The 45126-nt window shown below is 47.3% G+C and carries 43 protein-coding genes and 4 tRNA genes; 15 read left to right on the plus strand and 32 right to left on the minus strand.

What is annotated here, in order from left to right; translation table 11 throughout:
• Positions 1–393 precede the first annotated feature (393 nt).
• Entirely contained in the window at positions 394–3288 is a 2895-nt protein-coding gene (locus tag ACPEPR_RS12510; protein WP_411687538.1) for a valine--tRNA ligase, read from the minus strand.
• A gap of 183 nt (positions 3289–3471) precedes the next feature.
• On the opposite strand from ACPEPR_RS12510, the gene ACPEPR_RS12515 reads away from it, so the two are divergent.
• Entirely contained in the window at positions 3472–4167 is a 696-nt protein-coding gene (locus ACPEPR_RS12515; RefSeq protein WP_005176074.1) for a hypothetical protein, read from the plus strand.
• A gap of 20 nt (positions 4168–4187) precedes the next feature.
• Entirely contained in the window at positions 4188–4991 is an 804-nt protein-coding gene (locus tag ACPEPR_RS12520; RefSeq protein WP_160241550.1) for an SDR family NAD(P)-dependent oxidoreductase, read from the plus strand.
• 47 nt (positions 4992–5038) lie between these two features.
• On the opposite strand, the gene ACPEPR_RS12525 is transcribed toward ACPEPR_RS12520, so the two are convergent.
• Together ACPEPR_RS12525 and ACPEPR_RS12530 are read right to left on the minus strand one after the other, a co-directional pair.
• Positions 5039–5473, minus strand: coding sequence for a YbjQ family protein (locus ACPEPR_RS12525; RefSeq protein WP_005176078.1), 435 nt, complete (start codon positions 5471–5473; stop codon positions 5039–5041).
• Positions 5474–5476: 3 nt separating this feature from the next.
• Complete coding sequence (locus ACPEPR_RS12530; protein WP_005176080.1) at positions 5477–5833, minus strand: YbjQ family protein; 357 nt, start codon at positions 5831–5833, stop codon at positions 5477–5479.
• A 3-nt stretch (positions 5834–5836) separates the two neighbouring features.
• Between ACPEPR_RS12530 and ACPEPR_RS12535 the strand changes: the two genes are divergently transcribed.
• A complete protein-coding gene (locus ACPEPR_RS12535; protein ID WP_168397294.1) occupies positions 5837–6145 on the plus strand; it encodes a hypothetical protein in 309 nt (102 codons plus the stop codon).
• Here ACPEPR_RS12535 and adeK read toward each other — a convergent pair.
• The 6 genes from adeK to sdsA all read right to left on the minus strand — a co-directional run bounded on the left by adeK (position 6136) and on the right by sdsA (position 15895).
• Complete coding sequence (gene adeK / locus ACPEPR_RS12540; protein WP_168395972.1) at positions 6136–7593, minus strand: multidrug efflux RND transporter AdeIJK outer membrane channel subunit AdeK; 1458 nt, start codon at positions 7591–7593, stop codon at positions 6136–6138. The two genes, ACPEPR_RS12535 and adeK, sit on opposite strands and share 10 nt — an antisense overlap.
• Positions 7593–10772, minus strand: coding sequence for an efflux RND transporter permease subunit (locus tag ACPEPR_RS12545; protein WP_016659891.1), 3180 nt, complete (start codon positions 10770–10772; stop codon positions 7593–7595). Before ACPEPR_RS12545 ends, adeK begins: the two co-directional genes overlap by 1 nt.
• Positions 10773–10785: 13 nt before the next feature.
• Positions 10786–12051, minus strand: a complete 1266-nt coding sequence (locus ACPEPR_RS12550) for an efflux RND transporter periplasmic adaptor subunit (protein ID WP_005176086.1) — start codon at positions 12049–12051, stop codon at positions 10786–10788.
• 29 nt (positions 12052–12080) lie between these two features.
• A complete protein-coding gene (locus ACPEPR_RS12555) occupies positions 12081–12695 on the minus strand; it encodes a phosphatase PAP2 family protein (RefSeq protein WP_005176089.1) in 615 nt (204 codons plus the stop codon).
• Between the two features lie 152 nt (positions 12696–12847).
• Positions 12848–14899: a site-specific recombinase gene (locus ACPEPR_RS12560; RefSeq protein WP_160241549.1), complete on the minus strand. Its 2052-nt coding sequence runs from the start codon at positions 14897–14899 to the stop codon at positions 12848–12850.
• Between the two features lie 18 nt (positions 14900–14917).
• On the minus strand, positions 14918–15895 hold the full coding sequence (sdsA, locus tag ACPEPR_RS12565; RefSeq protein WP_168405260.1) for an All-trans-nonaprenyl-diphosphate synthase: 978 nt from the start codon (positions 15893–15895) through the stop codon (positions 14918–14920).
• A gap of 445 nt (positions 15896–16340) precedes the next feature.
• On the opposite strand from sdsA, the gene rplU reads away from it, so the two are divergent.
• From rplU to ACPEPR_RS12600, 7 genes are all read left to right on the plus strand, one after another.
• Positions 16341–16652 (plus strand): 50S ribosomal protein L21, encoded by a 312-nt coding sequence (gene rplU / locus ACPEPR_RS12570; RefSeq protein WP_005176105.1) that lies wholly within the window; start codon positions 16341–16343, stop codon positions 16650–16652.
• A 19-nt stretch (positions 16653–16671) separates the two neighbouring features.
• Positions 16672–16923, plus strand: a complete 252-nt coding sequence (gene rpmA, locus ACPEPR_RS12575) for a 50S ribosomal protein L27 (RefSeq protein ID WP_005176106.1) — start codon at positions 16672–16674, stop codon at positions 16921–16923.
• Between the two features lie 218 nt (positions 16924–17141).
• On the plus strand, positions 17142–17834 hold the full coding sequence (lolA, locus tag ACPEPR_RS12580; RefSeq protein WP_005176107.1) for an outer membrane lipoprotein chaperone LolA: 693 nt from the start codon (positions 17142–17144) through the stop codon (positions 17832–17834).
• Between the two features lie 582 nt (positions 17835–18416).
• Entirely contained in the window at positions 18417–19241 is an 825-nt protein-coding gene (locus ACPEPR_RS12585; protein ID WP_423562511.1) for an RsiV family protein, read from the plus strand.
• 119 nt (positions 19242–19360) lie between these two features.
• The gene (serS, locus tag ACPEPR_RS12590) at positions 19361–20632 is read left to right on the plus strand and encodes a serine--tRNA ligase (RefSeq protein WP_016659896.1); all 1272 of its coding nucleotides are present in this window, start codon (positions 19361–19363) and stop codon (positions 20630–20632) included.
• Between the two features lie 81 nt (positions 20633–20713).
• Entirely contained in the window at positions 20714–22096 is a 1383-nt protein-coding gene (gene cysG, locus ACPEPR_RS12595) for a siroheme synthase CysG (RefSeq protein WP_075167544.1), read from the plus strand.
• A 180-nt stretch (positions 22097–22276) separates the two neighbouring features.
• Entirely contained in the window at positions 22277–22756 is a 480-nt protein-coding gene (locus ACPEPR_RS12600) for a tRNA (cytidine(34)-2'-O)-methyltransferase (protein WP_005176117.1), read from the plus strand.
• Positions 22757–22911: 155 nt separating this feature from the next.
• Here ACPEPR_RS12600 and ACPEPR_RS12605 read toward each other — a convergent pair whose 3' ends face one another.
• The 6 genes from ACPEPR_RS12605 to rpoD form a co-directional block, all read right to left on the minus strand.
• Positions 22912–24309: an APC family permease gene (locus ACPEPR_RS12605; protein WP_005176119.1), complete on the minus strand. Its 1398-nt coding sequence runs from the start codon at positions 24307–24309 to the stop codon at positions 22912–22914.
• Positions 24310–24579: 270 nt separating this feature from the next.
• The gene (locus ACPEPR_RS12610; protein WP_005176121.1) at positions 24580–25764 is read right to left on the minus strand and encodes an iron-containing alcohol dehydrogenase; all 1185 of its coding nucleotides are present in this window, start codon (positions 25762–25764) and stop codon (positions 24580–24582) included.
• A 1-nt stretch (position 25765) separates the two neighbouring features.
• Positions 25766–26299 carry a hypothetical protein gene (locus tag ACPEPR_RS12615; RefSeq protein WP_160241544.1) on the minus strand — a complete coding sequence of 178 codons (534 nt, stop codon included), beginning with the start codon at positions 26297–26299 and terminating at the stop codon, positions 25766–25768.
• An 81-nt stretch (positions 26300–26380) separates the two neighbouring features.
• Complete coding sequence (gene lipB, locus ACPEPR_RS12620; protein WP_005176127.1) at positions 26381–27040, minus strand: lipoyl(octanoyl) transferase LipB; 660 nt, start codon at positions 27038–27040, stop codon at positions 26381–26383.
• A gap of 140 nt (positions 27041–27180) precedes the next feature.
• Positions 27181–27468 (minus strand): YbeD family protein, encoded by a 288-nt coding sequence (locus tag ACPEPR_RS12625; RefSeq protein ID WP_005176130.1) that lies wholly within the window; start codon positions 27466–27468, stop codon positions 27181–27183.
• Positions 27469–27567: 99 nt separating this feature from the next.
• A complete protein-coding gene (gene rpoD, locus ACPEPR_RS12630) occupies positions 27568–29460 on the minus strand; it encodes an RNA polymerase sigma factor RpoD (protein ID WP_127799634.1) in 1893 nt (630 codons plus the stop codon).
• Positions 29461–29834: 374 nt separating this feature from the next.
• Here rpoD and ACPEPR_RS12635 point away from each other — a divergent pair, with 374 nt between their 5' ends.
• Positions 29835–30041, plus strand: coding sequence for a PA3496 family putative envelope integrity protein (locus ACPEPR_RS12635; RefSeq protein ID WP_005176134.1), 207 nt, complete (start codon positions 29835–29837; stop codon positions 30039–30041).
• Positions 30042–30110: 69 nt separating this feature from the next.
• Complete coding sequence (locus ACPEPR_RS12640; protein ID WP_005176137.1) at positions 30111–30635, plus strand: YecA family protein; 525 nt, start codon at positions 30111–30113, stop codon at positions 30633–30635.
• Between the two features lie 60 nt (positions 30636–30695).
• Here ACPEPR_RS12640 and ACPEPR_RS12645 read toward each other — a convergent pair whose 3' ends face one another.
• From ACPEPR_RS12645 to ACPEPR_RS12665, 5 genes are all read right to left on the minus strand, one after another.
• Positions 30696–31256 carry a glycine zipper domain-containing protein gene (locus tag ACPEPR_RS12645; protein WP_016659900.1) on the minus strand — a complete coding sequence of 187 codons (561 nt, stop codon included), beginning with the start codon at positions 31254–31256 and terminating at the stop codon, positions 30696–30698.
• 282 nt (positions 31257–31538) lie between these two features.
• Positions 31539–31946: an ABZJ_00895 family protein gene (locus ACPEPR_RS12650; RefSeq protein ID WP_423562512.1), complete on the minus strand. Its 408-nt coding sequence runs from the start codon at positions 31944–31946 to the stop codon at positions 31539–31541.
• Positions 31947–31985: 39 nt separating this feature from the next.
• A complete protein-coding gene (locus ACPEPR_RS12655) occupies positions 31986–32600 on the minus strand; it encodes a DedA family protein (RefSeq protein ID WP_160243472.1) in 615 nt (204 codons plus the stop codon).
• Between the two features lie 74 nt (positions 32601–32674).
• Positions 32675–32977: a hypothetical protein gene (locus ACPEPR_RS12660; protein WP_005176151.1), complete on the minus strand. Its 303-nt coding sequence runs from the start codon at positions 32975–32977 to the stop codon at positions 32675–32677.
• Between the two features lie 209 nt (positions 32978–33186).
• Positions 33187–34119, minus strand: coding sequence for a rhodanese-related sulfurtransferase (locus ACPEPR_RS12665; RefSeq protein ID WP_005176153.1), 933 nt, complete (start codon positions 34117–34119; stop codon positions 33187–33189).
• A 199-nt stretch (positions 34120–34318) separates the two neighbouring features.
• On the opposite strand from ACPEPR_RS12665, the gene ACPEPR_RS12670 reads away from it, so the two are divergent.
• Positions 34319–34810, plus strand: a complete 492-nt coding sequence (locus ACPEPR_RS12670; RefSeq protein WP_160241541.1) for a DUF1289 domain-containing protein — start codon at positions 34319–34321, stop codon at positions 34808–34810.
• A gap of 49 nt (positions 34811–34859) precedes the next feature.
• Entirely contained in the window at positions 34860–35477 is a 618-nt protein-coding gene (locus ACPEPR_RS12675; RefSeq protein WP_171521967.1) for a LysE family translocator, read from the plus strand.
• A 74-nt stretch (positions 35478–35551) separates the two neighbouring features.
• On the opposite strand, the gene panD is transcribed toward ACPEPR_RS12675, so the two are convergent.
• The 11 genes from panD to ACPEPR_RS12730 all read right to left on the minus strand — a co-directional run bounded on the left by panD (position 35552) and on the right by ACPEPR_RS12730 (position 41633).
• Complete coding sequence (panD, locus tag ACPEPR_RS12680; protein WP_423562513.1) at positions 35552–35932, minus strand: aspartate 1-decarboxylase; 381 nt, start codon at positions 35930–35932, stop codon at positions 35552–35554.
• Positions 35933–36066: 134 nt separating this feature from the next.
• Positions 36067–36651 (minus strand): aminoacyl-tRNA hydrolase, encoded by a 585-nt coding sequence (pth, locus tag ACPEPR_RS12685; protein WP_016659905.1) that lies wholly within the window; start codon positions 36649–36651, stop codon positions 36067–36069.
• Between the two features lie 19 nt (positions 36652–36670).
• Entirely contained in the window at positions 36671–36967 is a 297-nt protein-coding gene (gene rplY, locus ACPEPR_RS12690; protein WP_005176167.1) for a 50S ribosomal protein L25, read from the minus strand.
• A gap of 99 nt (positions 36968–37066) precedes the next feature.
• Positions 37067–38020, minus strand: coding sequence for a ribose-phosphate pyrophosphokinase (locus ACPEPR_RS12695; RefSeq protein WP_005176171.1), 954 nt, complete (start codon positions 38018–38020; stop codon positions 37067–37069).
• Positions 38021–38056: 36 nt separating this feature from the next.
• A tRNA-Gln gene (locus ACPEPR_RS12700) sits at positions 38057–38131 on the minus strand.
• A 91-nt stretch (positions 38132–38222) separates the two neighbouring features.
• Positions 38223–38297, minus strand: a tRNA-Gln gene (locus ACPEPR_RS12705).
• Between the two features lie 19 nt (positions 38298–38316).
• Positions 38317–38391: transfer RNA gene (locus ACPEPR_RS12710), tRNA-Gln, on the minus strand.
• 29 nt (positions 38392–38420) lie between these two features.
• Positions 38421–38495: transfer RNA gene (locus ACPEPR_RS12715), tRNA-Gln, on the minus strand.
• A complete protein-coding gene (gene ispE, locus ACPEPR_RS12720) occupies positions 38494–39324 on the minus strand; it encodes a 4-(cytidine 5'-diphospho)-2-C-methyl-D-erythritol kinase (protein WP_005176175.1) in 831 nt (276 codons plus the stop codon). Before ispE ends, ACPEPR_RS12715 begins: the two co-directional genes overlap by 2 nt.
• A gap of 12 nt (positions 39325–39336) precedes the next feature.
• Positions 39337–39915: a lipoprotein insertase outer membrane protein LolB gene (gene lolB / locus ACPEPR_RS12725; protein ID WP_016659907.1), complete on the minus strand. Its 579-nt coding sequence runs from the start codon at positions 39913–39915 to the stop codon at positions 39337–39339.
• A gap of 5 nt (positions 39916–39920) precedes the next feature.
• On the minus strand, positions 39921–41633 hold the full coding sequence (locus tag ACPEPR_RS12730) for a tetratricopeptide repeat protein (RefSeq protein WP_168414501.1): 1713 nt from the start codon (positions 41631–41633) through the stop codon (positions 39921–39923).
• Between the two features lie 78 nt (positions 41634–41711).
• Between ACPEPR_RS12730 and hemA the strand changes: the two genes are divergently transcribed.
• Positions 41712–42995 carry a glutamyl-tRNA reductase gene (hemA, locus tag ACPEPR_RS12735; protein ID WP_168395971.1) on the plus strand — a complete coding sequence of 428 codons (1284 nt, stop codon included), beginning with the start codon at positions 41712–41714 and terminating at the stop codon, positions 42993–42995.
• A 35-nt stretch (positions 42996–43030) separates the two neighbouring features.
• Here hemA and ACPEPR_RS12740 read toward each other — a convergent pair whose 3' ends face one another.
• Positions 43031–44929: a DNA primase gene (locus tag ACPEPR_RS12740; RefSeq protein WP_104488032.1), complete on the minus strand. Its 1899-nt coding sequence runs from the start codon at positions 44927–44929 to the stop codon at positions 43031–43033.
• Positions 44930–45126: the final 197 nt, after the last annotated feature.

Raw genomic sequence — 45126 nt, forward strand, 5'->3', positions numbered from 1 at the left:
GAACACTTATGGTCAGTGTGCACTGAATGGCTTTGTTGCATAAATATGTAAGCATCTGATTTAAATAAATTTAATTTTGGATCAAAAAATAATCAAAACTTTTAAAATCATATAGTTATGAAATCTTTGTGCAACAAAGCCAAATCCAATTAACAAATGAAATTGTTATTTTCATGGTTAATAGGTTGTTGATATCAGATAGAGCCATTTTCAAAGAAATTATTTTATCACTATCAAGACGACTATAATAATCATCTTCTGGAAGAGAAAATTGTGTGATAAAAAAATTATTTAATCTACTTTTAAGTTCTTCTTCACGATGATATTTCATAAAAATAAAGGGCTGAATAATCAGCCCTTTATAATACAGAGTAAATTGTAGCCTTTAAAGAATTAAAGTGCAGCAATCTGCTCCATATTCGCTTTAATCTTCGCTAATTGGTCAGCAAACTCAGCAAGTTTTACTTTCTCGCCTTCAACCACAGCCGCAGGTGCTTTTGCCACAAAACCTTCATTTGCAAGTTTAGTTGCAATTTGGTCATGTTGCTTTTGAACCTTGTCTAAGTCTTTTTGTAGACGACCCAATTCCGCTTTAGGGTCAATTAAACCCTTCATTGGAACAAATACAGACACATGGCCGACAACACTCGATGAAGACAATGGTGGTTGTTCACCATCTGCCAAGAAGGTAATGCTCTCAACTTTCGCCAATGCTTTAAACAACGGTTCAATACGAGAAATTTGTGCTTTTTCTGCTTCAGTCGTGTTCTGTAAAAGCACAGGCAATAAACGTGCATTCCCTAGACCCATCTCACCACGAATGTTACGTACAGCACCAATCAAACCTTGTAGCCATTGCATATCTGCTTCGGCTTGTTCGTTGATTTTTGCTTCATCTGCAACAGGGTAGTTTGCCAACATAATGGTTTCGCCACCCAAGCCAATCATTGGTGCAAGGGTTTGCCAAATTTCTTCAGTCAAGTACGGCATGATTGGATGAGCAAGACGTAAAGAAGCTTCCATCACTGCAAGTAATACACGACGTACTTCGGCTTTGCGTTCTTCAGAAACAGACTCATCATTCAGAACCGGTTTCGTCAGCTCGACATACCAGTCACAGTATTCATTCCAAATGAACTCGTAAATCGCTTGTGCAGCCAAGTCTAAACGATAGGTCGCAAAGGCTTGTTGAACCGCAGCTTCCGCTTTTTGTAGACGGCTGACAATCCACTGCTCAGGCAATTCCCAAAGGTCTTGACGAACGTCTTGACCAATTACTTGATCTTCGCAGTTCATCATTACGAAACGGGTTGCGTTCCAGATTTTGTTGGCGAAGTTACGGTAACCTTCAACACGCTTCATGTCGAACTTGATGTCACGACCGGTGTTGGCAAGCGCACAGAATGTGAAACGAACCGCATCTGTACCGTAAGACTGAATCCCTTCAGGGAATTCTTTACGGGTCGATTTTTCAATCTTCGCCGCTTGTTTCGGGTTCATCAAACCTGTGGTACGTTTTTGTACTAAAGTTTCAAGATCAACACCATCAATCAAATCTAATGGGTCAAGCACGTTACCTTTAGATTTAGACATCTTCTGACCTTCGCCATCACGTACCAAACCGTGTACATACACAGTTTTGAATGGTACTTGTGGCGTGCCATCTTCATTTTTCATGAAGTGCATCGTAAGCATGATCATACGAGCAACCCAGAAGAAGATGATGTCAAAACCTGTCACCAATACATCAGTCGGGTGGAAAGTATTTAAGAAATAGTTTTCTTTGTCTTTCGCTTCGTCACCTGTCCAACCTAAAGTTGAGAATGTCCAAAGACCAGAAGAGAACCATGTATCCAATACGTCTTCGTCTTGGTTCAATTCAACTTCAGGGGCAATACCGTTTTTCGCACGAACTTCTTCTTCGTTACGACCCACGTAAACATTACCTTCTGCATCGTACCAAGCAGGGATACGGTGACCCCACCACAATTGACGCGAGATACACCAGTCTTGAATATTATTCATCCACGCCATGTACATGTTGCTGTACTGCTCAGGCACGAATTTGATACGACCGTCTTGAACCGCTTCAATCGCAGGTTTCGCAAGCGGTGCAATTTTTACATACCATTGATCCGTCAATAACGGTTCAACGATGACACCTGAACGGTCACCTCGAGGTGGTTTCAAGGTGTATGGTTGAATTTGGTCTAACCAGCCTTCAGCTTCTGCTTGTTCGACTAACTTTTTACGTGCTTCAAAACGCTCTAAACCAATGTAGTCTGCAGGGGCAGGGATGGTTTTAGAAATTTGCTCGCCCGCTTTAGCGATGTATTCAAACTCAGCAAGAACTTCAGCATTTTTGTTGAAGATGTTGATGATTGGCAATTCGCAACGTTTACCGACTTCATAGTCATTGAAGTCGTGTGCAGGGGTGATTTTTACACAGCCTGTACCAAATTCTTTGTCTACATATTCATCTTTAACGATTGGGACAGCACGACCAGTAATTGGCAGGATGATATTTTGACCGACCAAGTGCGCATAACGCTCATCATCAAGTGCAACAGCAACCGCTGTATCACCCAACAATGTTTCAGGACGAGTTGTCGCTACAACAATGTGATCTTTACCATCATGTGTGCGTAGTGATTTGTCTTCAAAGAAGTATTTGAAGTGCCATAATGAACCTGCTTCTTCTTTATCAGACTCAACTTCTAAATCAGAAAGGGCTGTTTGTAATTTAGGATCCCAGTTGACCAGGCGTTTACCACGGTAGATTAAGCCTTGTTCGTGAAGTTTAACGAATACTTCTTTTACAGCATTCGATAAGCCTTCATCCATCGTGAAGCGTTCACGTGACCAGTCTACAGAAGAACCAAGACGACGAATTTGACGGGTAATGTTACCGCCAGATTGTTCTTTCCATTCCCACACTTTTTCAATAAATTTTTCACGGCCCAAGTCATGACGGCTAATGCCTTGCGCACCGAGCTGACGCTCTACCACCATTTGCGTTGCAATACCTGCGTGGTCGGTACCCGGTTGCCATAAGGTATTTTTACCTGACATACGGTTATAACGGGTTAAGGCATCCATGATGGCATTGTTAAAACCATGACCCATGTGCAAGCTACCGGTGACGTTTGGTGGCGGAATCATGATACAGAAAGACTCGCCTTTTTCAGACGGCTTGAAGTAACCGCGCTCTTCCCACGTTTGGTACCATTTTTTCTCGATCTCGGTCGGATCGTAAGTTGTAGCAATATTTTGCGCTGAATCAGTCATAGTTCGAACAGATCAAAAGTAGATAAAAAATTGCATCTATTGTAGCAAAAAAAATGGCGACTTAGGCAGCCTGAATCATTGGCTTGTTTAAGCAATTGGCATCTGCACTTACTCGTCGTATGATGTAGGCAAATAACAATGCGCAAAGTTCGCAGAACAACGACGAAAAAAGCGAGAACAACAATGACCTATTCAATCGCACTAAAATTAAGCCCAGCTACCTATCAGCGTTTTCAGCAGTTACATCAACAGTTTAACCAGGGTAATCCGCACAGTCTGGCCAAGCCTTTAGGCGAGGTGCTGTCACATATTTCCTGTGAAATTGTCGATCAGGTGTTTGGTGAAATTGCTCGGACCAGCAGCTCGCCCGACCGTGAATCGGAAAAGATTGTGCAGCAGGTGATGGATACCGTGCAAAAATATATGCCATGGTCGGTGTCCTTTTTTGGCAATGACCGTCTGGTGCCGATGGTGAATTATCTGCAACAGAAAACCTATGAAAAAGAGGGGCAGGCCTATGTGGCCTATCCGGTCGATAATGTGCTGATTAAAGAAACCTTGGGTTGTGTCGAACAAATCCGGCAGGGCAATAGTGCCTATATCCAGCCAGCCTTTCGGGCTTTTACCCAGATTGTCGATCAGGGCGTGACCAGTCTGGTCCGCGAGCCAAAGAAAATGCTGAAGTTTAATTTTATGGTCGATAAAACCCTGACCGGGGTGATTCAGCTGACCACCCAGCTTGGCTATAAGCGGCTGGAAAAACTCGGCACCCAGTTTGATACCCGCATAACGGAACAGTATTTCAATCATTTTCTGGGCTTTGTGGGCAATGACCCGCAGCCAGAGCGCGGTTACACTGATATTCATCACAACAAATGAACGTATAGAGGGACAGATTCATGGCCAAGCAGGATTTAACAGGAAAAGTGGTGTGGATTACCGGGGCATCTTCCGGATTGGGCAAAGCCTTGGCCAAAGAATGTGCCTTGCAAGGTGCCGACGTCATTCTGACCGCACGCCGTTATGAAGAACTGGAAAAGGTGCGCGTGACTTTACTGAACCCGGAACGCCATGTGTCAGTTTGTGCCGATATTACCGATGAATCACAGGTACGGCATGCTTATGCGCAGGTGTTAGCGGCCAAAGGCCGGATAGACTGGCTGATTAACAATGCCGGTCTTAGCCAGCGCGCGCTGATTCAGGACACCACCATGCAGACAGAACGTGCCATTATGGAAGTCGATTATTTCTCGCAGGTGTTCCTGACCAAAACCGTGTTACCGACCTTTATTGCCCAGAAATCGGGACGGATTGCCTTTGTCTCTAGTGTCGCCGGTTTGCTCGGCACCCAGTACCGTGCCTCTTATTCGGCGGCCAAAGCCGCAATTCATATGTGGGCCAACAGTTTGCGTGCGGAAGTGGCGCAAGATGGCGTCGAGGTTTCGGTGATTTTCCCCGGCTTTGTCAAAACCAATGTGTCCTTTAATGCCTTAAATGGCGAAGGCAAACCGCAGGGCCATCAGGATGAAGCAATTGAAAATGGTCTGGAGCCGGACCTGTTTGCCCAGACCACGGTCAGTGCCTTGCTGGCGGGAGAGGAATATATTGTGGTTGGTGGCGCCAAGGAAAAACTGGGCGTTTGGGTGTCGCGTCTGTCGCCAAGTACGCTCTATAAAATGATCCGTAAAATGAAGGTGAAGTAATACGTTCCAGAACATTTGACGAGATGAAGACAGATCAGGCCATCAGCTTATTTCTTGATGGCCGTCCCATACGCAAACACTTCCACCATCCCACCTTGCATCCCCAGTTCGGTGGTGCTTAAACGCAGGCCTAAAATCTGGGTGGCGCCCATTTTCTCGGCTTCCAGCTTTAAGCGTACAATTGCTTCGCGGCGCGCACGTTCCACCACACTTTCATAACTGGTCAGGCGGCCACCGAGTAAATTCTGCACATTGGCAATTGCATATTTAAAGTAATCATGTGAAATCACCACATTGCTGCTGACCAGTTGGCCGGGTAGGTCGGTGCTTTTAAAGCGGCTGCTGTCGAGCTGGATATAGGCCAGTCGCTGTTCCTGTTCAGCCAGATATTGAAAATGCTTGCGTTCGTTATAGCGGCCAAAACCAAAGCCAACGGCAAACAGTACCGCAAAAATCAGCAGCTGCAGGAGCAATCCATCCATGACTTAGTCCTGCGCAGGGAAGGGATCAGGCAGTTTCGGCATGATCGGATCGACAATCACCGCCGTGCCATAAACGAACAGTTCAGATGCACCCTGGGCAATGTTGGAAGTAGAAAAACGGATTCCGACAATCGCATTGGCCCCCATGCTGCGCGCTTTGTCGATCATCCGGTTCATGGCTTCCTGACGCGATTCTTCCAGCAGTTCGGTATAGGCTGTCAGCTCACCACCGACAATATTTTTCAATCCGGCCAGCAGGTCACGGCCGACATGCTTGCTGCGTACCGTGCTGCCATATACCACATCAATTTGCTGGCGAATGGTGTGTCCGGGTACAGATTCCAAATTACTCAGTAACATGTGATGACCAATAACAATAGATTGCTGATGAAGATAGAAAAACTGCGGGTAAAATGCAATCAAAACATCTCTTTTGTAGTTTTATGCGGGCAGATGTGCATCCAATCCTTTGGCGAGTCACTACAAGCAAAACAGGATTTCTTTGCTCTAATCATCACTGTATTGAACTGCTTTGATCTCATGGATGATCCAGGCACATCATCAGGCAAAGAAAAAGCCAGTCAGCGCGGGGCTCACTGGCTTGATCATCAAGCGATGAGGATGAAATCACCCTGCTGCTTGAGGCTACAACTCAGACAATCTTATTGCTGAGCAGCGCGGCGTTGTTCTGCCACAGACGGCTGCTGGGTCACTTGATCTGAAGTGTTGGCTTTCAGGCCGCCACCTAAGGTTTTGTACAGTTCCACCTGATTGTTCAAATTGGCCTGTTCCAGCAATAATAGCCCTTGCTCGGCCGCATAAGAGGCACGCTGTGCATCCAGTACGGTTAGATAGCTGTCAATGCCGGCACGGAAACGGGCTTCCGACAGACGATAGGTGGTATTGGTGGCTTCCACCAGACGGCGCTGTGCGGCAATCCGGTCACCAATATTTTCACGCACTGCCAAGGCATCATTCACTTCACGGAAAGCGGTCTGAATCGACTTTTCATAATCTGATAGCGCAATCTGCTGATCGGTTTCTGAAATGCGGATATTGGCCTGACGTGTGCCCCAGTCAAAGATTGGAATATCCAAACTTGGACCAATCGACCAGACAAAGTTGCCTGATTTGAACAGGTCACTTAAATCGGCCGAGGCATAACCGGCGGAACCGGTCAGGCTGATGGTCGGGAACAGACGGGCACGCGCTGCGGCAATATTGGCACCTGCGGCAGACAGACGGTATTCTGCTGCACGGACATCGGGACGGTTTACCAGCAGATCACTTGGTAAGCCCGCACCAATTGCCGTATTGGAGGTAATGCGGGTAATGCGCTGTGCCGGCAGCAGATTGGCCGGAACCGGTTGACCCACCAGCAGATTCAGCAGGTTTTGTGCCTGCGCCACCTGAGTCTTATAGTTGGCCACATCATTACGCGCGGTTTCGACTGAAATTTGCGCCTGACGTACCGGTAGTTCGCTGTCGATGCCAACGTCAAAACGTTTTTTGTTCAGGTTATACGATTCAAGCTGGGCCTTTAAAGTTTGCTCGGCCAGTTTCAGGTTGGCATTGGCAAAGGAATAGCTGAGCCAAGCCTGAGACACCTGACCAATCAGGGCAATTTGCGTGGCATCACGGGCACTTTGGGTGGCCAGGAAATTATCCAGTGCATTGTCACGCAGGCTGCGGACCCGACCCCAGAAATCCAGCTCATAGGCGGTGACCCCTAAACCTACGTTATAGGAGGTGCTTGGGCCACGACCCTGATTGCTCATGGTGTCCTGACGTAACACGCTGCCACTGGCGCCAATGGTCGGTAACTGGTTATTTTCAGTAATCTGGTACTGTTGCTGGGCACGCTGGATGTTCAGCGCCGCAGTACGTAAATCACGGTTATTGGTCAAGGCCAGATCCAGCACCTGTAGCAGGCGCTGATCGGCAAAGAACTCTTTATAACCCTGTTCTGCAACAGAGCTTCCGGAAGCATTGCTATAGCTGCTCGGAATATTCGCCTGAGCAACCGGCTCTGGCCCGCGCATACTCTGACAGGCTGTCAAAGCAAGCGCAAGGGCAGAAACCGCAATACCACGGCCTGTAAGAGACCATAAGTTTTGCATCACGATACATGCTCCTGATGATTTTGTTGTTTTGGTTTGTATTTAAAAATACTTCGAATCCACACGTAGAATACCGGGATAAAGAAGATACCCAACAAGGTCGAACTGATTACGCCGCCCAGAACACCATAACCGACCGAGTGCTGGCTACCTGCACCTGCACCTGAAGACAGGGCCAGCGGCAGTACACCAAAACCGAAGGCTAAAGTGGTCATGATAATTGGACGTAAACGCATTTTTGCCGCATGTAAAGTAGCTTCAAACAGGTCTTCACCTTTTTCCTGCAACTCTTTGGCGAATTCGACAATCAGGATCGCGTTTTTCGCAGACAGACCAATCACCGCAATAATCGCCACCTGGAAGTAGATGTTATTCGACAGGTTCGGGTTCTGGAACAGCACCATCCCGCTGAAGGTCAGGAACAGGGCACCGACAATACCTAATGGTACGACCAGTAATACCGAGAACGGAATTGACCAGCTTTCATACAGCGCTGCCAGACACAGGAAGACGATTAACAGCGACAGGGCATACAGGAATGGTGCCTGATCACCCGATTCACGTTCTTCCAGTGACAGACCGGTCCATTCATAGTCGAAACCTTGCAAGCCCATGTCTGGCAGCTTGGCAATAATTTCTTCCATGGCCACCATCGCATCACCCGAGCTGACGCCAGGCGCTGGTGTACCCTGAATGTTCATGGAGGATACGCCGTTATAACGCTCTAAACGTGGTGAACCATAAGTCCATTCACCGGTTGCAAAGGCCGAGAATGGTACCATTTCGCCGCGGTTATTACGTACATACCATTGATCGAGGTCTTCCGGCATCATACGTGAGCCTGCTTCACCCTGAACATAGACTTTCTTGACACGACCGCGGTCGATAAAGTCATTGATGTACGAACCACCCCAGGCCATGCCCATGGTGCTGTTAATTTCAGCAATACTCACGCCCAAGGCACCGGCCTGCGCATGGTCCACAATCACGCGGTACTGTGGTGTATCTTCCTGACCATTTGGACGAACCCCGGCCAGACGTGGATCTTTGGCTGCTTCACCTAAAATGATGTTACGTGCCATGGTCAGTTTTTCATGACCCTGACCGCTGGCATCTTTCAGCTGCAGGTTAAAGCCGGCACTCACGCCCAGTTCAGGCATGGCAGGCAATTGCAGTGGCATGATGTAAGAAGCATCTTTAACAATCATGTTCAGTGCCATACCACGCTGGATAATCGCACCGACCTGAGATTCTGGCGAAGTACGTTCTGACCAGTCTTTCAGCTTAATGAAGGCCAGACCTGCGTTTTGTCCAACCCCGGTGAAGGAGAAGCCGGCCACACTAAACACAGACTCGACATGCTCTTTCTCATTTTCCAGGAAGTAGTTGGTCATGGTGCTGACGACTTTGTCAGTCCGTTCCAGACTGGCATTTGGTGGCAATTGCACCAGTGTCATCACCACACCTTGGTCTTCATCCGGCAGGAATGAAGATGGCAGTTTCTGGAATAACAGCACAATCACAACCAGCACTGCACCGTAAATAATTCCGGAGAAAATCTTGCTGTGGGTCATACGGTTCACACCGCCCTGATATTTCACCGACAGCTTGTCAAAGCTGCGGTTAAACCAGCGGAAGAAACGCGCAAACAGACCGTTGCTTTCTGGCTTGTTCGGATCATGCTGTTTCAGCATGGTCGCACACAGGGCAGGGGTAAAGGTTAAGGCTACAATCAGCGACAGTACCATTGCCGTGACTAGGGTCACCGAGAACTGACGATAAATCACCCCGGTCGTACCACCGAAGAATGCCATTGGTACGAATACCGCAGACAGCACCGAGGTAATCCCGATTAACGCGCCAGAAATCTGTTTCATTGACTTTTCAGTGGCTGCCACAGGGTCGAGATGTTCTTCGACCATGACACGTTCCACGTTTTCCACCACGACAATCGCGTCATCGACCAGCAAACCAATCGCCAGAACCATCGCAAACATGGTCAGAGTGTTAATCGAGAAGCCGAACATGTTGATGACGGCAAAGGTCCCCAAGACCACCACCGGTACGGCCATGGTTGGAATAATAGTGGCGCGCCAGTTCTGCAGGAACAGGAACATCACCAGGAATACCAGAATAATCGCTTCAATTAAGGTTTTAACAACACTCTTAATCGACAATTCAATAAATGGTGTGGTGTCAAAGGCCAGCTGATCGACCATCCCTTGCGGGTAGTTTGGACGTAACAGCTTTAAGCGCTCTTCAACGGCTTGGGCGGTATCCAGCGCGTTGGCACCAGTTGCCAGTTTAATCGCAACACCACCGGCAGGTTTGCCGTTGAATTTGGAATCAAACTGATAGTTGTCTGCACCGAGTTCTACACGAGCTACATCACCCAGACGCACCTGTGCACCTGAAGCAGTATTTTTCAGGAAGATATTGCTGAACTGTTCTGGGGTTTGCAGCAGGCTTTGTGCCGTTACGGTTGCGTTGAGCACCTGACCTTCTATGGCGGGTGCACCACCTAACTGACCGACAGCGACTTGGGCATTCTGGGTACGAATGGCTGTGGCAATATCACTTGGGGTGACTTGCAGGCTGGCCATTTTGGCTGGGTCCAGCCAGATGCGCATTGCATAGGAACCACCAAACACCTGAACTTCACCGACCCCCGCCACACGGCTTAAGGGTTCAGAAATATTGGAGTTAACATAGTCTTTGATGTCATTTGCTGACATGCTGCCATCAGGCGAATAGAAGGCCAGAACTTGCAGGAAGCTGGCGCCTGATTTGGTGACCCTCACCCCTTGACGCTGGACATCTTCCGGCAGCAGGGCGGTGGCAGACTGTAATTTGTTCTGTACCTGAACCTGGGCAATGTCAGGATCGACGCCTTGTTCAAAGTTCAGCGCAATAGACGCAGAACCGTTACCGGCACTGTTCGATGAAATATAACGCAAGCCATCGAGACCATTCATCTGCTGTTCAATAATCTGGGTTACTGTGTTTTCAACAGTTTCAGCCGAAGCACCCGGATAGGTCGCAGAAATGGTGACCGTTGGCGGCGCAATGGTCGGATACTGGGCAATGGGCATATTGGATAGGGTTAGAATACCCGCCAACATGATCACCAGTGCAATCACCCATGCAAAAATCGGGCGATGAATAAAAAATTGAGCCATTGAAGTCTACCCCTTATGTATTTGAAGTAGCTTTTTGTTCAGCTTGAGCATCCGCCTGATCTGCTGGTTGTTTTGCTTTATCTGATGCAGCAGGTTGCTGGGCACCTTGTGGCGCGGCAGCTTGCGGTTGATATGGTTTGGCTACCACTTTCTGTTCCGGCTTGACTTTGGCAATACCTTCTACAATAACTTTATCGCCAGTTTGCAGACCTTCAGTCACAATCCAGTCTTTACCCTGAATACCGGCTGTGGTCACTGGACGTGGTTCAACCACACCTTTGGCATTGACCAGCATCGCCATGGCCTGACCGGTTGGGGTACGGGTAATGGCAGCTTGTGGAATCAACACGGCATTTGGAATTACCCCTTGCACAATCTGTGCAGTGGCAAACATGCCTGGCAATAACAGATGGTTTGGATTCGGGAATACCGCACGTAAAGTCACGGTACCCGTATCCGGATTGACGCTGGCATCGGAGAACGCCAGACGGCCTTCAACCGGATAATAGCTGCCGTCTTCCAGTTTCAGTTTGACTGTGGTGTTGTTGCTGCTGTTTAAATCACCTTTGCTGAGTTGCTGGCGTAAACGTAGCAGTTCAGCACTTGACTGGTTGATATCCACATAAATCGGGTCCAGACGCTGAATCGTCACCAGCGGTTCCTGCTGGCTGGCAGTCACTAACGCACCTGCAGTCACGGTAGAACGGTTGGTCTGACCTGAAATTGGCGCACGTACGGTTGAGTAACCCAGGTTAATTTCTGCATTGCGCAGTTCGGCACGGGTGGCCGCGACATCTGCTTCTGCCAGTTTCACCTGCGCCACAATGTCATCATATTCCTGTTTGGAAATGGCATTGCTGCCCACCAATTGACGATAACGGCCTTCTTTGACACGTAAAACGTTCAGATTGGCCTGCTGACGTGCCAATGCTGCACGGGCACTATCTACCGATGCACGGTTGGTCCGTGAATCAATTTCATATAAGGCCTGACCTTCACGTACATAGCTGCCTTCGGTAAACAGACGTTTCTGCACCACACCGCTGGTTTGCGGGCGAACTTCAGAAATTTCAAAGGCAGTGGTACGGCCGGAAAGTTCAACAGACTGCTCGACACTTTGTGGCTGTACAACAATGACCCCAACTTCTGTTGGAGGCATTTGCTGCTGGGCTGCAGCTTGCTGCGCATCATTTGGATCTTTGCTACAACCCACAAGCGCGATGCTTGTGGCCAATGCGCAAGCAGTGAGGGCAGGGGCCCAAAGCTTTGCAGACATCATTCTTCCACCTCAATTAGATTTTTATCTATCTAAAAATTATTCATTGGTTTGCGCTGGCTGTACTTGATCAAGATCAGATAGAGCAGCGTGATCCAGATAAAACTTATGCTCCAGCCTGACAGGACATCTGAGGGAAAATGTACGCCAAGATACACTCTTGAAATTCCCATCAGCAACATCCACATAACAGCACATATTACAATGGCTTTATGTGCGGGATGTTGCATTGACACATAAATTGCAAGACAGCCCAGCGTTGCGGCATAAAAACTGTGTGCGCTGGGAAATGAGGCACCATAGCTATTGACCAGATGATACATTTCTGGCGGGCGCTCTCTTGCAATCAGATACTTGAGTATCCAGGCAGTGGCAAAACTCCCCATCAGTCCAATGCTGACCAGCACGATATTTGCATATTCCTTCTGCCTGGCCAGATATAGACACCAAAGACTGGATAAAAATAATACAAATGGCATGCCACCAACGACAGATAATCCCGTCATTAGTGAATTCAACATCTCGTTACGGTGCTGGCTGAACCAGTCTACAATTGCCGAATCAAGGGCAGTGAGCGCTGGAACATAAAGCATTAACACGCTGAAAAAACACAACAAACCACCGAGATAAAGCAAAAAATTAGGCATGCCGAAATCCTGGTTAGTTTAGCTGATCCGAGCGCAGTCCGGTAATGGATTAAAGTGTACTCGCCAGTACACTTCATTTCAAGCCTGTATAAATTATGCTAATTTCTTTTTCAATTCTTTTTAACACATGACAAAATAAATTAACAAATTCCTTAATGATGACCCTTGGCCGGGCCAGATTGTTCTTCAACTTCAACAGGTTGCTTCGGTGGCCAGAAAAAGTCACTGGGCCGGGTCAGGAAATGGGTCATGACCAGTTTGGCCAATGGCTTCCACTGTTCAAAACGTACCCGACGTGCGCGCAGGGCCACAATAATGGTGAGGGTAAAGCTGACAAATAAGTTGGTCAGGCCAATTAACAGTACACCCAGGAAAGACACAATAATCAGGCCAATTTCCGGACTACCATTGACGTTCATCAAACCCTGAATAAAGTTGGCCGAGGCAAAGGCAATATGCCGGATATCTAAAGGCAGACCCAGAATATAACCAATTGTGCCCATACTGCCGAGCATAACCCCGAACAGGAAATTACCGGCCAGTGCGCCCAAGTTCCGTTCAATATAGGCGGCAAAACGGTCCAGCCGTTCCTGGCTCATCCATTTTTTCAGTTTGGCATGCGCCTGTAGCCGTGGTCCGACTTTGCGATACACCGCCATATTATCGAAGTAACCAGCAATCAGGCCCGATAAAAACAGACACACACCGGCAATGGCTGCGTGTGGAATTGCCAGAGAGGTAAACGGATTCAGGTCATGCAGCATTTTGCTGGCTTTGGCATGGTTCATTAAAGGCTCATGCAACGCCGCATCCCACATAAAGGCAATTAGGGCGGCCACCGGAATGGCAATCGAGATATTGCCCAGAATGGCAATAAACTGGGTCCGGATAATATTGATAATCAGCGCGGCCAGCTCGGCAATTTGCGCCATTTTCGAGCCTTTGCGATGCTGTACGGTCGAAGCCAGTGCGGCAGCGGTCATCGCCGGCTGTTTGGTGGCCACAGTAAAGTGCAGCACATGAATCAGCATAAAGCCCAGCGAGTAGTTCATGCTGTTAATAAAGGCCTGCATCAGCGGCGCCAAGGTTAAACGTGCCGCCAGCACCTTAAGGGTGGCCATGGTGGCAATAATCACCCCGGCCCCGGCAGCCGATTTATACATTTCCAGAAAGCCGGCCTTGTCGGTACTTACATAATGTTCACCGGTTTTACTGGCATTTTCAGTCACCTGCAAGGCCATCAATTCACTGTTGGTAGCCAGCAGGGAGCGGACACTGCGTTCGCTATACAGCGCGGTGGTAATATCGACCAGTAGCTCGCCCATGGCGCTATAACGCACATCATCTTCTTCAACAATCAGGTTCAGCAGCAGTTCAATCCGGTCCAGACACTGTTCCAGTAAGGACAGCAAATAGGTCAGGCTGACACTGACCCCAATCCGTTTAGTGGCCCGGCGAATTTTATGGCTGACGTTACGGCACTGGTCAATCATTACCAGCGCCTGTGACGCATCCGGTGGAATTACCGCTTCAAATTTGTCGGCACTTTGATGCAGGTTTTTATACTGCACAATGAAATCGTTGATTTCACGGTTCTGCACTAAAAATGGTGATTCGTATTCGGTCAGTTCCGGATGGGCATTAATAAATTCAGGATATAAACCAATCCCGCTGACCCGATAGGACAGCACGGTAATGGCTTTAATGATTTCCTGACGAATCAGTTTTTTATCATCCTGATTACGATGGCCCTGATTCAGCAGGCGAAACAGCTGCTGCCACTGCTGATCTTCAATATCATCCAGCCAGTATTTATCACTGCGCTGATGGAAAATGCGGCGCAGCAAGTCCTGCAGCTGGCTCTGATCATTAATCAGCGGTAAAAAATGCGCCCCTAGGCGCTGAAACAGCTGGCTCCAGAAACCATCTAAAGACAGGATGCCGGTATCGGCATACAGGCTGGTCTGTTTGTACTGGCTGATTAAGCAGAGCACAAAACTTTGTAAGGTATTGGCGGCATTGGGCGTAATCAGCAGGGCATGTAAAAAGGCCTGAAACTTTTCTTGTATTTCTTCGCTATTTTCGGTGTTGGCTGGTCGAATACGGTTGACCAGCTCAATGAGCAGTTGCTCATCAAGATCAGCGGGCGTGGTTTCCAGCTGATCCTGCATGTTCAGGAATAGGTCATAAAATTTTATATGCATAGGCAAGGATGAAGCTATTTATTGAATTCGGTGCAGGGCCAGCTTGGCCAGATTGACCAGGGCCTGACGATAGATTGTATCTGGCAAGGCATTTAAGGCCGCAATTGCGGCTTCGGTTTCTTCCGTGGCACGCTGCTGGCAATAATCCAGTGCACCAGAGGTCTGTACAATCTCGATAACCTGCGCCAGGTCGGAGGTTCCGCCCGTAGCAATACTGCGGCGGATAATTTCATGTTGCGCACCACTGGTATTTTTCAGGGCGGCAATTAAAGGCAAGGTCGGTTTACCTTCCATCAGGTCATCGCCGATATTTTTACCCAGGGTTTCGGCATCTGAGGTGTAATCCAGAATATCGTCAATGATCTGGAAGGCATTACCAAAATGGCCGGCAAAGACACGTAACGGTTCACGGTATTCCGGCTTGCCGGTTAAAATGGCGGCACCTTCGGTGGCTAGTTCAAACAGGCGCGAGGTTTTGCCGTGAATAATATCTAAATAAGTCTTTTCGGTGGTGTCCGGTTGATGCTGTGATTGCAACTGTAGTACTTCACCTTCGGCAATTTCACAGGTACCGGTCGAGAAATCTTTCAGCAAGGTCATGTTGTTTAAATCGACCAGCAGATCAAAGGCGCGCGAAATCAGAAAATCACCGACCAATACGGCGGTCTGGTTATTCCAGGTGGCATTGGCGGTTGGACGACCACGACGCAAGCCGGATTCATCGACCACATCATCATGCACCAGGGTTGCGGTATGCAGCATTTCAATAATCGCCGCCAGTCTGCGCGCCTGTTCCAGATCTTCTGCGCCGCAGGCTTTGGCCGCCAGTAAGCACATAATCGGACGCATACGTTTGCCGCCGGCTTCCACCACATGCTTGCTGACCGCCATAACCAGTGCGACTTTTGAGGTAATGCCTTCATTAATAAACTGATCCATCGCGGCAAAATCGGAAGCAACAGGCGCGAGAATATCTTGCTTAAAGTCGATGGTCATGTGAAGGAGAACCTCAATTGTGTCAAGTAACAACGATATAGTGTAACAATGAAAAACGTCTGGACAGGAAATCTGCAATCTGCGGTGCGGCCATTGTGGTTGTCGTTATGAAGTACGAGGCAATGGTCTGCTTTCCTGTTCGTGCTGGCGCTAATGGCCTCCCGGTGACAGGCAGCGGTGATAGCATCAGCATGCTAGCGTTTTCGATTCTAACAAGCAATTTGATTAGATCAATGAAAAATGTAGGGTTTTGACCATTTTTGTTGCTTTTCGTTGCATGTTTATAAAATAAACAGCGGGCTGATGCAATATTTTGGCTAAATCTCTTGTTGTTTGCAGCGTTATCCCTTAAAATCTCTGCCCTTGTATAACCCCAGTGGCGTTCGTTTTAAGATCGGTATATCCCTTTACCGGCACGACGACACGGGCATGTTTGGAGTACATTATGTACGCAGTAATCCAAAGCGGTGGTAAACAGCACCGTGTAGTTGAGGGTGAAACCCTTAAAGTTGAATTATTGAAAGCTGAAACTGGCGCAACCATTACGTTTGATGACGTATTAATGCTTGTAAACGGTGATAGCATTCAAATCGGTGCTCCAGTTGTAGCTGGCGCTAAAGTAACTGCAGAAGTGGTTGGCCATGGCCGTCACGACAAAATCCGCATCATCAAAATGCGTCGTCGTAAGCACTACCGTAAGCAACAAGGTCACCGTCAATGGTTCACCGAGTTGAAAATTACTGGTATTTCAGGCTAATCACTAGGAGTAATGAGACATGGCATCTAAAAAAGCCGGTGGTTCTACTAAGAACGGTCGTGATTCGAATCCTAAGATGTTAGGTGTTAAAGTTTACGGTGGTCAAACTGTAACTGCAGGTAACATCATCGTTCGTCAACGTGGTACAGAATTCCACGCTGGTGCAAATGTAGGTATGGGCCGTGACCATACTTTATTTGCTACTGCTGACGGCGTAGTAAAATTCGAAGTGAAAGGTCAATTTGGCCGTCGCTACGTATCTGTTGAATAAGATTCAATAGAACAAAAACCCACAGTCTTCTGTGGGTTTTTTTATGCATGTCGCATCGGGAAAGAGAGCAACCCTGATCTTCATGATGATGGATAAAAAAGAACATTTGATATTAATAAACATACAAAACTTCTTATTTTCTCTAAATTTAGGCACTTTATTTGGTTTAAGATGAGTCCATGAATACATTGCGATATGCAACAATAAAAGGTGAATCTATGAAAATGCTTCGTCAAACCATGTGTGCTATGGCATTGGGTGCTGCAACGCTGGCACCAGTGATGAGTACGACTGTGTATGCTGCGCCTGTGGCAGCATCGGAGCAGCAAGCCACTGCCAATCTGGTCAAACAATTGAGTCATATTAAAAGTATGACCGCCAACTTCGAGCAGACCACCAAAACCAGCGGCAAAGCGCCTAAAAACAAGGGCCTGACTGCCCAGCATATGAATCAGGAATTTAAAGGCGTAATGAAAGTGGCGCGCCCGGGTAAATTCTATTGGGAAACCACCAGTCCGGCCAAACAGACCATTGTGACCTCAGGGAAAACAGTCTGGATTTATGACCCGGACTTGCAGCAGGCCGTGCGTCAAAACCTGGATGAGCAGGTTGCCAATACACCAGCACTGTTATTGTCGGGCAATACCAACCAGATTATGCAGTCATACCGGGTGACCCAGCCGAACAAAGGCAAAACCTATTACACCCTGTATCCAAAAAGTGATGAAGGGGCTTTCCAGAGTCTGACCATCAGTTTCGGTGCCAACAAAGCACCAAGCCTGATGATTCTGGAAGATTCTTTAGGTCAAACCACCTATGTACGTTTTAACAATGTGAAGGTGAACCCGAACATTGCCAACTCGACCTTTAATTTCACCCCGCCAAAAGGCACAGATATTATTGATCAATAAGGGATGATGATCATTTCTTAAAAAAGATTTTATCTGTGAAAGCAAAAACATAAAGGAGCCATTTTAATGGCTCCTTTATTTTTAGGTGAATAATCGTCCAATGGCAGGAGTGAACGGAAAGTCAATTGAGCGACTTAGGTCATGCGGACATGCACGAAATGGCAATAAAAATTGCCCTCCCTGAAAATGGTTAAAAATTAACCAAAAATAAGGGTTAACCAGAATCACGGCTGATCTGTCTGCTTTTGCCCTGTGAAAGAATCCACAATTTCTGTGGATAAATCTTGGGATAATTTATTTTTCCCGTTGAATGGGCCGCAGATGCACGATTAGGGTGCAGTCAGGATTTGATTTTATTTTAAAATTATCATTATGAATTTTAATGGAATATTATAAATTTTGGTATGTACCGCTGCGGATGGTTTTTGGTTGATTTTTCATTTTTTATCGCAGGTTACAGAACTGCTCTAGGATCGAACAGCAGGAGTTTTATATAGTGGTAAATAGCTAAATTGAGCGTATACAACGCCTTTGCGGGGTGAAAACTGCTGAAAATTGCAGCATGAACATAGGGAAAATGCAATGCAACATCTGAAATCAAATCTGCTCACCACGACCATCGCACTGACCACGGCATTAATGTTAAGCGCCTGTCAGCCGAAGCAGGATGCCGCACCTCAGGTGGAGGCCGAGCAAAGTCAGACTCAGGCAGCTGCCATTCCCGTGATTCAGGCCAAAGTGGTGCCGGTGGAATTGAAACAGCAGCAGCGCTGTGATGAAGAGGGCTGTACCGAATACGATATTCAGACGGTCAATACCAATGTGCCGTGGATCAATGCGTATTTTATGCAGCGGATTAAAAAGGCTGACCCGATTGCATTTAGTGAAGATGCCGCTTCTACTGCGTCAGCATCGTCAGCATCGTCAGCATCGTCAGCATCAGAGGCCAATAGCACAGAGGAGCCTAACCGTCTTAGCCTGAGTTCTACCTATGTACGTTATATTGGCCAGCATGGCCGTCTGGCTACCTTTAGCATGCAAAGCTATAGTTATCCGGCCGGGGCGGCGCATGGTATGCATCATCAGGAATTTGTGACCTTTGATTTAAACAGCAAGAAACGTCTGGCCTTGCAGGATATTCTACTGCCGAATAGTGAAGCCAAACTAGTACAAGAACTGTTTAACCATAATTACAACTGGCTGAATGAGCACGACATCCAGCGTGACAAACTGCGACTGAGTGACAATTTCTATTATGGTGCCAATGGTCTGGTGTTTGTCTATCCATTGTATGAGCTGGCTTCCTATGCAGAAGGCATGCCGGAACTGGAGCTGCCGTATTATGCGGTGGACAAACTGATTAAAGCTGAATATCTGCCAAGTTTGCCGAAGTATCCGGCCCAGTAAATTGTGAAAAAACTGCGCCAGATTGCTGTAATAAGCCCCAGCCGTGAAGCGGATTACTGTATTTTTTAACCCGAAGCGCTTACACTATAGCCAGTTTTTTTCTTTACAAAAGATTGGCTATGATCGACCCGAAATTACTCAGAAATAATATTGAGGCTGTAAATTTAGCCTTGGCAAAACGTGGTGTGCAACTCAATGTAGAAGAATGGGCATCATTGGAAGCTCGCCGTAAAGAAATCCAGTCCAAAACGGAAGCTCTACAGGCCGAGCGTAATGCCGGTGCCAAACAGGTCGGTCAGATTAAAAAAGCCGGTGGTGATGCTTCAGAAATCATGGCACGTATGTCAGCCATTGGTGATGAAATTAAAGCAGCCGAAGTGGCTTTAAATGAATTACAGGCGGAAATTGAAACCAAATCACTGACTATTCCTAACCTGCCACATGAATCTGTGCCGGAAGGTAAAGATGAAGCCGATAACGTGGAAATCCTGACCTGGGGTACACCACGCGAATTTGATTTTGAAATCAAAGATCATACCGACTTAGGCGAATGGATGGGTGGTCTAGAATTTGAAACCGCGACCAAGCTGACCGGTTCTCGCTTTAGCGTTTTAAAAGGGCCATTGGCGCGTCTGCAACGTGCTTTAACCCAGTTTATGCTGGATACGCATACCCTGAAAAATGGCTATACCGAAGCCTATGTACCGTACCTGGTCAATGCCGATTCTTTACGTGGTACCGGTCAATTACCAAAATTTGAAGAAGACCTGTTTAAGCTGCAAGGTGAAAAAGAGTTCTATTTAATTCCAACCGCGGAAGTGCCAGTCACCAACTTTGTCCGTGACGAAATTATTGATGCGGACCGTTTACCGCTGAAATATGCTGCGCATACCCCATGTTTCCGCAGTGAAGCTGGTTCTTATGGTCGTGATACGCGTGGTTTAATCCGTCAGCACCAGTTTGATAAAGTAGAAATGGTGCAAATCGTTAAACCTGAAGATTCTATGCAGGCACTGGAAGAGTTGACCGGTCATGCAGAAGGCATTTTGCAGGCGCTGGGCTTGCCGTACCGTAAAATCATCCTGTGTGGTGGTGATATGGGCTTTGGTGCGACCAAAACCTATGACCTGGAAGTGTGGGTGCCAAGTCAGAATACCTATCGTGAAATTTCTTCGTGTTCCAACATGGGGGATTTCCAGGCGCGTCGTATGAAAGCGCGTTATCGTGCTGACCAGAAGAAAACTGAATTTGTCCATACCTTGAATGGTTCAGGTCTGGCGGTTGGACGCACCTTATTGGCCGTGATGGAAAACTATCAGCGCGCGGATGGCTCAATTGAAGTGCCTGAAGTGCTACGTCCGTACATGGGTGGTGCAGAATATATCGACTAAATTCAGGTCGATGTACAGGATGCACCAATTTGTGCACAAAATTTGCTTAAGACAATCAGAACTAAATTACTGAGGTAGTGTGTGGATATTTTTCCAATCTCGTTAAAGTTGCAACAGCAACGCTGTCTGATTGTCGGTGGCGGCCATATTGCCTACCGTAAAGCCGGTTTACTGCAAAAAGCAGGCGCTATTATTGATGTGGTGGCGCCGGACATTGATGCCGCTTTACTGGAACTGGTTCAGCAGAGCCAGGGGCATTATGAGGCTGCTGCCTTCAATACTGAAATTCCGCTGCGCCAGTATCGTCTGGTGATTGCCGCCACTGATGATGCAGCAATCAACCGTCAGGTGTTTGAGGCTTGTGAAGCTGAAAATGTGCTGGTCAATAGTGTCGATGATCCGCCACATTGCCGCTTTATGGTGCCGGCCATTGTCGACCGTTCACCTTTGCTGATTTCAGTGGCCACGAATGGTGCATCACCGGTGTTGTCGCGCCAGATTCGCACCCAATTGGAAACCAGTATTCCGCATGGCATGGGCAAACTGGCGAGTTTTTCCGGTCAATGGCGTGCTGCGGTTAAGGCCAAAATCCAGAATCCGGATGAACGCCGGATTTTCTGGGAAAACCTGTATGCCAGTCCGCTTAAAGAGCAGGTCTTTAATGACAATCTGCAAGAAGCCAATCGTTTGATTGAGCAGGCCTTGCAGGAATGGACCACGCCAAAAGGCGAAGTGTATCTGGTCGGTGCCGGTCCGGGTGATCCGGAGCTGTTGACCTTAAAAGCACTGCGCTTGATGCAGCAGGCCGATGTGGTGATTTATGATCGTCTGGTGTCCGATCCGATTATGGAATTGTGCCGCCGTGATGCTGAAAAAATTTATGTTGGGAAAGCACGTTCCAACCATGCTGTGCCACAAGAGGGCATTAATGCCTTGCTAGTCAAGTATGCGCAGGAAGGTAAACGTGTTTGTCGTTTAAAAGGCGGTGATCCGTTTATTTTTGGCCGTGGCGGTGAAGAAATTGAAGAGCTGTTTGCTGCAGGCGTGGCTTTTCAGGTGGTGCCGGGCATTACCGCAGCATCGGGGTGTTCAGCTTATGCCGGTATTCCTTTAACCCATCGCAACTATGCGCAAAGCGTACGTTTCCTGACCGGGCATTTAAAAGAAGGTTCACCGGAACTGCCGTGGAGCGAGCTGGTCTATGAAAACCAGACTCTGGTGCTGTATATGGGACTGGTGGGACTGGAAAAAATCTGCCAGAAACTGATTGCCCATGGCCAGCGTCCGGATATGCCAGTGGCCTTGGTGTCTAAAGGCACCACACCGGAGCAGAAAGTGGTGGTCGGGACTTTGGCGGATATTGCATCTAAAGTTACTGAACATCAAATTCAGGCACCCACTCTGACCATTATTGGTGAAGTGGTGAAGCTGCGCGAACAACTGCAATGGCATGAGCGAGGATAAAGCAACACAACGTGTTGCCCGAGCGCAAGACGAAGGCTGCGCCTGTCAAGTGGCAGCTATGATGAATCATGGTTGCCGGAGATGCAAAAGGGCAATACTGCGTAGCGCTTTAACCCTGACAGCATCCTTGTCCCATCAAGAAAGTTTAATTGCTTAAATCAACCAGATAGTGAGTAAAAAGTGATCCACGTTGTGTTATATGAGCCTGAAATTCCTGCCAATACCGGTAATATTATCCGGCTTTGTGCCAATACCGGTGCTCAGTTACATCTGGTCAAGCCCCTGGGTTTTGAGCTGGATGATAAAAAGCTGAAACGTGCCGGTCTGGATTACCACGAATGGGCACGGATGCAACTGTGGGATTCAATTGAAGACTGTCTGGCCAATTTGGCCAGCAAAGGCATAGGCGTGGATGCGGTGTATCCATTAACCACCAAGGGGACAGAAACCCCGCATACTTCGGATTTAAACCGTCCTGTGGCCTTGTTGATGGGACCAGAAACCCGCGGTTTGCCTGAGCATGTGCGTTTGATGTTCCCACAAGAGCACTGGATTCGCTTGCCGATGGCAGAAAATTCTCGCAGTTTAAACCTGTCGAATGCCACAGCGGTCATTGTCTATGAAGCCTGGCGTCAGCAGGGTTTTCAGCCTTTAAGCTAGGGCAGACCATCAAGATGAATAAAAAAACCAAGATCACTGATCTTGGTTTTTTTATGATGAATTATTTTTCAGTGAGCAGGATCAAGCCGTCAAAACCTGACCTGAAACGTAGAAACAAAAAAAGGTGCCGAAGCACCTTTTTAAATGACTTAAACTTAGAGTTTATCGTCAAATTCATTGTGTTGTGGCGCAGGGTGTTTAAAGCCTTTGGTTTTATAACCCAGGTATAAAATACCGGCCATTGCCCACCATAAACCATATTTCAATGATGTTTCATCAACCTCAAGCCACAGTGCAAACACCGCGATAAAACCACAAAGCGGCACCACCACAAAGTTCAGAATATCTTTAACGTTGCGGGTACGTCCATCACGCAGCGCATAGCGTGAAATGACTGACAGGTTAACGAAACTGAATGCAGTCAGGGCACCAAAGCTGATCAGGGAAATCACGAAATCCAGATCCATAAAGCCCGCAGTTAAGGCCACCGCACCCACAATCAGAATGTTATAAGACGGTGTGAAGTTACGAGGGCTGATATGACCAAAGATTTTCTTGTTAATCACGCCATCACGGCCCATCACGTACATTAAGCGGGATACACCAGCATGTGCAGAAATACCCGAAGCCATCACCGTTACAATTGCAAAGGTCAGTACATAGGACTGGAACAGTGAACCACCCACCAGCATCAGAATTTCTGGCTGAGTTTCAGCAATATTTTTGAAGTAGCTGCCCGGTTCATTCGGGAAGTAAATCTGCATGAAGTAGGTGCTGACAATAAAGATGATCCCGGCAATTAACGCAGTCAGGAAAATCGCTTTTGGTAGGGTCTTTTCGGTATCTTTGGTTTCTTCTGCCAGCGAGCTTAACGAGTCAAAACCGGTGAAGGAGAAGCACAGTAAGGTAGCACCGGTAATCAGCGCACCGACTGAGGTCAGCTCATTCCAGAATGGTTCCAGGCTCCAGAGCTGATAACGCTGTTCGGCACTAATCGGGCCATCGGCATTAAAACCGGCCTGCAGTTTGGTAAATACCATCCAGGTAAAGATCGCGATGACCAGGAGCTGGATAAATACAATCAGACTGTTGAAGTTGGCGACAAAACGCGCACCGCGCAGGTTGATTCCGGTCATAAACGCGGTCAGCACAATGACCCAGACCCAATGATTGACATCCGGGAACAGCGCTTCCAGATAAATCACGGCCAGAATAATATTCACCATTGGCGACAGCAGGTAGTCGAGCCAGGACGACCAGCCCACCATAAAGCCGACATTGGGGTGAATGGATTTCTGCGCATAAGTATAGGCAGAACCCGAAGATGGGTAGCGGCGAATCATGTGACCATAGCTTAACGAGGTCAGCAAGATTGCAACCAAGGCAAAAATATACGAGGTGGGTACATGAAAATGACTTTCTTCCGATACTAAACCGAAAGTGTCAAATAAGGTCATTGGCTGAATATATGCTAAACCAATAATAATGATGTGCCAGAGCCCTAGCGTTTTTTGCAGTTTAGCTGCCGATTGAGTCCCAGAGATATTTGTCAACGGCGTTATCCTCTTAATCGTTGATCAAGGATCAGTCATGTTCCTAAGGATCGTTTGAGACGAACGATCCCCCCTATCAATAAAACAAAAGTCCGCCAATCTACTCCAAAATGGTTGCTTTTGTCAGTAACTTTTTCAGAAATTTTTAGCAGAAAATATGCCAATCATCTGAATAAATAAGAACTTTTTCTTGGGTATAGTAAAAGCCTGATGCTTAAAAAAACATCAGGCTTCTAGAAATTTTGGCTATATTCGCCTATTTGCTGGAAATTACCAAGCCTTTTTTAAGATAGATTTCAAATCTTCCAGACTGGCTTCTTTCGGGTTGTAAATGATCGAGCCATCGTTTAGGGCTTTTTCGGCCACTTCATCCAGCTGTGCTTCTGTAACCTTGCCGGTTTCACTCAAGGTGCGTGGCAATTTGGTCATGGCATACAGACGGTCGCGCATGGTCAGCAGGGTAGCAATGGCTTTATCGGCACGCAGATGCGCCGGAGTCTGGGCATAAATATCCGGGCCGGCCAATGGCAGCAGCAGTTCGGCAATTTTGTCGCCATTGACATCTTTGTTGTATTCCAGCACATAGGGTAAGAACAGGTTCATGCACAGTCCATGCGGCAGATGAGCCACTGCACCTAAGGCATGCCCGAGGGAATGTACCAGACCCACCATCGAATTGGAGAAGGCAATACCAGCCATGGTCGAGGCCTGTGCCAGTTCCAGACGGCCATAGGCATCGCTTGGATTGTCCAGCACTTTAAACAGGTTATTGCTGATTTTCTTGATCGCGGCGGTGGCATAGGCATCCGAAATCGGATTCGAGGCCATGCAGCTATAAGCTTCAACCGCATGGGTCATGGCATCCATAGCTGTCATTGCCGTTAAATGCGGTGGCAGGGTCTGGGTCATGCGCGGGTCCAGAATCGCGGCATGCGGCATCAGGTAATAAGAGGCGAATGGCATTTTGACATTCTTTTCAGTATCTGACACCACCGCGACCATGGTGACTTCTGAACCGGTGCCTGAAGTGGTCGGAATCACGAAGAAGGGCTTTAATGGTTTTGGCAGATTGTGCGCACCGGAATATTTCAGCAGGTCATCGCCGCCTTCCGTCACCAGAATATTGGTAGCTTTAGAGGTGTCAATCACCGAACCGCCGCCGACAGCAATAATGGCATCACAGTTGTGGTCACGATACAGCTGCGCCGCTTTACGTACCGTGTCCAGACTTGAATCCTGTGGCACATCATCAAAAATATAGCCAATTTCAGCATCGGTCGATTCAAAAGCCGCTTCAACCGGGGCCAGCAGGTTGTTACCACGGACGCCTTTGTCGGTAATGATCAGCGGGCGTTTCGCACCTAAAGTCACCAATTCAAACGGAATGTGTTCCAGTGCGGCATTGCCGGCAATGACTTTGACTGGACAAAAAAATTCGTAATAAGGCTTCGCCATGTTATGCACTCCGTTGGAAATAGGACTGAGCCACTTTCAGGTAAATATGGGCAGCTCCGCTGAGTTTTTCTTTTAAGTTAAGTTCGGATGGGTATTGTTTGACGGCCAGCTCTGCCAGCAGTTTAGGCAAAATCAGGGCTTCCATTTTGTTCAGGCAACGCACCAGACGAATGGCATAAGACAGGTCACCATCGGCAATCATGCGGTCATGGGCAAAGGCCTGTGCCGTACTTTCCTGAAACGAGAACACCAAAAAGGCATGGGTCAGATGCTTGAAGGTAATGACCAGATCGGGTTTGCCATCCAGTTCAGGCAGCAGTTCGAGCTGATGATCTTCAGTCACCCGGGCAATGAACGCAGGTCCATTGGGAAACACTTTCATGGACAGGATAAAATTTGCGGGAAACTTTGCAACTTCCTGTTTTATTTCTTGATCGACCTGGCTTGCCATCACCAGACCTCTGCCAATCACATCCATCATGAGTTTGACATAGGCCTGTTGCAAAGCGGGCTTCACGGTTTTGCTTGAAATCACTCGCTGAGTCCCTTTGTTAACATCTATTATTGGGTTTAGAGTAAATACTCTAATTTATTTCTTATTCAAAAGTAAAGTCATTTAGGCTTGAATGGTTTGAACCTCACTAAAGTAACCACTGTGCTCTAAAGTTTCAATGATATCTCGGCATAAAGTTTCAAACGATGGATAGTCTGGGACTAAATCCTGAATGCGCACCATTTCCAGACCGGCATACCCACAGGGGTTAATGGTTTGAAAACCACTCAAATCACAGTCAATATTCAGCGCTAGTCCATGGTAACTACGGCCTTTGCGGATTTTAAAGCCCAATGAGCCAATTTTACGCTCCGCGACATAGACACCCGGCGCATCTGCTTTGGCATAAGCTTCAATACCATATTTTTTGAGCAGCGCAATCATCAGGTTTTCGGCATACGATACCAGCGTGCGGACATTCCAGCCCAAACGGTTCAGGTCAAACAGGAAATACGCCACCAGCTGGCCCGGACCATGCCAGGTCACCTGTCCACCACGGTCGGTTTGTACCACCGGAATATGGCTGGGAATCAGAATATGTTCTGCCTTGCCGGCCTGACCTTGGGTCAGCACCTCATGATGCTGCAAAATCCAGAGCTCATCGGGGGTATTGGCATCACGCTGTTCAGTCAACTGCTTCATCTCTAAAAAGCGGTCTTGATACGGTGTTAATTGCGAATACTGGCGAATAATGAGGGTCGGTTTTTGAAGCGCATCGGTCACAGGCTGCGTCCTTAAAAATGAAATCTGCTGATGTGAATTATAATGATTCAGAATAGGAATAGGAGTGTGCCTGCTTTAAATTACTGCGCTTGCACGGCACGCCATAAAAAAACACGCATGAAGCGTGTTTTTTTTGAAACTTAAAGCGCGGTTTTAATCAGCGGGCAGGCAGCTAAATCGGCATAGACCGCATGCACCTGTTCCAGCTCCTCGAAACGCAGCTGTGCGGTAATCGAGTGGTATTTACCGGTACGCGACGGGGTCACGGTCATTTTGTCGCCATCAAAGTCCGGGAAGTGTTTCACGAAAATATCGTTCACCGCTTGACGCAGCTCTGCACCGGCCAGACCAATCAGTTTAATCGGGTAATCCATCGGAAAAACCCAAAGATGCTCTTGTAATTCACGAGAGGGAGTGCGGTCAATCATAATTACCTCAAAAGATTGAAAAACGCCTGCAAGGCGCAGGCGTTTTGGCATTGCTACTTAAATGGGGATGGATTGATCCCAATTCAAGCCGCTGCTGACTTAGTCGTTTTCCAGGAATGAACGCAGGTGTTCAGAGCGGGAAGGGTGACGTAATTTACGTAAGGCTTTGGCTTCAATCTGACGGATCCGTTCACGGGTCACATCAAACTGCTTACCGACTTCTTCCAGAGTATGATCGGTTGGCATATCAATACCAAAACGCATTTTCAGGACTTTGGCTTCACGTTCAGTCAGGTTTTCCAGCACTTCGCGTGTTGCTTCTTTTAAGCCTTCTGAAGTCGCTGCATCGACTGGAGAGGTGATGTTGCTGTCTTCAATAAAGTCACCCAAATGCGAATCTTCATCATCACCAATTGGCGTTTCCATGGAAATCGGTTCTTTGGCAATTTTCAGGACTTTACGTACCTTCACTTCGTCCATTTCCAGACGTTCACCGAGTTCTTCCGGTGTCGGTTCGCGGCCCATTTCCTGCAACAACTGACGAGAAACACGGTTAATCTTGTTAATGGTTTCAATCATGTGTACCGGAATACGGATGGTACGTGCCTGATCGGCAATCGAACGGGTGATCGCCTGACGAATCCACCAAGTCGCATAAGTCGAGAACTTGTAACCACGACGGTATTCAAACTTGTCTACCGCTTTCATCAGGCCGATGTTACCTTCCTGAATCAGATCCAGGAACTGCAAGCCGCGGTTGGTGTATTTCTTGGCAATCGAGATCACCAGACGCAAGTTGGCTTCGACCATTTCTTTCTTGGCACGACGTGCTTTGGCTTCACCCACCGCCATACGTTTGGCAATGTCTTTAATATCTTTAACATTCAGACCCAGCTCTTTTTCGATGTCAGCAATTTTTTGCTGGAAGGCCAGTACGTCAGGACGCACTTTTTCCAGGTAGCCTTTCATCTCTGCAGGAGCTTTGGCAATCTGTTCGTCTAACCATGCCGGATTAGATTCCTGACCCGGGAAAGTCGTACGGAACTGGGTACGGTCCATACGGCCACGACGTACTGCATAACGCATCACTTCACGTTCTGCTGCACGAATCTGGTCATGCGTGCCACGAATCATTTCTGAAATAATATCAAACAGGCGCGGCGCAAATTTGAACATCATGAACACGCTGGCCAGAGCCTGTAACGCAGCTTCCGCTTCTTTGCTGTTACGGCCATGCTTTGCAATGACGTCTTTGGTGTTTTTCCAGGCTTCAGTCAGCTCGGCAAAACGTACTTTGGCAATTTCAGGGTCCGGACCAGAATCCGCTTCAGAATCATCATCCGATTCTGACTCTTCTTCTTCATCGTCGTCATCAAGTTTGACATCTTTGGTTTTGGTGCTCTTGCTGCTCGATTCTTCTTCATCGTCGAGCACGGCTTCATCTTCCAGCACTTCCGGAATTTCTTCATCGGTTTCCGGATCTAAGTAACCTGAAAGCAGATCGGCCAGGCGGCGTTCGCCATTTTCATAATCTTTGTATTCTTGTAGAACCACTTCAACGGCATTTGGCCAGTACGCAATTGAATGCAGCACATCACGGATGCCTTCTTCAATACGTTTCGCGATACTAATTTCGCCTTCTCGCGTTAACAGCTCAACGGTCCCCATTTCACGCATATACATACGCACAGGGTCCGTGGTACGGCCAGGCTCATTTTCTACAGAAGCCAGTACTGCCGCTGCTTCTTCTTCAGCGACTTCATCTGCAGCTTCTGTGGTGTCTTCGAACATCGCATCATCAGATTCAGGTGCACGTTCATGCACAGGAATGCCCACGTCCTGAAGCATCTGGATGATGTCTTCAATCTGTTCGCTTTCCGTGATTGAGTCTGGGAGATGATCGTTAACCTCGGCATAAGTTAGGTAACCTTGCTCTTTGCCTCGGCTAATCAGAGCCGCTACTTGCGAAGTAGGGGAAGTCATATCGCTCATCTTTGCTTACTCTTCGTTGAATCTGTGGCAGTGAAAAACCGTGCATGATAGCACAATTTGCTGTAAAAGTTTCTGATTTGATCAATCAAGCATGATTTTATAAAAATGTTTGAAAGCAAAACTGAATAGGAATATGGGGCATCTTGCCCGGTTTTCAAGTCTGGCATCCGTTTTGTCCGCGAAATATTCTTGTCATATGCTTTAAACTATACTTATTCAGATAAGGTCTTCATAAATACACAAATTTTAGCGCGAAATACAAGCCAAAAATAGTCGGGAAAAACAAAAAATATAAATAAAACTTGACAACTTTTTCAAAGGCAGATAAATAGCGGCTAAACCCATTCACATTTTTTCATTCTGAGGTAGTTTTAGTGTCTTCAACAGATTTTGAACTAGATGATAACTACGGTGATGATGATGTCAGCTTCGATGAAGCGGCAGGTAAAATCAGTGCGAAAGAATCGTTAGAAAAACGTCGCCTGATTGATGATCTGCTGGCACAGCGTCGACTGGAGCGTGATCTCAAGGATTTTGATTATGACTTCGACGAAGATGATTTTGACGACGAAGATGACTGAAATTTGGGTTCAGTAAAGTCTTCGGAAAATGCTATGCTATACCTTGTATAGACGATTTTTGGATTTAAGATGAGTGCTTTAGATTTAGACCTGTTGAGTGAATATCTAGATGGTGACCAGAACGAATACGGTCTAGATTTTGCTGCCACTCATGGTTTTTTGTGTGCCATTGCAGTCGGCCCGCAATTTGACCAATGGCTGGATGAACTGTTTGAAGGCAACCAGAAAAAAGTGCCGGCAGAAATCGTAGCGCAGGTGAAAACCTGGCTCGAATCCATTCGTCAAAACCTGGCCAATGAAGAAGGCATTGAATTTCCATTCGAAATTGAAGAAGCAGATGTAGAATCAAGCTTGGGCGACTGGAGTGTGGGCTTTGTGGATGCCATGTTCCTGAATGAAGAAGCCTGGTTCACGCCAGAATTTGAAGAACAGCTGGTAGATCTGACTTTACCAATCATGGTGTTTAGCGGCATTGATGAAGAAGACCCGCAAATGGAAAGCTTCCGTCGTAATGGTCAGTTAATGGATGAGCTGGCGGAAGAAATTCCGGACAACCTTAATGAACTGTATTTGATGTATCATACTCCAAACTGATGCAAACCGAATAAATAAAAAAACACCTCCTCGGAGGTGTTTTTTTATAGCCGGATTACATTAGCGGGTCATACGGTTCCAGGCATCACGCACCGCATGTTTGGCATCTTCCCAGGCCAAACGGGTATCGCCCTTGGTGGACTCCCATTCGCTGCGTAAATCGGGTTCTACATCTTCAAAGCGTGTACCCGGTTCATAGCGTGAGCGCTGGGCATAACCGACCCGATAGGCGGCCTGATAATCGCGCTCATAGCTTAAGTCCGGATGTGTGTTTTGCAGGCTGGTATAGTAAGGCTGGCTCTGGCTGTGTTCACGCCAGTAAATATCTTCATCACCTTCGGTCGGGTTTTCGGCTTCTGCAGCGGTTTTACCAACCAGGCCGCCCACCACGGCACCAATGGTACCTCCGACCACTGCGCCAATCGGGCCGGTGGTGGCCCCGACTGCGGCACCTGTAGCTGCACCGCCGACCGCACCGACACCGGTGCCTACCGGATGGGTGCCGGTTTCACCGGTTTTCGGGTTGGCATTCAGCTGTTGCTGCTGCTGTTTTGGCAGCTGTTTGACCTGTTCGCGTTTTTGTTCCTGCTGGCGCTGGGTTTCTATTTCTGGATTCGTCATGTCTGCATCCTCTTGGGTCTGATGATGATCTAAGTAAAATGAATCAAAAAATTAAGATCAAGCGGATCTCTTGAGGTTTAACTTAGATCAGACAGCACCCGGCGCGGGCAGGAGAATTGCACCTTTCACGTTAAGATAAATAACTTATGTCGGTTTCTGGTGACGAAAAGCAGGGCTTACTTACATACGGTTAAATTTTCTATGCAGATGCGCTGTCCGGAAGTCACCCATCTGCACAACAGAATTTCTAAAGCATATTTGATTAGTGTTTGAAATTGCTAACTACTGTTTGGCGCAATAAGCGGCATACCAGACATAGGCGGCATAAAATACCGCACCATGGATGGCGACCATACATAGCATCAACACTGCCATGAGGGCCAGTCCCATTTTCTCAGCCGATTGAATAATCTGCTCTGCATAGGGGTTCATCAGCACCATAAAAAAGATAAACAGGCTGCCAATAATGATGGCCACGGCACTGCTGCCCCAAATCAGCTGAATTCTTTCATCTGAGGTCGGCAGGCGTTTTTCACGTTTTACAAAATGTTTGGCATTGATCAGCGCGACCACCACCAGTGTTGGAAAAAGGGTTAATACCCCAAGATTTAAACCATAAACTAGAACCATGGTCAGCAGGACCAGCGCAATGCTGTAGACCGCAGTCAAATGCAGCAAATAGTGTTTCATTGAATCCCCAAGTTTGGCCTGTAGCTCGGCCAATGCACATCACGAAGCGCGTTTACGCATATACCTACGGTATAGAATCCAGCCGATAATCGCAATCACAATCGCAATAATGACATAGCCGACCTGGCTAAAAATTTTCTGCATCAGCGCCTGATTTTCGCCAAAATAAAACCCGACCGCAGCCAGAAAAGTGGTCCAGATGATGGTGCCGAGGCTGCTGTAGAACATGAATTTCCAGAAGGGCATCCGGCTCATGCCGGCGGGAATACTAATTAAAGAGCGTACCGCCGGAATCATGCGTCCGGCAAAGACAATGCGATGTCCATACTGCTCGAACCAGTCCAGTGATTTTTTGACATCGGCCGATTTTAGGAACAGGTATTTGCCGTAGCGGTCGACAAAGCGGAAAATTGCATCATGTTCGAATTTATAGCCGATCCAGTACAGCAAGGCCGCTGCCAGTAGCGAACCGAAACAGCCGGCAATCACGACACCAACAAACAGTAATTCACCTTGTGAGGCCGAATAACCAGCAGAAGGCATAATAATTTCGGAAGGAATAGGGGGGAATACGTTGTCCAGAAACATAAGCAGGGCAATACCGAAGTAGCCTAGCTGTTCCATAATGGAAATAATCCATTCGGTCAGGTTCATAAAGTCAAGAAGGCCTAAAAATTAGACCTTCATGCTAAAGAGGATTGGTTTTTCAGTAAAGAGCTGAAACGTAACTAAAAATCTTCCTCAGCGGTATGCGACAGGGTGTGCACATAGACTTTTCGAAGCCCATACGCCACCAGCAGCGGCAAGACAGCGACAATCAGGTAACCACTCCAGATATTGGAAAGGTGATAGGCAATAAACATTGCCAGAATCGCGCCGAGCACGGTGCCAAACCCCACAATAAACAAGTGTGAACGCTGTTCAAGCTGCTGTTTCAGGTGGTGCAATTGCAGATCTTGCTGCTGATGCGCTCGTTGCAGTAAGGCAGTACGGAATTGGTGTTTATAGCGTGTTGTTATCGTTCTTTGCATAAGTCAATCCTTGTCCATGGGTGAGAATCTGTACGTCAAAATAAAACTGCATTGTTTTTGTTGTGATTTGGAGTTTAGCCTAAGCATGACTGGCTTCTGTTAGTACCAGAGGGTGCTTTGGTATTGAATTGATTCTGGTATGTGAATAGACGTAAAAAAAGCCCTATAAATAGGGCTTTTTGTAAAATTATTTGTACTGGTTTACATTATTACAGACGTTTGCGTTTTGCCGCTGCAATCTGAGATTGACGCATACGGAAGCCGGCTTTCTGTTTTTCTGTGGTTTTATCAATACAGTATTTACAAGATACGCCGTGTTCATAGCTTGGTTCTGCCACTTCTTCTGGCAGTAAAGGCCAACCACAGGCATGACACTTGGTATTTTGACCTTCTTCCACACCATGCGTAACCGCAGTACGACCATCAAATACGAAACATTCACCTTCCCACAGGCTTTCTTCTGCCGGGGTTTCTTCGAGGTATTTCAAAATACCGCCTTTCAGATGATAAACTTCCTGGAAGCCTTCTTGTAGCAATAACGAAGTGGATTTTTCACAGCGAATCCCACCGGTACAGAACATGGCAATTTTCTTGTCTTTGTGCTGTTCCAGTTCTTTTTTCACATAGTCTGGAAATTCACGGAAGGTTTCAGTTTGTGGATCAATCGCGCCTTTAAAAGTCCCGGCCTTGTATTCATAGTCATTGCGGGTATCAATTAAAATTACGTCATCACGTGCAATCAGTTCGTTCCATTCTTTCGGGTCCAGATAATGGCCGACCAGATCACGTGGTTTGACCTCTACACCCAAAGTCACAATTTCTTTTTTCAGCTTGATTTTCATTTTACGGAAAGGCTTGTCGGCGCTGTGCGACTCTTTATATTCCATCGCGCTAAAGCCTTCGTTCAAAAGAAACTGATGTACCTGATCAATGGCTTCGCGGTCGCCCGCCACCGTACCATTAATCCCTTCACCCGCCACAATGAGAGTACCGCACAGGTTGATGCTATTTACCAAGTCTAAAAGACGTTGTTGTAGATCCGCAGGATCTTGAACTTCTTTGAATTGATAAAGTGCGGCAACAACCCAACCAGAGGTCGCTTGCTGTTCTACAGGTGCAAGCTGTTCTACAGTAGCGTTCATGGAGTACTCCAATGTGATATAAAAAATTTGAGGGGCATATTTTAGCGTGAAAGTGCCCAGATAGCGAGAAATCCAGAACAGAAATATGGTTTTAAATCTGCGATAGAGTCGGCTATGATGCCTATCCTCGCCTATGATTTTACCAAAAGTAATACGGCCGCATTCAGGCCGGCATTACTGCGCTTTTCTGGAGTATATTTTGAGTACGGATCGTCGAATCGCCTCATTGACCCCGTGTGCAGGCCGCTGCTCTACGGTATTTGGTGATTCAGTGTGTCGTGGTTGTCGTCGTTTTAATCATGAAGTGATACGCTGGAATGGCTATACCTCCGAACAGCAAACGGCTGTCTGGCAGCGTCTGGATGCCCAGTTGGACCAGATTCTGGTACCAATGTTGCCATTTTCCCGTTTGCCGCAGGTAGAGCATTTTGTGCTGTCGAAGCGGGTGCGTTTACGTCCTGATGCCAGCGCAGGCCGCAAGTTATATCATGCGCTCAAATTATGTGAAAAAAACAAGCATCTGGCCGATGACAGTGGTCTTGGTATTCAGGCCGCGCAGGTTAAACCACTGTGGCAGGAATTTGAGCGTCGGGTACTGGCACTGGCGACTGCGAGTTATGACCTGGCATTTTTACGTGCCGATGGCATTAGCCAGCATTTATTAAAAGTCAGTCTGGAAGAGGATGACTAGTTTTTCATCCTAAGGTTTAAGCAAGAGTAGCGCAGGAGTACCACAGATGATCAATATGGCTGAATATCTGTTGTACTGTCTGGCGGTGGTGATCATGATTGCCACCCCAGGCCCGGTGATGATGCTGGTGATTGGTGCCGGACTCAAAGGTGGTTACCGGCGGGCGTTTCAGACCATTGTCGGGACTAATTTAGCTTCTTTGCTGTTAATTGCCTGCTCGGTGCTGATTTTAAAAGGCATCTTCAATATTCAGGCCTTCTGGCTGGATTTAATTAAGCTGCTAGGCTGTGTCTATATTGCCTATTTGGGGGTGGACATTCTCAAGGAAAGCCGGGCAGCGGCCGGACCGAAACAGGAGACGGCCAGCGCTGTAGGCGGATTTCGGCAGGGTTTTCTGGTCGGGATTTCCAATCCGAAAGATATTCTGTTTTTTAGTGCCTTTTTCCCGCAATTTATTCAGGTCACCGATCATTTTAATAACAGCTTAATCCTGCTGACCGCCAGCTGGATTGTACTGGATTTTCTGACTTTGTCTTTGTTGTATTTGGGTTTTTACCGTTTAACGCTGTCACGCGGTTATCGGCCGGTACTGGCGCTGTGTGGTGCTCTTTTAATTCTGATTGCGCTGTATGGACTAATCAGCACAGCAGGGCAGTATCTGTTTTAAGTAACCCATGACTTATATTTCTGCCATAAAAAAGCCCGCAATGTGCGGGCTTTTTCGTAGGATGATCTTAGGTCTTAAGCGACTTGTACCGGAATACAGTTGGCGGTGTGGCTCACGGTGTTGTCCGGGTTGGCATATACCAGGCGTGGTTTATGCGTATTGGCTTCTACTTCAGTGAAATCACCGAAAGTCGCAATAATGATGATATCGCCGACATCTGCCTGATGTGCTGCGCCACCATTGACTGAAATGATGCCTGAATTGTCTTCACCACGAATCGCATAAGTGGTAAAGCGTTTGCCGTTGGTCACGTTCCAGACGTGAATTTCTTCGTATTCGCGAATGCCAGCTAAATCCATAAGTTTGCCATCAATTGCACATGAACCTTCATAATGAAGTTCCGCATGTGTCACGAAAGCACGGTGAATTTTGCATTTTAATAAACGAGATAGCATGGCTAGCGTCTCCTTAGTGGACCTAAGATCTTTATCTTATGGTTGAATCAATCACTGCGACCGAATCAGCCGACGAGCGCATTTTGCGCCCAATTTTGCCAGATGGCAAGCAGGATTGTTCAACAATTATTAGGTTATTCGTTGGGTTTATAGGCATTAATCTGGTTCATGGCTTGCTGAATCTCGCCATTGACCAGTAATTTCATGCGAGACAGCGCGTGACTGAGGGCATCGTCCATCAAGCCTTGTTCCTGGCTTGGGGCTTTGCTGAGCACATGACCGGAAACACGTTCTTTAGACCCCGGATGACCAATACCAATGCGTAAACGGTGGAAATTTGGACCGGTGTGTGGAACGATGTCACGTAAACCATTATGACCACCATGACCGCCGCCAGTTTTCAGGCGAATAATCCCCGGATTCATATCCAGTTCATCATGGGCAATCAGCATGGCTTCAGGTGCGATTTGATAGAATTTGGCGAAGGGCACAACACTTTGACCGGAACGGTTCATAAAGGTTGTTGGTAATAGCAGACGAACGTCCTGACCTTCAATATTACCGCGACCGCTGATGCCTTTGAATTTCGGATCAGCTTTTAAAGAGATGCCATATTGATCTGCAAGGCGTTCAACAAACCAGAAGCCTGCATTATGGCGGGTTTGGGCATACTCAGCACCTGGGTTGCCCAAACCAACAATCAGTGAAATATTTGACACTAATTTACACCATTAACACTTATGCGCGTTTGAAGTCAGCGTGCATTGGTGTGTTTTTAGCAGGGTGACGTTGTAACGCTTGGATTTTCACGTTTTCAACTTTGTCGCCTACTTTGATTTCTACAACTTCTTCAAAGAAAGCATTGCTTTCTAAAGCTTTTACAAGCTCACGAAGTTCTAAAGTTACTGCTACTGGCTCAGCGTCGCCACCATAAATGATAGCTGGAACTTGAGCAGCGTGACGAAGGCGGCGGCTCGCACCTTTCCCTTGGTTAGCTGCTTCACGCGCTTGAGCGTTTAATACGAAGTTTGCCATGATAGACATCCTATTTCAGGTTAAATAAACCAGACCTGCGACCGATCTGGTGATAGAAAGCCCTGCATAAAGCAGGGCTTTTGAAAATTTAGCGCACTATTATAGATAAGAATCGAACATTGCGCTAATAGATTCTTCGTTGTTAATACGACGAATTGTTTCAGCAACCATGCTTGCGACTGAAACCTGACGAATCTTGCCAAGGTTTTGAGCTTCTTCTGATAATGGAATGGTGTCAGTAACAACCAGTTCATCAATCACAGAATTCTTTAAGTTCTCAATCGCTTTACCAGACAGCACCGGGTGAGTAGCATAAGCAACCACTTTACGCGCACCAAAAGTTTTGAGTGCATCTGCTGCTTTACACAGGGTACCTGCGGTATCGACCATGTCATCCACGATGACGCAGTCACGATCTTTCACATCACCAATCAAATGCATCACTTGTGATTCATTGGCTTTTTGACGACGTTTATCAATGATCGCAAGGTCGATATCCCCCATTTGCTTGGCAACAGCACGGGCACGTACGACACCACCCACGTCAGGTGAAACCACCATCAGGTTGTCGTGTGACTGCTGGCGTAAGTCAGCAAGCAGCGCTGGCGTACCGTAAATGTTGTCTACAGGAATATCGAAGAAACCTTGAATCTGGTCAGCGTGCAGGTCAATCATCACCACGCGGTCAATACCGACAGTGGTCAACATATCTGCAACCACTTTTGCAGTAATTGGCACACGGCTTGAACGAGGACGACGATCTTGACGGGCATAACCGAAATAAGGAATCACGGCAGTGATACGGCCAGCACTTGCACGACGCAATGCATCTGCCATCACCAGGATTTCCATCAGGTTATCATTGGTTGGGGCACAAGTAGGCTGAACGATGAAAACGTCTTTACCACGTACATTCTCGGTAATTTCTACAGCAATTTCACCGTCAGAAAATTGACCGACTGAGGCAGCACCTAAAGGAATGTGAAGATGGCTTACGACTTTTTGGGCGAATTGTGGATGCGCAGTTCCACTAAAAACGACAAGATTGGGCATGAAGCACCCTTGGCGGTTGGAATGTATGGAAATAGATGGCAGGGGTAGCTGGATTCGAACCAACGAATGGCGGGATCAAAACCCGCTGCCTTACCACTTGGCGATACCCCTAATGCGGCAGAACTTTAATATTTTTGCTGGTCGATGTCAAGGTAAATTAACAGCAGAACAGCAAACCAATGCTCTGTCTTTTTCGAGAAAATGGCAGGGGTAGCTGGATTCGAACCAACGAATGGCGGGATCAAAACCCGCTGCCTTACCACTTGGCGATACCCCTAAATTTGATGACTGTAAGATGGCAGGGGTAGCTGGATTCGAACCAACGGATGGCGGGATCAAAACCCGCTGCCTTACCACTTGGCGATACCCCTACTAATACAGTACATCTACAGGTGAAAAATGGCAGGGGTAGCTGGATTCGAACCAACGGATGGCGGGATCAAAACCCGCTGCCTTACCACTTGGCGATACCCCTATTCAACTTTGAAATGAATTAATGGTGATTCGGCTAAACTGTGGACCAGGTAAGCTTTACATGGTGCCTGAGCCAGAATCTCATCAATCTTCATTTCTGAAGTCACTTCAATAAAAACACAGGCACCTGTACCTGTAAGCTTGGCAACTCCGAACTGATCCAGATATTGCATGGCTTCATCGACTTCAGGATATAAGGCTCTGGCCAGTGGCTCAAAGTTGTTTCCGAAATCAGATGGCTTCAACTGATAGGCGCAAAATTTAGATGGCTTCGTATCTCTTGTCAACGTTTTTTGTGAAAAAAGCAGTTGAGTGCTGATAAAACAGTCAGGTTTTAGCACTATGTACTGTTTTTGTTCTAAGTCTATGAATGTTAAGTGTTCACCAATACCTTCTGCCCAGGCATTGCGGCCATGGACAAAAATCGGCACATCGGCGCCCAGTTGCACCCCTAAATCGGCCAGCTGCTCAGAATTGAGTCCACATTGCCACAGTTGGTTCAGCACAATGAGGGTGGTGGCGGCATTGGATGAGCCACCACCAAGTCCGGCACCCATAGGAATCTGTTTGTCCAGCCGGATTTTTAAACCGGTCGGCGCTTGGGCAAAAGGTTTTAAGATCTGCGCCGCCCGATAAATCAGGTTCTGTTCCAGATCGACTGAATTTAAACCGTCGATCTGAATCTCGGCTGTATCCAATGGCTCAAATTCAAGCCAGTCGTAGAGATCGATCAGCTGGAAAATGCTTTGCAGTTCATGATAGCCATTTTCACGGCGGCCAGTAATATGCAAAAACAGGTTCAGTTTGGCAGGTGAGGGAACACGAATCATGACAGCACAAAATTAACGGTTTTGGATCACCATTGTAATACGGTTCTCCTGACCGGATTCAAATGTTTGCTTTAAAATTAAACGGTTTGGCAAACGCGCCTGTTCGTTATAGCTTAAATCAACGGTCCAGCCATCTTCTAGAAACTGGGTTGGACGACGCTGGCTATCGTAAGCGACTTTGGCCTGTGTAGTGGCCGGACGTGCCTGCACCCAGTCAATGATATGACTGATTGGCGCTTGCCAGCCGGTGGCCCGCTGCAGCAGTTCTTCGGCTGTTGCTGCCTGAATAGTGCCGGTTTTGGCGCTATTCAGTGTGACTTGTCCCGGCTGGCCGGAAATCTGTGTTTTACCGACGCCTAAAATGCCGCTTAGTTCAATATCAAACTGTTCCTGCTGTTGCAGCCAGTTAAAAAAGGCGCTGCCTGACTGCTGTGGTGTGCGTACCCCGATTTTTCCTTGCAGATGAAACTGATTTTCTGCCTCAACCATTGGGCTTGCGGGTGTTTGCGGTTGGGTGAACTGCTGACAACCACCCAGCACCAGGGTGCTGACCGTGACAAGACTAAGACTGAGTTTGGAAATAAGTTGCATGCGTATTAACTCTGAGGGCTGTGTTGCGGTAACAATAACGAATGAAGCTGTTCTAATTGCAGATCATTTGGATATTTTTGTTGGAGTTGTTGTAAAACTTGACTAAATTTTGTCAAATTGCCCTGCATATACAGCGCCTTGGCATAACGGACCCCAATTTTGACTGTTGCACTTAAGGCAAAAGCCTTTTCCAGCACCTGAGCAGAGGTGTCAAAATCATTTTGCAGATAGCTGATCAGGCCTAAAGTATCCAGAATTGAGGCCTGTTCCGGGGCGAATTCCAGTGCCTGTTCCACATACTGGCGTGCTTCATCCAGCCGGCGGTTTTGCAGCGCCAGGGTATAGGCATAGGCATTTAAATAAGTCGGACTGTTCGGCTCGACCTGTAACAGCTTTTTCAGTAAACGATCCAGTTTGTCTTTGTCCTGATAAGGGTCTAGCAGCAACACTTCTGAATACAGCAGTTCCGGATCATCGGGTAAATTGCGGATGGCTTCATCCAGCAGTCTTAAGGCGGCAGTCTTGTTGTTCATGCGCTTTAGAATTTCCGCCTGAGCCTGATATAAAAAACTGGCATGCTGCGGATAATTGACCCGTTCCTGGGTTAAAAAGCGTAAGGCTTCATGCTGGCGGCTTTGCTGGCTATAAATATTGATCATGCTGCGCCGCGAAACGGTATACAGGCTGCCATCGACCAGACGGTAATAGGCTTTGGCGGTTTCAAAATGCTGTTTACGCTCGGCATTGACCGCCAGATAGTAATAGGCTTCATTTTGATACTGGTTGGAATAACGCAACTCGACCAGATATTTCTCGGCCTTTTCATACTGCTTCAAGTCAATACTGGTCAGACCAGCCAGAAACAGGGCTTCATCTTCCTTTGGCCATTTTTCCAGCATCGCTTCCAGTTTGGTCAGGGCCAATTCCGGCTGATTGGTTTTTAACAGATATTTGGCTTCAGCCAGACGTACTTCCAGATTGTTTTTATGTTTGCGGCTGGATTTGGCATACCATTCCTGGGCAGCTTTCGAGTCTTGCAGCGCACTTAGCAGGCTGGCTTTGAGCAGGATATAACCGGTCACTTTCGGACGTTTGCGTAGCACCCGGTTGACCGTTTCCAGCGCTTCTTCTAACTGGCCATTCTGGGCTTTTAAACCGGCAATCAGAATCAGAATTGAGGGATTATCTTTTTCTTTGCTGGTGCGTAGTGCCTGAATCAGAAACTCACGATCTTCTGGCGACTCCGGGGCAATACCGGCCAGAATCTGTTCTAAATCGGCAGTGGCATCAATGGCCAGAATCTTGTCCAGGGTTTCAGCGGCCAGGTCATATTCATGCGCTTTCAGGGCAATATGCGCCAGATAAAACAGGGCTGGAACATCTTCCGGTTCCTGAATCACCCAGTGGGTGGCAATGTCCAAAGCTGCATTTAAGTCATTGTGTTCCAGTGCAATATTCAGTGCGCGCTGTTTAATACTGGTTGAATTACTTTTAATTGCCAGTACAGTATAGTTATGTAAGGCGGTGGCCACGTCATTTGAGGCGAGGGCAAATTCCGCCACCATGCTTTGTTTTATGGCATTCAGATTTGTAGGTGCATGGAAAAAATCTCCAGATGCTCTAATATGAGCACTAGAAGCCATGCTACCCACGAGTAAGATTGTGGTAGAATATTGCTTAATTGTCGCGCCGCTAAGCCGGCTGGTTGTTTGACGCAATTTTTCTTGATCCAAGTAATGCTTTTTATGACACCGTTATTGCACAATAGCATAAATTTAGCGAAATGATGATCTGATATGTCTTTCTTTGCATTGGGTGTCAACCATCAAACCGCCTCTGTAGAATTGCGTGAGCAAATTGCTTTTAACCCTGAAAAGTTAACTCAATTACTTGCCGAACAAAGCCAGAGCCACCTGTTAAATGACATGGTGGTGGTTTCTACATGTAACCGAACTGAAGTGTACGCCATGTCTGACCATGCAGACACGGTGCTGGGCTGGCTCGCCCAGGTAAATGGTCTGGATGTCAAACAACTACAAAATCACGTTTATCGCTATGAAAATGCGCAGGCTGTCACCCACTTAATGCGCGTTGCCAGCGGCCTCGATTCCCTAATGCTCGGTGAACCGCAAATTCTGGGGCAGGTCAAATCGGCCTTATCTTTGGCCAAAGATGCCCACACGGTTTCGCAAGATTTAAACCATATTTTTGAATACGCCTTTTATGCGGCCAAACGGGTGCGTTCTGAAACAGCAGTCGGCAGTCATGCGGTGTCCATGGGCTATGCAGTAGCACAGTTGGCGCTACAGGTGTTTAGCCATCCGGACAAGCTGACCGTGCTGGTGGTGGCGGCAGGTGAAATGAACAGTCTGGTGGCCAAGCATCTGGCGGAAATGGGCGTGGCCAAGGTCATGATCTGCAACCGCACCCGTGCCCGTGCTGAAAATCTGGCCCAGGAAATTGCCCATCGGGTAGAAGTTGAAATTATTGAATTTGAACAGCTGGCAGAACATTTGCATCGCGCCGATGTGATCTCCAGCTGTACCGGCAGCCTGCATCAGGTGATTGGCTATAAAGAAGTCAAAGCCGCGCTGAAAAAGCGTCGTTACCAGCAGATGTTGCTGGTCGATCTGGCTGTTCCGCGTGATATCGACCCGAAAGTCGAATCACTAGATGGTGTGTATTTATACGGTGTCGATGACCTGCAAAGCGTGATTGATGAGAATCTGGCACAGCGTCGTCAGGCCGCGGTAGAAGCCGAGGTGATGGTGAATCAGCTGGCGACCGAACTGGTAACCCAGCAAAAGGTCAAAAGTGCCGGCAGTACCATTCAGGCTTATCGTGAGCAGGGTGAAACGTTACGTCAGGAAGAACTGCAACTGGCGATGGCGCGAATTGCCAAAGGTGAAAATGCGGCACAGGTGTTACAGGAATTTTCTTACCGTTTGACCCAGAAATTGCTGCATCCCACCTCGATTGTGCTGCGTCAGGCGGCCAAAGCCGAAGATCCGGAATACTTTGAAATGCTGAAAAGCGAACTGCAGCAGGTCAGTGCCAAACGGCGTAAATCTAAACGCTAAACCATTGTGATGGTTCAGTATTGTTTTAATGCCGCTTATTCTTCCAATAAGGTCAGGGAACGTTTTTTATCAATCTGATAAATCTGATGTTTCAGATTACGCATTTCTTCAATACTGCTAAATTTCTTCGAGCGGATTTTCTGCTGCAAGAAATGGTATTGTAGTTTAATGGAAAAATCTTCGGCCAGCTTATCGGCTTTCTCCGGCGAAGTGGTGTAATCGCCGACATTGGCCTGCTGTAAAATGCGCTGTAATTCGTAGTGATAAGCCGCACAGGCGCCTAGCACATAGTATTTGGCCAGTTCTGGATCATCCGGTAATTCATCAAAAATTCCGTTAAAGATTTGCAGGATTTTGGCCAGTAACTGATCGGCCGGAATCAGTGCGCGTAACGGTTCAAAATGAATATATAAATACGGATGGTTGATCAGAATCGCCACCACATATTCTTCGGCATCAACCTTGGTGCTAAAGCTGAGTGAGGCATCATTATTGGTATGTGGCTGCCATTTGCGGTTAAAGCCGAGTTTTTCGCGGAAAAACTGTTGCAGCAGATAACGGTAAGAGCCAGTTTTCGGTAACAGTTCAGTCAGCTGTTTTAACTCGCCCATCACCTGACTTTTGCCTTCGGGCTTGCTGATATCATGGTTTTGACTTAAATGCGCAAACACAAAATCAGACAGCAGTGGCGCCTGATCGAGCAGGCGGCGGAAATTTTCAATACCTTCACGGCGGATCAGCGAGTCTGGGTCATGATCATCCGGCAGCACAAAAAACTTCAGTTCACGGCCATCATTCAGCAGGGGCAGGGCAATTTCCAGCGTACGTCGTGCTGCTTTCTGACCTGCGGCATCACCATCAAAGGCAATGGTAATGCGTGAGTTCTGCTTAAACAGAATATTCAGGTGTTCGGTATTACTGGCAGTCCCCAGCGTTGCCACGGCGCCATAAATGCCATATTGCTGCAGCGCAATCACATCCATATAGCCTTCCACCATCAGCCAGTCCTGGGCTTTCTGCTTGCGGCCTTCGTATAGGCCATACAGCAGCTGGTTTTTATGGAAGACTTCCGAATCGGGCGAGTTGATATATTTCGGCTTGATTTCATCATTGAGCGCACGGCCACCAAAACCGACCACACGCCCTTTGTGATCGCGGATCGGGAAAATCACCCGGTCACGTAGCAGGTCAAAATCACGGCCGGAATCGCTGGTACGAATTAGCCCCAGCAGTTTTAAACCTTCAATATCTTGTGGAAAGGCTTTTTCCAGATGCTGCCAGTCTTCCGGTGCATAGCCCAAACGCCAGAACTGGATGGTCTGTGCGCTTAAACCGCGCTGGCGAAAATATTGCTGTGCCGACTGGCTGTGCGGTAACTGCTGTTCATAAAACTGCGCCACATTTTCCAGCAGATCAAACAGGTTGCCTTCCTGTATCGGCTCCTGATCAAAATCCGGATATTGTTCAAAACCGGCAAAGGGATCATCTGCTGGCTGGAACTGCTCAAAAGGATCAAAATGTGCAGCAGGGACTTGATCAGTTTCGGTCGGTGTGGGTGTTGCTGGCGCGGGTGCAGTTTTGGCCGGTGGCGCCGGTTTTTTGGCCTCGCGTTTATAGACCAGTTTTTTGCTGTCCTGATTGTCTTTTGGCAGCTCGATACCGGTCTGACTGGCCAGATCTTTCATGACATCGACAAAGTTACGGCTGTCGATATCCATTAAAAAGCGAATTGCATTGCCGTTGGCCTGACAGCCAAAGCAGTGATAATACTGTTTGTCGCGATAAACGTGGAAAGACGGGGTTTTTTCCTGATGAAATGGACAACAGCCCGAATAGGTCCGCCCGGTTTTTTTCAGTTTCACGCGCTGACCAATCAGATCGACAATGTCGGTCCGATCCAGAATCTGATCAATCGTGTGTTGAGGAATAGCCATACTGTTTTTATCGGGTCGGTTAAGCGGTAGGTCGAACAGATCGACAGGGTATAGAGATTACAGTGTATTGTTTCCTTTCTATCCGGTTTTGCGTGTTCAGGCAAGTGGCCAAGATAAAAGGGCAAGTATAGTAACGTATGCTTTATATTTTGCAAAATTGAAAAACAGGTTAAAAGCTCTATCCTTACTCGCTATTT

Source organism: Acinetobacter sp. AND/436 (genome assembly GCF_049546925.1).
In the GTDB taxonomy this organism is placed as follows: Bacteria; Pseudomonadota; Gammaproteobacteria; order Pseudomonadales; family Moraxellaceae; genus Acinetobacter; species Acinetobacter indicus.

Bases quoted from the DNA above. Each gene is read 5' to 3' on its own strand.
- ispE (WP_005176175.1), bottom strand. From the start codon at position 39,324: ATGATTCGTGTTCCCTCACCTGCCAAACTGAACCTGTTTTTGCATATT.
- lolB (WP_016659907.1), bottom strand. From the start codon at position 39,915: ATGCAACTTATTTCCAAACTCAGTCTTAGTCTTGTCACGGTCAGCACC.
- ACPEPR_RS12560 (WP_160241549.1), bottom strand. From the start codon at position 14,899: ATGCATATAAAATTTTATGACCTATTCCTGAACATGCAGGATCAGCTG.
- ACPEPR_RS12525 (WP_005176078.1), bottom strand. From the start codon at position 5,473: ATGGATGGATTGCTCCTGCAGCTGCTGATTTTTGCGGTACTGTTTGCC.
- ACPEPR_RS12740 (WP_104488032.1), bottom strand. From the start codon at position 44,929: ATGGCTATTCCTCAACACACGATTGATCAGATTCTGGATCGGACCGAC.
- ACPEPR_RS12695 (WP_005176171.1), bottom strand. From the start codon at position 38,020: ATGCCCAATCTTGTCGTTTTTAGTGGAACTGCGCATCCACAATTCGCC.
- ACPEPR_RS12545 (WP_016659891.1), bottom strand. From the start codon at position 10,772: ATGGCTCAATTTTTTATTCATCGCCCGATTTTTGCATGGGTGATTGCA.
- rpmA (WP_005176106.1), top strand. From the start codon at position 16,672: ATGGCATCTAAAAAAGCCGGTGGTTCTACTAAGAACGGTCGTGATTCG.
- adeK (WP_168395972.1), bottom strand. From the start codon at position 7,593: ATGCAAAACTTATGGTCTCTTACAGGCCGTGGTATTGCGGTTTCTGCC.
- panD (WP_423562513.1), bottom strand. From the start codon at position 35,932: ATGCTATCTCGTTTATTAAAATGCAAAATTCACCGTGCTTTCGTGACA.
- ACPEPR_RS12645 (WP_016659900.1), bottom strand. From the start codon at position 31,256: ATGACGAATCCAGAAATAGAAACCCAGCGCCAGCAGGAACAAAAACGC.
- rplY (WP_005176167.1), bottom strand. From the start codon at position 36,967: ATGGCAAACTTCGTATTAAACGCTCAAGCGCGTGAAGCAGCTAACCAA.
- ACPEPR_RS12535 (WP_168397294.1), top strand. From the start codon at position 5,837: ATGACCAATAACAATAGATTGCTGATGAAGATAGAAAAACTGCGGGTA.
- ACPEPR_RS12555 (WP_005176089.1), bottom strand. From the start codon at position 12,695: ATGCCTAATTTTTTGCTTTATCTCGGTGGTTTGTTGTGTTTTTTCAGC.
- ACPEPR_RS12640 (WP_005176137.1), top strand. From the start codon at position 30,111: ATGAGTGCTTTAGATTTAGACCTGTTGAGTGAATATCTAGATGGTGAC.
- ACPEPR_RS12650 (WP_423562512.1), bottom strand. From the start codon at position 31,946: ATGAAACACTATTTGCTGCATTTGACTGCGGTCTACAGCATTGCGCTG.
- ACPEPR_RS12655 (WP_160243472.1), bottom strand. From the start codon at position 32,600: ATGAACCTGACCGAATGGATTATTTCCATTATGGAACAGCTAGGCTAC.
- ACPEPR_RS12520 (WP_160241550.1), top strand. From the start codon at position 4,188: ATGGCCAAGCAGGATTTAACAGGAAAAGTGGTGTGGATTACCGGGGCA.
- ACPEPR_RS12625 (WP_005176130.1), bottom strand. From the start codon at position 27,468: ATGATTGACCGCACTCCCTCTCGTGAATTACAAGAGCATCTTTGGGTT.
- ACPEPR_RS12515 (WP_005176074.1), top strand. From the start codon at position 3,472: ATGACCTATTCAATCGCACTAAAATTAAGCCCAGCTACCTATCAGCGT.
- ACPEPR_RS12665 (WP_005176153.1), bottom strand. From the start codon at position 34,119: ATGAACGCTACTGTAGAACAGCTTGCACCTGTAGAACAGCAAGCGACC.
- lolA (WP_005176107.1), top strand. From the start codon at position 17,142: ATGAAAATGCTTCGTCAAACCATGTGTGCTATGGCATTGGGTGCTGCA.
- rplU (WP_005176105.1), top strand. From the start codon at position 16,341: ATGTACGCAGTAATCCAAAGCGGTGGTAAACAGCACCGTGTAGTTGAG.
- ACPEPR_RS12510 (WP_411687538.1), bottom strand. From the start codon at position 3,288: ATGACTGATTCAGCGCAAAATATTGCTACAACTTACGATCCGACCGAG.
- ACPEPR_RS12550 (WP_005176086.1), bottom strand. From the start codon at position 12,051: ATGATGTCTGCAAAGCTTTGGGCCCCTGCCCTCACTGCTTGCGCATTG.
- hemA (WP_168395971.1), top strand. From the start codon at position 41,712: ATGTCTTTCTTTGCATTGGGTGTCAACCATCAAACCGCCTCTGTAGAA.
- ACPEPR_RS12610 (WP_005176121.1), bottom strand. From the start codon at position 25,764: ATGGCGAAGCCTTATTACGAATTTTTTTGTCCAGTCAAAGTCATTGCC.
- serS (WP_016659896.1), top strand. From the start codon at position 19,361: ATGATCGACCCGAAATTACTCAGAAATAATATTGAGGCTGTAAATTTA.
- ACPEPR_RS12585 (WP_423562511.1), top strand. From the start codon at position 18,417: ATGCAACATCTGAAATCAAATCTGCTCACCACGACCATCGCACTGACC.
- rpoD (WP_127799634.1), bottom strand. From the start codon at position 29,460: ATGAGCGATATGACTTCCCCTACTTCGCAAGTAGCGGCTCTGATTAGC.
- sdsA (WP_168405260.1), bottom strand. From the start codon at position 15,895: ATGACCATCGACTTTAAGCAAGATATTCTCGCGCCTGTTGCTTCCGAT.
- ACPEPR_RS12660 (WP_005176151.1), bottom strand. From the start codon at position 32,977: ATGCAAAGAACGATAACAACACGCTATAAACACCAATTCCGTACTGCC.
- ACPEPR_RS12530 (WP_005176080.1), bottom strand. From the start codon at position 5,833: ATGTTACTGAGTAATTTGGAATCTGTACCCGGACACACCATTCGCCAG.